This is a genomic window from Enterobacter cloacae complex sp. Mu1197 (assembly GCF_040059225.1).
Classification (GTDB): Bacteria; Pseudomonadota; Gammaproteobacteria; order Enterobacterales; family Enterobacteriaceae; genus Enterobacter; species Enterobacter quasiroggenkampii.
On sequence record NZ_CP157375.1, the window covers coordinates 2,111,841 to 2,168,985 of the forward strand.

Sequence of the window (57,145 nt, forward strand, 5' to 3'; positions counted from 1 at the left end):
CCGCTTTCGCCCGTATACGACGGGTCGAACGCCAGGGTCACAAACCCATTTTCTGCCAGGGTTTGCGCATACAGGCCGCTGGACTGCTCTTTGACCGCGCCAAATGGCCCGCTGACCGCAATCGCCGCCAGCTTGCGGTCGCCGCGGTTTTTGGGAAGATACAGATCGCCTACCAAAGTGATCCCGTATCGGTTCTGGAAGGACACTTTACGGTGATCGACTTTGTCACTTTCGGCGAAGGTTTTATCCCATGTGCTCACCATCGAAACAGGCGCGTTTGGGTTGGTGGTTTCTGCATAACTCATTGTTGTCACTCCACTTAATGATGCACATAGCAGCATCGCAACGGACAGTTTTTGGGTAAATGTTTTCATAGAAATGAACCCTGGGTTGTTGTGTTGCGGTCATTATAGTTAGCAGAAATAGTGCTGATTAGAGGGCGAAAGCTGCTAGGATTCATATCATATTGTTATAAATGGGTGGGGATGATGGCGAAACGGGAAAACTATAATGAGCTGTACCTGTTCATGCAGGTGGTACGGGAGGGGAGCTTCACGGCGGCTGCGCAGCGGCTTGGGCTGGCGCAATCCGGGATCAGCCGCTCGGTTCGCGAGCTGGAAGAGCGATTGGGCGTTCAACTTCTGGTCCGCACCACGCGCAAGCTCTCGCTCACCCATGCCGGGGAACAGCTTTATCAGACCGCCGAGTCTGCATTCGATACGCTCGATACGGGTCTGGCGACCCTGGCACACTATCGTCAGACGCCGTCCGGCACGGTGCGTATTAATGCCAGCCAGCACGCTATCGATAAATGTCTGCTGCCAAAGCTCGCCATTTTTAAACAGCGTTACCCGGACATCAGGCTGGAACTGATGAATGAAAGTCGCTTCGTCGACATTATCGCCGAGCGGTTCGATGCGGGTGTCAGACTGGGGCCGGAAGTGGGGCAGGGAATGATTGCAGTGCGTATCACGCCTGATATGGAAATGGCCGCGGTGGCTGCCCCGGAACATTTCAGACGCTACGGTTTTCCGCAGACGCCAGCCGATTTAGTGGCTCATCCCTGCATTGCCTACCAGTTTGCCGACGGTAGTGACTATCAGTGGGAACTGGTGCAGGACGGGAAAAAAATCACCCATCGGCCAGAGGGGCAATGGGCGCTGTCTGACAGCTACATGGAAGCCGAGGCCGCCCGGCTGGGGCTTGGGCTGGCCTATGTCCCGGTGGAGCTGGTGGCTGACGATCTGGAGCGCGGAACGCTTATCCGGGTGTTGCAGCGCTATAGTCTGCGCATGGACGGGTTGTATCTCTATTATCCGCACCGCAACGTGTCGCCTGCCCTGAGGGCTGTGATCGATACGCTGAAAATTTAGGGCGGCATAACATCACGAGAGCGGACATTCAAACTGCCCGCCGGTGAGCTATGCCTAAAAATAAATCAGGACCGCTGTGGTGAGGCAAATTTTGCAGCAATCATTTCAGATGTGGGCTGTATTCCCCCAAGACTCCACTGTTCCGGTTCATGCTCGTCAATACGGATCTATACTGAACGCCGGAATTCAGGATCGCCGTTTCCCTCAATTTCAACAATAAGGTCAGTCATACGACGTAGTAGTTCTTTTTTTTGCTCCGAATTCATAATTCCTTTAATGGTTTGCACATTGACGAAGGGCATTGTATTCTCCTTAAATAACTGAGTCTTTAAATCATACTCAGATTACGAGGCAAACGAAGAGATGTCAAAAAATAAATCATTACCGTACTTATTACCTGAGCTTTGTGGGTTAGCGGCGGCCGCTGAGCTTCTTGGCGATCAATGGGTTTTGTTGATTCTGAGAGAGGCGTTTTATGGGGTTACACGCTTTGAAACGATACGGGATCATACAAAAATCACCAGGCAGACGCTGGCGAACCGGTTAAAAAAAATGACTGAACTCGGCCTGCTTTGCAAAATCCCTTATCAGGAAGAAGGGGCGCGTGAACGGTATGAGTATGTTCTTACCGCCAAAAGCCGCAGCCTTGCGCCGATTCTTTTCTCTTTGATGGAGTGGGGTCATAAAAACATACTGCACGACGCACCGCATATTGCCTTAACAGACAAAGAAAGTGGAGAAGTGGTGAATAGCGCCTATGTTACCGCCGACGGTAAGTTCGTTGACCCTAGAAACGTTCGGTTAATGTTTCACGACAGCCAATACTTAGCCGCCATGCCCCAGGCGCCTGACCATACTGACGTTTAAAACTGCGGTTGAAGGACTGCCGGGAGTCAAAGCCCGGCGAGAGCGGTGATTGATACCCTTAAAATTTAGGGCAGCGTTGTCATTCTGGAAGGCGCCTCGCAATCCGCAAAGTAACCTTATGAAATTCAGCGTTATGTCTTTTCCTCGACGGGGCGCGGTCGTAAAGTGCCTGCGTTGCGGCACATCCGCAATCGGGCGTAGGAACCCGTCAACCATATAGTGACATTACGTATGTCGCAGCAGTGCCGATCTCGTTACAATAACGGTGGCGCTGACGGAGCAGCCGTAAGGCTGGCCGTTTTCTATATGGGCGGTATTCCTACCTCTGTCAGCGCTACCCCCCGAGCGTAGGAACTCAAAGGGTGGTTAAATAAACTCCATATAGAAGGAAGCCTAGTATGGCGACTATCCCAACCTTGACTTATCTCCCGTCTGACGAAAACGTCATTCTGCAACTTATCTCCCGGCCGCTTCCGGCCGATGCCGATCTCTTTGTCGTCGCCGACAACTGCGCCGCGCTGGTGAGCGTGCTGGTCGAAACCGATGATATCGCGAGCCGTACAGCGCTGTGCGAGCGTCTCCTTCAGGCCATGCGCAGGCTGCGTGAACTCTGTGATGTCGATCTTCCGCCATACCTGATTGAACAGTTGATCATGGGTGAGAAAACCAACTCCTGCGTGCCCGACTGCTGGCAGGACACCTTAACGCAGGTGGACTATGTTCTGGCGCTGACGCAAGCAGTTATGGGTGGAACGCTACCCGCTCACGTAGCGAAAGAGCTGACGGGCCTGCTGCACGATATGGTGTGGCTGCTGGCTGAGTTTGTAAAGGAGCCGCGCATTACTGCGCATTAAGGGGCTGGCGTGGAGGGGCGGCAGCGCCCCTTTGAAGCCGTGATTAACGCGATCGGTTCCCGGTATCCAGAAGCGACGTACCGTAGGAGTTGTCGATAGTACAAAGCCAGCGACCGTCGCTTTCCAGCCGAAAAACATAGGTCGCGCGGCGCGACATTTCCGTTATCCCACCCTGACCATCAGGAAAACGCAGAACGGTTTCCATGATAACGAGGGCATTGTCACCGCCTTCGATCACCTGCATCTCTCCTTGTTCCACAATCAATTGGTCCTGGAAATAATCCGAGATGGCAATAAACGCGCTGCGGATGTTTTCTTTGCCTTTCACCGTCATGCCGGGCTTAACGACAAGAGCCGCGTCTTCGGCGTAGTATTCCATCAGCGCGTCATAGTTTTTGGTGGTGATGGCGTGGTCACAAGATTCGATGATGTGGTGTAGCGGATGTGGGGTCATGCGTATTTCCTCAGAGAGGGGGAAGTGTATTAACTTAACAGTCTTGCGTGTTTGTATAGCTACCAGGTTTTGTGGTTGGTAGCGTTGGGGAAGAGGTATGGAGGTAACGTTTGGTTTGCTAAGAGCGAAAAGCGGAAGTTTGCAATAGCTCTCATTGCGGATGATGGCCGCACCCGTAGCAGGAAAGAGGTGTTGTTTTAACCTTAACGTCGTTTTCGTAATTGAAGTATTTACCTGTTGCAGAATTCCGTTCTCATCAACAACCAGACCCGGATAAAAACTGTTTTCGCCAATTCAGACTAATTCCCTTCGCTGATGCTCATGTTGCGGGACCAACCAGAATACAGGATCGGTGGCATCAAGACGGCCATATACTTCGCTGAATATTTCATTCAACGGTTTGCCAATCTTTTTGATCGGAAAATAAAGCAATGGTGTGTAGTCTCGGCCACGCTTCTGTCCGCCATGCATAGTCTCGCGCTTGGCCAGTAGTCCATCCCCGGCTCTTTTACGATTACATTTCCAGCGATATTCAGCACCTGGATTATTAGAATGGTGCCGCGTAGTTTTGTAGACGCTGCGATACAGTTTGCGGGGCTTATTCAGTGGAGGAGTCCGCAAAGCCCGACCCCGTGTATCCTTTATTTTGTGAGTCAGTAACTTCTGCAGGAGCTAGATTCAATAGTTGGTGACTGTATAAAAATGTCATACTTAAAGGCAACCTCATTTTGCTGAAATATCATCACATTGACAATAATTAAAGGTCCGCTGCTGGATGCAAGTCAGACGGAACGGAGAAATTATCAGCTTTGACGCTCAGGTTGGTAAGTTCAGTTTTCTGGTAATGAACAATTCATCTTGTGAATGTATTTCATGGATTCATACTTAAAATGCATAAATTGTTTTCATGTACTGTTTGTTATATAATTTGTGTTACAATATAAATATCCAACATAATTTAGGTCGCTAAGATATGTATAAGTGCCTCAGGTTGCCTTTTGATAAGGTAAAAATCGACAGGATGTGTGATGAGAAAGGTAACAATGCCTCATATGTAAGAATCACCTACAATGAGTTCTACTTTTATTTAAGTTACTATGATCTGAGACCAGTTACACCACATTTTAATTCAATTGAATGCATTCCCAAAACCGGATATCTTTTTATTATAGCATATAAAATATCACCTAATAGCTATAGGATATGCTGGCTAGGAGATTGCGATTGCATCGAGTTCAGAAAAATGGATACTGAAGGAAGTCGTGGAAGTTCTGCATGTTTAGCTGTATTACTTGGTCTGATTTTATTTTCACTTTCTATAGGTGCATATTATTCATCCAGCACAGACATATTTATATGTTATGTACCATTTTTATTACTGAGCCTGTTTGGTTTTATCCTGACACTCCTTGTTTTTTTTCATACATACTCAGTTGAATTCATCCAATTTCGAGATTTGATGCGAAAAAACCTTATGCAAGAAAAAGGTTTATTTTTTCCCTTTACAAACTTACCATCAAGTTGCCAGCATAAACAAGATTATGAGCTAAACCTAAGGTTACCTAAGGAACTTAACCGCAGAACAGTTACCATAGACTCTGTATATCGTGAGAGAAAAAGTGTAACTGTATACGAACCCAATACTGGATCAGACTTATCTTATAGCACAAGCTATACAAAATGCATGATTAATATGGTTTGTGGTGGAGAAAAATTTACATTTGAGTATGAAGAGTCTTTTGGTGAGCCCGCTCCATTTATTGCAAAGGGCGATAAAGCCAAACTATATTGGTATGGAACGGAACATGAAGTAATTCCTCGTGATCGCGAAGATATTACTTATGGAATACGTCTTATCTGTTTATATAATATAACAACGGATAACTTTTATGAAAGTCGCATGTGTAATGAACCGGGTAATGTTTTCAAAGTAGTGCAAAGGGGAGGGCAGGATTTGTATAAACACTACTCGCAATGTTGATTAAAAGTTAATCTATCATGCGAACCCACCAAAGATATTTCCAATAAGAGCTGGCTGCAGCCATCGAGCCGCACCAGTTGTTTTTTTTCACTCTTTAAATTTCCCTTAATCACTTGGACATAAAATATTTTCTATCCACTGATACTGATAACATATCAGTTCGAAAAACTCTATATTAAACAATCACAATCACAATCACAATCACAATCACAATCACAATCACAATCACAATCACAATCACAATCACAATCACAATCACAACCACAACCACAACCAGAGAAGTAAATGCTACTAGTGATATTTTTCCAAGGCTGGAGCCGTATTTCAAAACCATAAAAATCAAAAGGAGAAAAGCCAAGGTAGGCAGTCCCCATACTACAAAACACAATTAATTCAAATGCCGCAACCAAAATTCGGGGTATAACCAAAAAAATTACTAATAAATTCCCTTTTAGCTTTTTCGCATAACATTAATTATTTCATGATTAATTATACATCACTGATCCTTTCATGTTCATATCTATTTGTTCTGTAAGCCCAGCCATTCTGTCTATACCCGTCGGGGTATTGGAGGAGTTTAACGACAAAACTCCCTTAGCTCCAACGAGAATAAAAAAAAGCACTACAGCTTCAGCCATAATAATCCCCTATACGTCAAAGCCGGGTTTTTTATCGTGGCGCTTCGTGGTATGCAAAATGGCACCCGTTACACTTTCAGAAAATCACTGTGGTTAACCGGCAGCTAAGAGCGAGGAACGGGCATACAGGAAGAGGGAAGCTGGTTTATTCCAATAATTAGTTTTTGAGTAACGAAGCATGCTTATTGGAAAATACGCCATAAAGTGACTTTTGCTGGTATTGTTAAATTCTTATCACCAAAAGAGGATATGCTAATGATTATAAGGGCTTGTGTTCGGGCTAAAAAAAGCCGTAAGCAGTTATCTGCTTACGGCTTCCAGAACGGTGATGATTTTCTGACAATCAGGCCGCTTTCACAGCCCTGATTTTTTTCGTGTCAGCCGCATCGGAGTCAGTTGTATCCGCTACAGCAGGAGCAGTGAGATCGGGAAGCTTGCTGGTACGCAGAATATGCTGCACGGTCTCTTTCTGCTCGGCGAGGTACAGGCCAAGATTTTCAGCCTGCGTTTCATCCATCTGCATTCCGCTTTGCAACAGCCAGTCGGTGAACGCGTCGGCCATATCGAGCAGCTTGTCGTGAGCGTCAGCCTCTTTCTTACTGGCAAATGTCATTTTCTCTTCACCTTTTCTTACGACAACAAATTTTGTTTCAACAGCCATCGTGCACCTCGCTATACTGTATTTATATACAGTATAGCAGCAACAGATCGATGTTGCAGCAAAATATGCATTACTGGCGAAGCTGCTGTGTTTCCGGGCTACCCATACTGCGCCGCCACGCTCCGGGCGCCTGACCATACTGACGCTTAAAGCTGCGGTTAAAGGATTGCTGGGAGTCAAAGCCCAGCGCGATCGCCACGTTCAGAATCGGTTCGTCACTGTGGGATAACCGCTCAACCGATTTTTGCAGCTTTTGCGCGCGAATATACCCGGCGAGAGGGTAGCCCGTATGCTCTTTGAACAGGCGCTGAAGGTGCCATTTCGAGTAGCCGGAACGCCTGGCGACGGTCTCAATGTCCAGGCGGCTGTCCAGGTTGTTGTCGATCCAGTCGAGTAAATCATGCATAAATGCGCCAGTGTTCATCTGGTTACCCCCACGCAGCGGATGAAAAAGTATCTTTGTCTGTTGCATTTAAAGGTGGCGCGTTTTTGCAGTAATTGCAAGTTTTATTGTTGCATTTAAATCCCTGACCGAAACGGGTCTTTTCACATCCACTCAAATAGCACATAAAGTGCAACAATTATTCTTGCACTTAGTTAAGCGCCTTCCTACAATCGCCGCGAATAGTGTATTCGCAACTGTTACAGTTTTGTGGCGATGAACGACACAAATGGCCTTAAGACAGCCCCCGGACAAAGGAAGTGGCGCGGTGCCTCCTGCTGCGTCTTGCCCGGTGGCGACAATTATCGGAATAAAAATAATGAGCCTGCAAAAAACCTGGGGTAATTCTCATCTGAGCGCGCTGGGGGCCATGTTGCTCTCCGTGCTGCTCGTCGGATGCGATAACAGCGTCGCGCAAAATGCCGCGCCACCTGCGCCTGCCGTGAGTGCCGCTGACGTGGTGGTGAAATCGATTAGCCAGTGGGATAGCTTTAACGGCCGGATTGAAGCGGTGGAGAGCGTTCAGCTGCGCCCGCGCGTGTCCGGCTACATTGATAAGGTGAATTACACCGATGGCCAGGAAGTGAAGAAGGGCGAGGTGCTGTTCACCATTGATGATCGTACCTATCGCGCCGCGCTGGAACAGGCGCAGGCGAACCTGGCGAGAGCCAAAACGCAGGCCAGCCTGGCGCAAAGTGAGGCTAACCGTACCGATAAGCTGATCAATACCCATCTGGTCTCACGGGAAGAGTGGGAGCAGCGCCGCTCGGCTGCCGTTCAGGCGCAGGCCGACATTCGCGCCGCGCAGGCGGCGGTTGACGCAGCCCAGCTCAACCTGGACTTCACCAAAGTGACCGCGCCTATCGATGGTCGCGCCAGCCGGGCGCTGATCACCAGCGGGAACCTGGTGACCGCGGGCGACACCGCCAGCGTCCTCACCACGCTGGTCTCGCAGAAAACGGTTTACGTCTACTTTGACGTGGACGAGTCAACCTATCTTCACTATCAAAACCTGGCCCGCAGCGGGCAGGGGGCGTCCAGCAATCACACGGCGCTGCCGGTTGAGATTGGCCTGACGGGCGAGGAGGGCTATCCCCATCAGGGCAAAGTGGATTTCCTGGATAACCAGCTCACGCCGAGTACCGGGACCATCCGCATGCGCGCGCTGCTGGATAACTCACAGCGTCAGTTTACGCCGGGACTGTTTGCCCGCGTACGTCTGCCGGGCAGCGCGGAGTTCAAAGCCACGCTTATCGACGACAAGGCGGTGCTGACCGATCAGGATCGTAAATACGTCTATATCGTGGATAAAGAGGGGAAAGCGCAGCGTCGTGACATTACGCCGGGACGTCTGGCAGACGGTTTACGCATTGTGCGGCAGGGGCTGAACCCTGGCGACAAAGTCATCGTCGAGGGTTTACAGAAAGTGTTTATGCCGGGTATGCCGGTTAACGCCAAAACCGTTGCCATGACCGCCACCAGCGCCCTCAACTGATCCCTTGACCTGAGAATCCAACCCATGGACTTTTCCCGCTTTTTCATCGACCGGCCGATCTTTGCTGCCGTCCTGTCGATTCTGATTTTTATCACAGGGTTAATCGCCATCCCGCTGCTGCCGGTGAGCGAATATCCTGACGTCGTGCCGCCAAGCGTGCAGGTGCGCGCGGAGTACCCGGGCGCCAACCCGAAAGTGATTGCCGAGACCGTGGCGACGCCGCTGGAAGAGGCGATCAACGGCGTTGAGAACATGATGTACATGAAATCCGTCGCGGGCTCGGACGGCGTGCTGGTGACCACCGTCACCTTCCGTCCGGGAACTGACCCCGATCAGGCGCAGGTTCAGGTGCAAAACCGCGTTGCGCAGGCCGAGGCGCGTCTGCCGGAAGACGTGCGGCGTTTGGGCATTACCACCCAGAAACAGTCCCCGACGCTGACGCTGGTGGTGCATCTGTTTTCGCCAAACGGTAAGTACGATTCGCTGTATATGCGCAACTACGCCACGCTGAAGGTGAAGGATGAGCTGGCGCGCCTGCCCGGCGTCGGCCAGATCCAGATTTTCGGCTCCGGCGAATACGCGATGCGCGTCTGGCTGGACCCAAATAAAGTGGCGGCGCGCGGGCTGACCGCCTCGGACGTGGTCACGGCGATGCAGGAGCAAAACGTACAGGTCTCCGCCGGTCAGCTTGGCGCCGAGCCTCTGCCGAAAGAGAGCGATTTCCTGATCTCCATTAACGCCCAGGGCCGCCTGCATACCGAAGAAGAGTTTGGCAATATTGTCCTGAAAACAACGCAGGATGGTACGGTCGTCCGCCTGCGCGACGTGGCGCGGATTGAAATGGGCTCCGGGAGCTATGCCCTGCGTTCCCAGCTGAACAATAAAGACGCGGTCGGGATTGGTATCTTCCAGTCTCCTGGGGCGAACGCCATCGATCTGTCTAACGCGGTGCGCGCGAAAATGGACGAACTGTCCACGCGCTTCCCGGCAGACATGAAGTGGGCGGCACCTTACGATCCGACGGTCTTCGTGCGTGATTCGATCCGTGCGGTGGTGCAGACGCTGCTGGAAGCCGTGGTGCTGGTCGTGCTGGTGGTCATTCTGTTCCTGCAAACCTGGCGCGCGTCGATCATTCCGCTGATCGCGGTGCCGGTGTCGGTGGTGGGTACTTTCAGCATTCTCTACCTGCTGGGCTTCTCGCTGAATACCCTTAGCCTGTTCGGGCTGGTGCTGGCCATCGGTATCGTGGTGGACGACGCCATCGTGGTGGTGGAAAACGTCGAGCGAAACATCGAAGAGGGGCTTGCGCCGCTTGCGGCCGCGCACCAGGCGATGCGTGAAGTGTCCGGGCCGATTATCGCGATTGCGCTGGTACTGTGCGCGGTGTTTGTGCCGATGGCGTTTCTGTCGGGCGTTACCGGCCAGTTCTACAAGCAGTTTGCGGTGACGATCGCGATATCTACGGTGATTTCAGCGATTAACTCGCTGACGCTCTCTCCGGCGCTGGCGGCACTGCTGTTAAAGCCGCACGGCGCGCCGAAAGATTTCCCGACCCGGCTTATCGATCGTCTGTTCGGCTGGATTTTCCGTCCGTTTAACCGCTTCTTCCTCCGCAGCTCAAACGGCTATCAGGGGCTGGTAGGCAAAACGCTGGGACGACGCGGCGCGGTATTCGTGGTTTATCTGCTGCTGCTTTGTGCCGCAGGCGTCATGTTTAAAGCGGTGCCCGGCGGGTTTATTCCGACGCAGGACAAGCTTTACCTGATCGGCGGCGTGAAAATGCCGGAAGGTTCTTCGCTGGCCCGCACCGATGCGGTGATCCGCAAAATGAGCGAAATCGGGATGAATACCGAAGGCGTGGACTATGCGGTCGCGTTTCCGGGGCTGAATGCGCTGCAGTTCACCAATACGCCGAATACCGGGACGGTCTTCTTCGGCCTGAAGCCGTTCGACCAGCGTAAACATTCCGCGGCGGAAATTAATGCGGAGATTAACGCGAAAATCGCGCAAATCCAGCAGGGCTTTGGCTTCTCCATCCTGCCGCCGCCGATTTTAGGGCTGGGTCAGGGGTCCGGTTATTCCCTGTACATCCAGGACCGCGGTGGTCTGGGCTATGGCGCGCTGCAAAATGCGGTGAACACCATGTCCGGTGCGATTATGCAGACGCCGGGGATGCATTTCCCGATCTCAACCTACCAGGCTAACGTGCCGCAGCTGGACGTGCAGGTTGACCGCGATAAGGCGAAAGCGCAGGGCGTGTCGCTGACCGATCTCTTCGGGACGCTGCAAACCTATCTGGGCTCGTCGTACGTCAATGACTTCAACCAGTTCGGACGTACCTGGCGCGTGATGGCACAGGCGGACGGGCAGTTCCGCGACAGCGTAGAAGATATTGCGAATCTGCGCACCCGTAACAGCCAGGGCGAAATGGTGCCGATTGGCAGTATGGTGAACATCACGACCACCTACGGGCCGGATCCGGTGATCCGCTACAACGGCTACCCGGCGGCGGACCTGATTGGCGATGCCGACCCGCGCGTGCTCTCATCAGCGCAGGCGATGACGCAGCTGGACGCGATGTCTAAGCAGATCCTGCCGAACGGGATGAACATTGAATGGACGGATCTGAGCTTCCAGCAGGCCACCCAGGGCAACACGGCGCTGATCGTCTTCCCGGTCGCGGTGCTGCTGGCATTCCTGGTCCTGGCGGCGCTGTATGAAAGCTGGACGCTGCCGCTGGCGGTGATCCTCATCGTGCCGATGACCATGCTCTCCGCGCTGTTTGGCGTCTGGCTGACCGGGGGCGATAACAACGTCTTCGTGCAGGTGGGGCTGGTGGTGCTGATGGGGCTGGCCTGTAAAAACGCCATTCTTATCGTGGAGTTTGCCCGCGAGCTGGAAATTCAGGGTAAAGGCATCATGGAGGCCGCGCTGGAGGCGTGCCGCCTGCGTTTACGCCCGATTGTGATGACCTCCATCGCCTTTATTGCCGGGACCATTCCGCTGATCCTCGGCCACGGCGCGGGCGCAGAAGTACGTGGCGTCACCGGGATCACGGTGTTCTCCGGTATGCTGGGGGTGACGCTGTTTGGTCTGTTCCTGACGCCGGTGTTCTATGTGACGCTGCGTAAGTTTGTCACGCGTGGGAAGAAAGAGGAAAGGGACGTGCTGCCTGCGTAGGGACGTTGCTGATAATAAAAAACCGCCTTCACAGTGAAGGCGGTTTTTTTTCGCATCAGGTAAAACGTTACGACGTTTTTTGATACTGGGCGATGAGGTCGGGGAGCGGATCCCAGCCGCTGCTGTCGGCGTTTTTCACCGCTTCCAGGGCACTTGCTACGGTATGGCGGGCCAGTACCGCTAACGACGCCTGCTCGGCCTCTTCGGAAATTGATTTAAAGTACCAGCACGCGTTAGCGCTGACCACGCAGCGGGCCGGTACGTCAGGGCGCGACGCCCACAGCTTTTTATCTTCGATGACCGACAGGTAGATGTCGCGCAGGGTGATCTCTTCCGGCGGGCGACCAAGATGAATGGAGCCGTTACGGCCAAGCGTTGAGACGATAATGCCGTCTCGCGTCAGCGGAACCATCAATTTGCGGATGAAGCTCGGGTTCGCTTCCAGGCCGTAGGCCAGAATCGCACTCGTTGAACGTTCACCCGCTCCGCCATCGCTACGCTGAGAACCATCTGCAAAGCTGTCGGGAAGCGGTAATCTAACATTTCTCTGTCCTGGGTTGCGGTGAATCTTGTTCTTTTTGGCACCGCAGAGGTGAATAAGCAATAAACAACAATATAACAAATACGGTAATTATTTTGAAGCAATCTGCGGCATTTGCGATCAAACCCCCTGTTCTGCTTTAGCTAAACGTGCGGTTCGGGAAGTCAACCGTCACCAGAAGGCCACCTTCTGCAGATGAACCCAGATTTACGCTGCTGTTGTGTTGCTGCGCCACCGCTTTGACGATGGCAAGCCCCAGCCCGCTGCCGCTTTGCACCTGATTGGGATCGCGGAAAAAGCGGTCGAACACGCGCTCCTGCAGCTCGACCGGAATACCGGGGCCCGCATCGGAGACGCGCAGCTGAACGACGCGATCGCCTGCACGCACGTCGACCTGAATCCGCCCGCCCTCGGGGCTGTACTTCACGGCGTTCTCAATGAGATTATCAATCAGCGACACCAGGCGTTCCCTGACGCCTGAGATCCACACTTCATTCTCGGCAAAGAATTCCAGCTCGATCCTCCGCGCAGACGCTAAGGGCTCCAGCTCGGCCATACGCGCCTGGATGAGCGTCGTCAGCGGCACGGGCTCCATGGCCGTATCAATACGCGCTTCGCTGTGCATCATCAGCAGCAGCTGATTGACGAGACGCGCGGCGCGGCTGTTGCTGCGGATCACGCCGGCAAGCAGCTCCTGCTGGCTTTCGCTGATGACCCAGGACTGCAGCGCCTCCACGTTGATGCGCATCGCCGCGAGGGGCGTACGCAGCTCGTGCGCGGCATCCGCGATGAAAACCCGCTCCCTTTCCGCGCTTTCGCGCACCCTGGCAAGGAAGTCATTGATCGCGTCCACCATCTGGCGAAGCTCTCTGTGCTTCGGTACGGCTTTTAACGGGGAGAGATCGTCCGGCGTGCGTAACGTAATCTCATTGACCACCTTATTCCAGGGACGCATCGCAATGCGTATTGACAGCCACGCGGGAAACAGCAGAAAAGGGAAGCAGACCAGCAGCGGCAGGATGTAGTACCCGCGTGAGTTCAGGTAAATAAAGAAGTTCCAGCCGCTGGCCGGGGTGAAAAGGGTAACCTCCACGTCGGAGTGCGGGGATTTGAGGGTGCGGCTGGTCCAGGTACGATCTCCACTCTGAACATGCTCCAGTTCGCCGAACCGGGTGTTTGTTATCCCCGCGGGCGCACCGTCGGAGGCAAAAATAACGGTATTATTTTTGCGAACGATGAGGTTAATCGACAGCACGGGATCTTCCCCTCCGCCGTAACCTTCACGCAGCGCCTTGCTGAAGTCCTCCAGCACGGCGGTACGATCCTGCGGGCGTCCATCCATACGCTCAGCCAGGTTAAAAACGGTTTCGTACGTTTTACTGCCCGTGAGGATAGGGGGGCTACGCAGGTCCTCCCACAGAATAAAGGTTAAAAAAAGACACCACAGCAGGGTAAGCAGCAGCATCTGGGCGATGATAATTCGCCGTACCAGCGTCGGACGCCTCAGGTGATACCAGACGTTTTGCATTAACCGGTCACCTTTTGTATTGAGACGGTATCAATAACGTACCCGACGCCCCGGACCGTTCGCACATAGCCGTCGCCGATTTTTCGCCGTAAATTTCCCATATGCACGTCGAGCGCGTTGCTGAGGTTCTCTTTGTTGCCGAATATCCTTTCTTCCAGAAACCGCCGGGTCAGCACGCGGTCCGCGCGCAGCATCAACGTTTCCAGCAGCGCGTATTCACTGGCCGTTAAATCGATATGCCGCGAACTCACCGTCACGCGGCGCGTCGGGACATGAAGGGATAGCCCACGAATTTCTATCGCCTCATTTTCAAAACCGTAGCTGCGTCGTGCAAGGGCTCGCACTCTCGCCAGCAGCTCGGCGAGAATAAAGGGTTTGACGAGATAGTCGTCCGCGCCGGCATCCAGCCCGCACAGGCGATCCTGCAATGTCCCTCGCGCCGTCAGGATGATGACGGGGATCCCCTTGAGTTGGTGACGCAAACGCGTCATCAGGCTCATGCCATCGCCGTCGGGCAGCCCCAGGTCGAGCAAAATAAGTTCCGGCACGCAGACGTCAAGCTGATGCAGCGCATCCTCTTTACGGCGAACCCATATGACGTCAAATCCTTGATCTGAGAGGGCGATACGTACGCCATTGCCGAGATCCAGATCGTCTTCGATAAGTAGAATTTTCACATTGGTAACGGTATCAACCGTGAATGAAGAATAACTTAAGAAAAAAACGGTAGCAGGAAATCTGTCCGGATGACAGCACCTGCCCGCGCTTCAGTGTTTCTTCATTTTCGGCTCATAAGAACCTTAGGGTCACTCTTCAAAATGGGCGTTCCGGCGTTTAACCGCCTGCATCGTCATCATTTGAATCCATAAGGGCTTCCTTAATGAGAAATATCGAACTGCTTCATACGTTCCCTCATTTACTTTCGGACCGCTGCCTGAAAACCCTCGTGCCGGGCGTCGTTCTGGCGTTACTGGCTACGCCTGTACTGGCGGAAGAACAGCGTCAGGGTAACGTCTTAACCCTGGGGGGCGGCGTGGATGTGGGGCCGCGCTACTCGGGGTCAGATAAAACCCGCGTCTCAGCGGCTCAGGTAGTGGATTATTCCATGGCAAATGGCTTCTTTATCGGCACCACGCGAGGGATCGGTTACGGTAACAACGTTGGCAACCTGGATTACAGCGCAGCGCTGAGCTATCGAGTTGGCCGTAAAGATAAAGACGTGAGCAGCGATTCGATCAGCTCCGGCAGCGACGAGCTGCGAGGGATGGGAGAGATTAAAGGCTCGGCAATCATCGTGCCCGGGCTGGGGTACAAGGTGACCGACTGGCTGAATCTGCAGCTGCAGGCTGAGGTTCCTGTGTCAGAGAGAGACAACGGAGAGGCGGTGCATTTCGGCTTGAGCAGCCCGCTCTATACCTCACCAACAAATGCGGTGACGCTGGCACTGACCGGCAGTTGGGGATCCGACAAGTATATGCAGACGTATTACGGGGTAAACGCCACCCAGTCGGCCGCATCGGGCTTTGCCCGACATGACGCCGGGGCCGGGATTTATGCCTGGTCGATGAACCTTGACTGGACCCACAAGCTCACCTCTCGCTGGAGCGTACTTGCCTCTGCAGGCGTGACGCAACTGACGGGGGATGCAGGCGACAGCCCTATTGTGCAACGCAAAACGTCGCCTACGGGGAGTTTGAAGGTGACGTACAGTTTTTAATAGTGGGTTGCGGCGGCTGGTGGTCTTGAGCCGTATATAAGCCGCTCCGAGTTAGATGGCGGGGCGGAACCTCTTGCTGATAATTACAGCACATGTGGTTGACGGTTTTATCTAAAGCTCCATTGTGCTGTGATGACAAACACGGAGGGGATGATAATACCCACATCCATGCCAAAATAAGACGTAAAATTATACTGGAATCCGTGATATATGTAGGGAGAAAATCCTATCCCGGTTACTTTTTTAAAATCATGGTATGAACCATGGTCGCCACAATCATCGAATGTATCAAAGAAAAATTCGCCTACATATCCATAGATTCCCTTAAAAACCCAACCGTTATTCCACCCAGCCCAGTCTCTTCTTACGCCGGCAGCCAGACATCTGTCATCAAAACTGTTTTTCATTGTGCCTAGCACAACACTATATTTCGATGTATCCGAAAATTTCCTCTCCACGGATATAAACTTGTTTTCAAAGTTCTCCGTGTATTGTCCGTGATTATTTGTCAGATGATAAACGTATGAGCCCGTGTTTATAGAATACAGATTTATTTCATCTGCAGAGCAATTCCATGTAACCAGACAAAAACTTCCGCTCCACAGCCATGCGGGGTATCTTTTACGTGCTGTCTGCTTATGTGGAATATTATCCATAATCGCTCACTTCGGCTAACGTACTAAATTTATAAGAACTAATTTTTGGCCTGCAGCTGTACAAATTTTAGCATACATACGGAAAGTTGAGATCTTGCGTCACGGGAACGGGACAATGTTCGCTTTAAGTGCAGACAACGCGGACCTTGTCAGACAGTTCTATGCGGGTCATCTCAATTCAGTACACGGCTGGCACAGTCCGCCTTTGGTTCGATGCGGACGATCTGACTGAGCTTAAGGTTCGCAGTGAGCGAAGAGCGGAAATTGTATTTATGGATGACTTTTACATTGCCAAATAAATTATTATTTGCCGCTTTTTCCTGGTTAATCACGAACACCATCTTAATCATTAAGTATTTGCATTAACATTATTCTTGGTATGTCTTTTGTAGATATTCTGAAACTGGTACTCAGGCGCGAGGCAATCATAGCGGAAGTAATTTTATTATCATCGTAGACAATGGTCATATGCTTTCCGATATTCTGTCGGGTCATGTCCGACAACCTTTTGCCACATTCATCGGAGAATCTAAAGATTAAATTCTCTGCACCTGTCTCATCCTTCTCTACATAATCAATTGACTTTACACATCCAGAGTCAAACGAAGTTTTCTCATTACCGACCGAAAAAACAAAACTCCCTTTTGCTGCAGTCGATGTCAATGGCACAAGCACCACGAGTAACAACACCCCGAACTTGATTTGCATCTTCTTCTCCTTTTATGTGTTGTCCTGATCCCCATAAATTAACATATCTCAACGTTATCAACGTCTGCTTTTGGCACGCAACGGACCGCCTGAAGCGCCGCGAAATATGCTATGAGGGACGCCTAAAAGTAACAAATGCGATGGCCGAAAAATAAGCATATCAGCATGTATGGTGGATTTAACCAAAAACATGCATAGTTTCCAATTGCTCTTTTTTTATTTCATTACAAGAGGATAAAAAATTATCTTTAAAATCTGATGGGGGAGTTTTTAGTTGCTGCACTGCCGCTTTATTTACTTCTAACTCCCGTAACTGTGCGATTGTACTTCTACGAATCGAGGAGAGAAAAAAGTCCCCTGCATTTTCTTTATGACTCTCCAAATAATTAGTTAGTATTTGAGAAGATACTTGAATTGCTTTTTCCTCAGAAAAACCCAAAGTAAAGCGAGAGTAGATAACATTGTATTGGTATAGACATGTTGCTTCAGCCATTTGTTTAGCTTGCTCCCCAGGGGAGGATTGATTTGCCCACGATTGGGAAGTGACGAGTAATATAAGCAGTAACAATTGTTTTTTCATGTGTAGAATCCCTACCATTATGAATGCAATATTTAAAACTTTGAAGCCTGACATTGATAACAACCGCTGACCAGCTCCCCGTTGACCAACTAAGACTCTTGTTCTCACTGTCCGCCCCTGGCACAAAACTGACATTGCAGAAATAGTAGGTCAGTTTGGATCGAGGAGCGGAAGTTTGCAATCGCTCTCATAGCTGGTGTCAGCGGCACTCATGTCAGCCCAGAAAATGTTGTCAGTAACTCTATCCAGGGGACAGGTTCACCAATATAGCCACCACAGCGATTTTCTTTACAGCTTGAGACATTCCCATCTCTTACCCCGCAATCCATTTTAGCTTCAGTAATGTTTAAATATTCTTCCGTACCTCCTGGCCTCTTTTCAACTACCAATAACGGGTTACAACGTCGGTGACCTTGCTGCCGGTTCCACCTCCGACTAACCGTTCGTTTTTGAACTATGTTTAACACCAGTCAGAATAATAAAATGGTTAAGTATTTACAGGACCTGAGCGGCGGGGCCTCCCTCCGGAGCATTTGAAAGCCAGAACCTCACTTAAAAGTGTGGCAACATTTCGTGGGTAATATTCATGTCCGGAGAATAACGTGTTCGGAAAGCTATTGTTGAACTACATGCCAGGGCTACAAAATTTGTTGGCCTACGATAAAAGCTGGCTAAAACATGATGTTAAAGCGGGGTTATCCGTTGCTGCTGTCGCGCTCCCTGTTGCGATTGCTTACGCTGAGCTGGCGGGTGTGGGGGCAATTGTAGGGCTCTATTCCTGCGTTTTACCAATGATAGCTTACGCACTATTTGGCTCTTCACGCCAGCTTATTGTGGGCCCTGATGCCACAACCTGCGCGGTGATTGCGGCCGTCGTATTTCCGCTTTCTGCAGGTAATCCCGAACTGCACTGGCAGCTGACGATCATCATGACATTGATGATGGGCGGGTGGTGCCTCCTTGCCAGTAAATTTCGCCTGGGCGCGCTTGCCGATCTGCTTTCTCACCCCATTCTTACCGGTTTACTTAATGGCGTAGCCGTGACGATTATCGTCGGGCAATTAGGCAAGGTGTTGGGGATCAAGCTTGATGAGGCGCAGGTTATTGAAAAAATAATCGCCTTGCCAGGTCGACTTTCAGATAGCCATTTATTAACCGTAGGAATATCCCTTTTTACGTTAATTATTTTAATGGTGATCAAAACGTATCGCAGCCAGTGGCCAGCACCTTTAATCGCCATTGTAATAACAACGGCACTGGTATGGGTGACCTCTGCGCAACAGTACGGTATTGCCACGATAGGGGGAGATGGCTTCCAGCCTGGTTTACCGGTCGTTCACTGGAGGGCGTTCCAGCCGGGCCCGATGCGTGATTTGGTGATCCCGGCGCTGAACCTGGCGTTGGTCAGTTTTGTCAGTCTGATGCTGACCGCCCGCAGTTTTGCCGCGAAAAATGGCTACGAAATTAATGCGGATGCAGAGTTCCGTGCGCTGGGTATTGCGAACATTATGTCGGGGTTATCTCAGGGGTTTGCTATCAGTGGCGCCGATTCCCGGACCGCGGTGAATGATTCGGTTGGGGGGAAAAGCCAGCTGGTTTCCGTGGTCGCCGCCGTGATCATCGGTATTGTCGTGGTGTTTTTCACTCAGCCATTACAATACATTCCGGTATCTGCGTTAGGTATTGTTCTAATGTATGCATCGTGGTCATTAATCGATTTACGTGGACTATGGAACCTGAGACGCAGAAATAAACAGGCATTTCGCCTGGCCTTCTTCACGTTTGGCTGTGTTTTAATTATCGGCGTTATCCAGGGGATTGGCCTTGCGGTGTTGCTTGGGTTGTTACAATTCCTTCGTACAGTATTTCGTCCCTCTGAGCACCTGCTGGGCACTGATGAAGAGGGAATGATTCATTCGTTAGGGAATACCACCGATATTAAAATGGTCCCGGGCGTGCTGATGTATCGATTTAACTCACCGTTGACCTATTTTAATGTGGCTTATTTTAAACGTCGGGTATTGAACCTGGTTGATGGGGCAGCCATACAACCTAAATGGGTGGTCATTGATGCCGTTGCCTGCTTCACCTATTCAGACATCAGTGTCCTGGCAACCATTAATGAGTTAAAGCGCGATCTGAAAGGCCGACAGATTAAATTAATCCTGGCGGGCAGGAAAACGGAGTTAACACGCTGGTTTAAAGACAGTCGGCCAACAATGAATGATGATGACATGATTCTGGCGCCAGACCTCTACCTGGCACTTCGGTTCATTCAAAGTAAAGAGAGTGCGAGTGAGGGGGAATCAGTCGGTGATACATAACCAAATACTGGTTAAAGGCTTGTAACGCATGCTACTGGCAGGCAGGGAACACTCACACTTTCTACCACCGAGGCGCAACTACTGTTGGCCTGGACAGTGAGATGTTCCTTGCCTGTCTTACCTTCTTCTGCCATCTATCTCAGTAAAAACTGAATCAGCTGAACAAAGATATACACTGCCGCCGCCACTCGTATTGCCTGCCAACCCCATCTGAGATAGCGCCATTCATAGCGTTCTCTGGCATTAGCCTCTGCTATAGCGGAGTCATAACGCTTTTTTTTCTTTCTCCTGACTACGTCTATTACCCACAGGATGAGAATAAAGATAATGATAGTTTTCAGAAATATGGGATTATCCACTAGAAATGACTCCGGCTTGCTCGCTGAAAAAGCAGAATAGATGAACAGTCGTCACGTATCCACCACTAAATGTGGGGGTATGAATGAAATTTACCCTGATTCGATTTTGAGATGACCCTGCCCATAGCCGGTTTCTCCGCTGTGAATGCGCAATCTTTGGTGCGACGTATCAGGCTGACGGCTATAAGCAAGGAGCGGACCTTGAGTACCATTCATTTTTGCCGGAACAAAAATAGATAGGCAGTGCCTACAAATAAATAAACTCATAATTCACAATGTAACTTCCAATATTATTCACACGGGCTGTCACCCACACCCCAGTCATTCCCTGCTTACGGTGGCTGTGCAGATATTCTTTGTTTGTACAAAGCTGAATCCATCTGTTGGTGTTCTGATCTTTTAACCAGAGACCCGCTTCACAATGGCCATATTTACCTCTCGAAGGCCCCGGAAAGACAACCTCATATTCAGATTCATAGCCAATTATTTTGTCCGGGAAGAGATAGACATAAATATCATAACCATTTAAGCTCAATACAAACCCAAGGCAAAAACCGCATAAGAAAGTATTGGCAAAGTATTTTAAAGTTTGGTTAAAGGCGTGCACAAAAAAAGCACGTATAACCAAAAACGCGCCAATCACGACTCCAACAGAAATATACGTGGTCCATTCAGGAACCGATTTTTTCAAAATGGTATAATTGGAGATGCTTGTTATCCATGACATATACCAGATCCATGCACCTAAAATGGTAAATGTTATGGCTGTTATAAGTAGCCTTTTAAACTTATTTTCGGAAGGGTGTTTTCCAGTCATTTTTTATTTTGTATGTATCAACAGATAGCATCATTTTTTTAGGAAAGGCCATTATATATCATCAATCTTAACATAACTCATGTTTCGATATGAATTTTTAAACGCTATCTTCTGACTGCAGCTTGCCCGCTATCCGCGAGCAAGCCACACCCCTTAGCGATACAGCGTCTTTTCCGCAACCGGAATAAGGAGCCCGGATCGCCAGTCCGCGAGCGTCAGCTGCGCAAGCTTACCCAGCGCGGTATAAAACGGATGTCCGGCGTTGTCGATAAACACGGACAGGAAGCGGGTGCTCCACGGCAGCAGGTGCCACGCCAGAAGCTGAGCGCACTCCGCATCGCGGCCGTTCTCGGCCAGCCAGGCCGCCAGCAGCAGCAACGTCCCGAAGTGATCTTCCGGTTCATTCTGCTGCATTTCAAATGCGATAGCGTTCTCCCGCATCCACTGGCGCAGCGCGAGGGTCGAGTCGCCAAACAGCACGGATTCACGGTCCAGCCAGACGGAGCCCCACGGTGGCGCGGGCAGGGCGTAAGGGCCAATAAACAGCCGTTGCCAGGCGTCCCTCAGCGGCTCATCGGCAGACGCGGCAAAGGTGTCAGCTACAGGCTGCAGCGTTTCCGATGGCAGGGGCCAGTCCTGTATCCAATCCCCTGCGCTGAGGGCCTGCACCAGCGGCGCGGCCTGCTCGCTGTCTGGCAAGAAATAAAACAGCGCGCCCAGCACCCGGGCGCTGAACGCGAACGATTCACGATGTGAGACATCTTTCATTACATCTTCCTTGTTCGCGCGGAGAGTGTCCGCGCGACTGTGTTAACCGATAATACAAATCATAGAATAAACCACGGCCACGCCATTCACTCGCTACACCTTCTCGATCTGCACCAGATTGGTGTGCTGCGGGTTGCCTTTTGCCAGTGGTGAAGGGCGGTGCGTGGTCAGGGTGTTGATGCATGAGCCGTGATCGATGCGATCGCCACTCATATTGGCGTCGTGCCAGGCACCCTGGCCCATCGCGCTCACGCCGGGCATGATGCGCGGCGTCACTTTTGCTTCAATTCGCACCTCGCCGCGGTCATTAAAGACGCGTACCGTATCGCCGTTCTTAATGCCGCGTTTTTCAGCATCGACAGGATTAAGCCAGACCTCCTGGCGACAGGCGGCTTTCAGCACGTCAACGTTACCGTAGCTCGAGTGGGTACGGGCCTTAAAGTGGAAACCAAACAGCTGCAGCGGGAACTGCGCACGCTCGGGCGCATCCCAGCCGTCGAAGGTTGATGCGTAGACGGGCAGCGGACTGATGGTCTCATCTTTTTCCAGCTCCCAGGTGGCCGCAATCTCCGCCAGCTTGCTGGAGTAAATTTCAATCTTACCCGATGGCGTTTTCAGCGGATTGGCTTCCGGATTTTCGCGGAATTTTTTATAGGCCACAAAATGGCCGTTCGGATCTTTGCGCTTGTAAATGCCCATTTTTTTCAGCTCGTCATAGGACGGCAGTTGAGGGTCTTTTTCGAGCATTTTGGCATACAGATACTGCAGCCACTGTTCCTGCGTCCGTCCTTCGGTAAATTTCTGATGGATATCCGGCCCGAGGCGTTTCGCCACTTCGCTCATGATCCAGTAGATGGGCTTGCGTTCAAACTTCGGCGCGGTCACGGGCTGAAGGAATATCAGGTAGCCCATGTTGCCCGCATAATCGTTAGGAATAATGTCTTCCTGTTCGACGGTCATCAGGTCCGGCAACACGATATCGGCATACTTCGCTGACGACGTCATGAAGTTATCGATGACCACAATCATCTCGCACTTGCTTTCATCCTGCAGGATATCGTGGGTTTTATTGATATCGGAGTGCTGGTTGATGAGGGTATTGCCCGCGTAGTTCCAGATGAACTTAATCGGCACGTCCAGCTTATCCTTGCCGCGCACGCCGTCGCGCAGGGCGGTCATCTCCGGACCGCGGGTGATAGCGTCCGTCCAGCTGAAGCAGGAAATTTGCGTTTTGACCGGGTTATCCGGCAGCGGCATACGTTCGATGGTGATGGTGTAGGTGGACTCACGCGCGCCGCTGTTCCCGCCGTTGATCCCCACGTTTCCGGTGAGGATCGGCAGCATGGCAATGGCGCGGGAGGTCAGCTCGCCGTTTGCCTGGCGCTGTGGTCCCCAGCCCTGACAGATGTAGGCCGGCTTCGCGGAGCCGATTTCGCGGGCAAGCTTAACGATGCGATCCGCCGGAATGCCGGTGATGCGTGAGGCCCACTCCGGCGTTTTCGCCGTGTGGTCATCACCCTGGCCGAGAATATACGCTTTGTAGTGACCGTTAGCGGGCGCGCCTTCCGGCAGCGTTTTTTCGTCAAAGCCGACGCAGTATTTGTCGAGGAACGGCTGGTCGACCAGGTTTTCGTCGATTAATACCCAGGCAATACCCGCTACCAGCGCGGCATCGGTACCCGGACGGATCGGGATCCATTCATCTTCACGTCCGGCTGCCGTGTCGGTGTAGCGCGGGTCGATAACAATCATGCGCGCGTTGGACCGCTAGCGGGCCTGTTCCAGATAGTACGTAATCCCGCCGCCGCTCATGCGCGTTTCTGCCGGGTTATTGCCGAACATGACCACCAGTTTGGAGTTTTCGATGTCCGAGGTGCTGTTGCCGTCGTTACTGCCGTAGGTGTAGGGCATCGCGCAGGCAATTTGCGCCGTGCTGTAGGTACCGTAGTGGCTCAGGAAACCGCCGTAGCAGTTCATCAGACGAGCCACCAGCGAAGCGTAAGGGGAGGAGCGGGTGATATTGCCGCCGACAATCCCGGACGAGTAGTTGATGTACACCGCTTCGTTGCCGTAGTTGGCCACCACGTCTTTCAGGCTGGCGGCGATCGTGTCGAGCGCTTCATCCCAGGTGATGCGTTCAAACTTACCTTCGCCGCGTTTGCCTACGCGCTTCATCGGGTAGTTCAGACGGTCAGGGTGATTGATGCGGCGGCGAATAGAACGTCCGCGCAGGCAGGCGCGCACCTGGTGATCGCCATACACATCTTCACCGGTGTTATCCGTTTCGACCCAGTACACTTCGTTGTCACGCACGTGCAGACGCAGCGCACAGCGGCTGCCGCAGTTGACCGAGCAGGCGCCCCACACCACGGTATCTTCAGGCGGCTGGACGGCGTGCTTCACCGCCGCGGCGGCGCTTTTTAAACCAAAAGGCAGCGAGATCCCACCAGCGGCAAGCGCCAGAGAACCTATCGCCGTAGATTTCACGAGAGTTCGACGGCTAATTCCGCCGTGATGTTCAGTATCGGACATGGCTCACCCCATCATTATACCCGTCATACTTCAAGTTGCAGGTGCGTTGGCTGCACTCACTCACCCCAGTCACGTACTTATGTACGCTCCCGGGGATTCGTTCCCTTGCCGCCTTCCTGCAACTCGAATTATTTAGGGTATATAATTGCGTATTATTTTCCCCGAAATGATATCCGGGCTAATGATGGAGTGAGTGTTACTTATTTGGGGGTATTAAATCTTAATCCTCATCAAATCAAAGGGGATTGAGGGTCAATTACTGAGGTTCAGCTGCCGCACCACTACCTGTACGGGTGTACAAAATTTTAAAGGTGTCGTTGGCGCAGTGGCCCACCACCTGCGTGCCCGCCTGGTCGGCCTGGTCGTTCGGCACAATGCTCAGCGTAAACCCTGATTCAGGCACGCCGTTGTTGATAATCTTCTGCTGAATGTCGCTTTTCACGCGCTCGCAGGAATCCGGTGCCGCCAGCGCGGCCGTTGAGGCACTCATTAACAGCAGGGCGGTAATCCAGGGTAACCGTTTCATCTGTAGCTCCTTTTCTCTGTGTAGAGATTAATTTTAGCAGGCTTCGTGTAAACAACTGTATTTGCTAATATGATTGGGAATAATCTCCCTGTACGGTAATAAATGTGAAGAAATACGCAGCGATAACGCTACTGGCAGCAACACTGATGGGGTGCGACAACAGCTCCGCGCCGCTGTCGTTTACGCCCGAGATGGCGAGTTTTTCAAACGAATTTGATTTTGATCCGCTGCGCGGACCGGTCAAAGACTTTACCCAGACGCTGTTCAACGAGAAGGGCGAAGTGTCCAAACGGGTCACCGGCACCGTCTCGACGGAAGGGTGTTTCGATACGCTGGAGCTGCACGACCTGGAGGCCAACACTGGCGTGGCGCTGGTGCTGGATGCCAATTACTATCTCGACGCAGAAACCCAGCAGCGCAAAGTGAAGCTGCAGGGGAAATGCCAGCTGGCCGAACTGCCGTCAGCCGGGGTGACGTGGGATACCGACGACAACGGTTTTGTGGTGGCGGCGCATGGCAAAGAGATGGAAGTGAAGTATCGCTACGACGCGGATGGCTACCCGCTGGGCAAAACCACCGTCTCCGGGGATCAGCATCTGTCCGTCCAGTCGACGCCGTCTAAAGATCTTCGCAAAAGAATGGATTACTCGGCAGTGAGCATGTTGAATGATAAGCCGCTGGGCAACGTGAAGCAGAGCTGCGATTACGACCGGCACAATAACCCGGTGAGCTGCGATCTGACGATTACGGACGACAGCGTCAAACCTGCCGTTGAGCGCAAGTACACCATCAAGAACACGATTGAATATTACTGAGAGTAACGTGCATTTTGTACGTTTCGCCCGGCGGCGCTACGCTTGCACGGGCCTACAATGAAGCACCTTGTAGGCCGGGTAAGCACAGCGCCACCCGGCAAGAAAGACAGCGCAATGGTTCATGACAAGGTTTGTCATCAATCTCACTGCGCGGTAGGTTTCAGCAGGCTGGCGCCTGACGTTTTGTGTCCGGCCAGGTGCTGATGCTGGAAAATGCACATGCGGATGGTGTTGCGGTATTCACCGTTAATAAAGAACTCGTGAATCAGCTCGCCTTCCACCATGAAGCCCAGCTTGCGGTAGATATGGATCGCTTTCTCGTTCTCTTTGTCCACAATCAGGTAAAGCTTGTAGAGATTCAGAACGTTGAATCCGTAATCCATTGCCAGCTTAGCCGCCCGTGACGCAAGGCCTTTTCCCTGATGCTCAGGGGAGATGATGATCTGAAACTCCGCCCGGCGGTGAACGTGGTTGATCTCAACCAGCTCCACAAGACCCGCTTTTTCACCTTTACACTCCACCACAAAACGACGTTCACTCTGATCGTGAATGTGCTTATCGTAGAGATCGGACAGCTCGACAAACGCCTCGTAAGGCTCTTCGAACCAGTAGCGCATCACACTGGCATTGTTGTCGAGCTGGTGGACAAAGCGCAGGTCCTCACGCTCCAGCGGACGGAGTTTAACGTCGCAGGAAACCGACATTATGGGGCTACCGTACGGCCAGTGCGGCGATCCAGGCAGCGCAGGGTGTTTGGCTCCCAGTAGGCATTGACGTTTGCACTTTGCTGACACTTATCGCGCGCGTCAAAAGCGACATCTTCTTTGTCCCACTCTTTTTCAGCACGTTTGTTGACCTTCTGACGAAGGTTACGGGTGTCATTCCATTGTTCTTTGTCCATGGCGGCGTTCTGACGGCTTTGCGCGCTGTCACCAGACTCAATAATGAGCTTGCTGGTTTCCGCTGTCGCAGAGGCGGCAAAGGCGAACGATGACAGGGCCAGCAGGGCTGTCAGACAAAGGCGTTTGCTTAATGTGGTCATAGCGTTTCCTTTTAAATGGGTGCAGATAATCAAGTTACCCCGTACAGATTCTACACTAAAGCGAAATGACGGCATACCCGCGGAGCAAGTATGGAAAAGTAAAGGGCATCATCAGGTATGATGGTTAAATAAATCCTCACCTGACGTGAAATATGCTTAAAACGACGCTGCTTTTTTTTGCCACCGCGCTATGCGAAATCATCGGTTGCTTCCTGCCCTGGCTCTGGCTGAAGAAGGGAGGATCCGTACTGTTGCTCATCCCGGCAAGCGTCGCACTGGCCCTGTTTGTCTGGCTGTTAACGCTGCATCCGGCGGCCAGTGGGCGCATTTACGCGGCCTACGGTGGCGTCTATGTCTGCACGGCGCTGCTGTGGTTACGCGTGGTGGACGGCGTCAAACTCAGCGCATACGACTGGGCCGGGGCGCTGATTGCCCTGTGCGGTATGCTGATTATTGTGGCGGGATGGGGGCGCGCGTGAGCCCCGTGGTTTTGTGATCGTTAGCTGATTTTATGATCATTATACTTGTATGGTAGTAGGGTTGATGGGTAAATTTCCAGCATCACAACGAACGATGTAAGGAAAGGAATTATGAAGATTGTCGCGGCTGACGTGTTTGTTACCTGCCCGGGGCGGAACTTTGTCACCCTTAAAATCACCACCGATGAGGGGATTGTCGGTCTCGGTGACGCTACGCTAAACGGACGCGAGCTCTCCGTGGCCTCTTACCTGAAGGATCACCTTTGCCCCCAGCTGATTGGCCGCGATGCGCACCGCATCGAAGACATCTGGCAGTTCTTTTATAAAGGCGCCTACTGGCGTCGCGGTCCGGTTACCATGTCTGCCATCTCCGCCGTGGACATGGCGCTGTGGGATATCAAAGCCAAAGCGGCCAACATGCCGCTCTACCAGCTGCTGGGCGGCGCCTCCCGGGAAGGGGTGATGGTCTACTGCCATACCACCGGCCACACCATTGACGACGTGCTGGAAGATTACGCCCGTCATAAAGAGATGGGCTTTAAGGCGATCCGCGTGCAGTGCGGCGTGCCGGGCATGAAAACCACCTACGGCATGGCCAAAGGAAAGGGGCTGGCCTACGAGCCTGCGACCAAAGGCGACTGGCCGGAAGAGCAGCTCTGGTCTACCGAAAAATACCTCGATTTCACGCCGAAGCTGTTCGACGCGGTGCGCAGTAAATTTGGCTTCAATGAGCATCTTCTGCACGACATGCACCACCGCCTGACGCCAATTGAAGCGGCGCGCTTCGGCAAGAGCATCGAAGCATTCCGCATGTTCTGGATGGAGGATCCAACGCCTGCGGAAAACCAGGCCTGCTTCCGCCTGATCCGCCAGCACACCGTCACCCCCATTGCGGTAGGCGAAGTGTTTAACAGCATCTGGGACTGCAAGCAGCTTATCGAAGAGCAGCTTATCGACTATATCCGCACCACCATTACCCACGCGGGCGGCATTACCGGGATGCGTCGCATCGCCGATTTTGCCTCGCTCTATCAGGTGCGTACCGGTTCACACGGTCCGTCGGATCTGTCGCCCGTTTGCCATGCCGCCGCGCTGCATTTCGACCTGTGGGTACCGAACTTTGGCGTGCAGGAATACATGGGCTACTCCGAACAGATGCTGGAGGTCTTTCCGCACAGCTGGCGCTTTGATAACGGCTATATGCATCCGGGCGACAAGCCGGGGCTGGGCATTGAGTTTGATGAAAAACTGGCGGCGAAATACCCGTACGATCCGGCCTATCTGCCGGTGGCCCGTCTTGAAGACGGCACGCTGTGGAACTGGTAAACGAGGAGCGAACGATGAAAAGCGTAGTGATTCAGCAGCCAAACCAACTGATGATTGAAGAGCGGCCACGCCCGGAACCAGGCGCAGGCGAAGTCCGCGTGAAAATCACGCTGGCGGGTATCTGCGGGTCGGACAGCCACATCTATCGCGGGCATAACCCGTTTGCGAAATACCCACGCACGATCGGCCACGAGTTCTTTGGCGTGATTGACGCCACAGGCGAGGGCGTTGACAGCGCGCGCCTGGGCCAGCGCGTCTCGGTTGACCCGGTGATCAGTTGCGGACACTGCTACCCGTGCTCCGTGGGAAAACCGAACGTCTGCACCTCGCTGGTGGTGCTGGGGGTTCACCGCGACGGCGGCTTCAGCGAATATGCGGCAGTGCCCGCTAAAAATGCCTGGCCTATCCCGGATGACATTCCCGACCGGCATGCCGTCATGGTTGAACCCTTCACCATTGCCGCCAACGTAACGGGGCAGGCGAAACCGATGGAACAGGACGTCGCGCTTATTTACGGCGCTGGCCCGATGGGGCTGGTCACCGTGCAGGCGCTGAAAGGCGTATATAAGGTGAAGCAGGTTATCGTGGTAGACCGCATAGACGAGCGCCTTGAGATGGCCCGGCGCAGCGGCGCGGATTGGGTCTTTAATAATGGCGAGCAGTCGCTGCAGGCCGCGCTGGAGGAAAAAGGCATCAAACCGACGTTAATCATTGATGCCGCCTGCCATCCATCTATTTTGCAGGAAGCGGTAACCCTGGCCTCTCCGGCGGCGCGCATCGTGCTGATGGGCTTCTCTAGCGAGCCGAGCCAGATTGTTCAGCAGGGCATTACCGGCAAAGAGCTGGCGATCTTCTCCTCGCGCCTCAATGCCAACAAATTCCCGGTCGTCATCGACTGGCTGAAGAGGGGGCTGATCGACCCGGAAAAACTGATCACCCATACTTTTGACTATCACCACGTAACAGACGCCATCGAACTGTTTGAGAAAGATCAGCGGCAGTGCTGCAAAGTCTTACTCACGTTCGGCCAATAATCATTTACGCGATTAAGAGCCTGCGCAGACAGGCTCTATGTGGTTCGCATCTTACCTTTCAGAGATAGCCATCATGACACAAGTACAACCGCAACGATCCACCGCCGATCTGGTGAAAGCCGCCGTTTCCGGCTGGCTTGGCACCGCTCTGGAGTTCATGGACTTTCAGCTTTACTCGCTGGGGGCCGCCCTGGTCTTCCATGAGATCTTCTTCCCCGAACAGTCTGCCGCGATGGCGCTGATCCTGGCGATGGGGACCTACGGCGCAGGCTATATTGCGCGCATCGTCGGGGCCTTTATCTTTGGCAGAATGGGCGACAGCATTGGCCGTAAGAAGGTGCTGTTCATCACCATCACCATGATGGGGATCTGCACCACGCTGATTGGCGTCCTGCCGACCTACGCGCAGATCGGGATTTTTGCCCCGGTTCTGCTGGTGACGCTGCGCATCATTCAGGGCCTGGGCGCCGGGGCTGAAATCTCCGGGGCCGGGACCATGCTGGCGGAGTACGCGCCGAAAGGAAAGCGCGGCATCATCTCCTCGCTGGTGGCGATGGGCACTAACTGCGGGACGCTGAGCGCAACGGCGATCTGGGCCATCATGTTCTTTGCCCTTGACCGTGAAGAGCTGCTCGCCTGGGGCTGGCGCGTGCCGTTCCTCGCCAGCGTCGTGGTGATGATCTTTGCCATCTGGTTGCGTATGAACCTCAAGGAGAGCCCGGTCTTTGAGAAAGTGAACGATGCACAAACCGTGCAGCCGGATACATCGCTCGGTTCAATGGTGAAAAGTAAATCCTTCTGGCTGGCGACCGGCCTGCGTTTCGGCCAGGCGGGCAACTCGGGTCTGATCCAGACGTTCCTCGCGGGCTATCTGGTCCAGACGTTGCTGTTCGATAAGGCCATCCCTACCGATGCGCTGATGATCAGCTCCATTCTCGGGTTTATCTCTATCCCGCTGCTGGGCTGGCTTTCCGATAAAGTGGGGCGCCGTCTGCCGTACATTATTCTCAATATCTCCGCCATTCTGCTCGCGTACCCGATGCTGTCGATCATCGTCGATAAGAGCTATGCGCCAGGGACGATCATGCTCTCTATCATCGTTATCCATAACTTCGCCGTTCTGGGGCTGTTCGCGCTGGAAAATATCACCATGGCGGAGATGTTTGGCTCGCGAAATCGCTTTACGCGTATGGCCATTTCCAAAGAGGCGGGCGGTCTGGTGGCAGTGGGCTTTGGTCCGGTACTGGCGGGGATCTTCTGCAACATGACCGGCTCCTGGTGGCCGATTGTTGCCATGCTGGTGGCCTATTCCGTGATTGGGCTGTTCTCGGCGATCCTGATGCCGGAAGTGCGCGACCGTGATTTGAGCGCGGCGCAAGACGCAGCGGAGTTCTCACCAGAAGAGCGTGTGGGTTACGGCGCGATCTCCTCGCGTCGCTAATGGTTTATAGCTTTCGTGACCTGTCACACAACTTTGTTTTTATGTCACACCACATGAGCAAAAGTTAATATAAATCAAAATCTCAAACGTCAGTATCAGTATGGTTGATGGCAGTTATTTTTTTACCCCAACTGCCATTCTAGTTGGTGTAGTCAGCAGGCGCTGCCGCTTCAACATGAGCGGCAGCGAACCACAGCTTTCTAATTAACGAGTCTTAATCATGGAAAACACGTTATTACAGGCCAACGCGACGCTGCCTCAGTACGATCGCGACAGCCTTAAAGCACGCATCGTTCATTTAGGCTTTGGCGCATTTCACCGGGCGCATCAGGCAGTGTATGCCGATATCCTCGCCGCTGAGCACGGCAGCGACTGGGGTTACTGTGAGGTTAACCTGATTGGCGGCGAGCAGCAGATTGCCGATCTGAACGCGCAGGATAACCTCTATACCGTGGCGGAAATGTCTGCCGATGCGTGGACCTCCCGCGTGGTGGGCGTGGTCAAAAAGGCCCTTCATGCGCAGGTTGACGGGCTGGAGACGGTGCTGGCGGCGATGTGTGACCCGCAGGTCGCGATTGTCTCTCTGACCATCACCGAGAAAGGGTACTGCCACTCGCCGGCGACCGGGCAACTGATGCTCGATCATCCGTTTATCGTCGCCGACCTGCAAAACCCGCACCAGCCAAAATCTGCGCCGGGTGTCGTCGTGGAAGCGCTCGCGCGACGTAAGGCGGCAGGTCTGCCGGCGTTTAGCGTGATGTCCTGCGACAACATGCCGGAGAACGGTCACGTGATGCGCAATGTCACCTGCGCGTACGCCCGTGCGGTAGACGGTGAGCTGGCGGACTGGATCGAATCCCACGTCACCTTCCCGTCAACCATGGTGGATCGCATCGTGCCTGCGGTCACCCCCGACACGCTGGATAAAATTGAACGGCTGACCGGCGTGCGCGATCCGGCGGCGGTGGCCTGTGAACCGTTCCGCCAGTGGGTAATCGAAGATAACTTTGTGGCAGGGCGTCCTGCGTGGGAAAAAGCTGGTGCCGAACTGGTGTCGGATGTGATCCCGTTTGAAGAGATGAAGCTGCGCATGCTTAACGGCAGCCACTCATTTCTGGCCTACCTGGGCTATCTGGCGGGCTACCAGCATATCAACGACTGTATGGAAGATGAACATTACCGCATCGCCGCGCACGCGCTGATGCTCAACGAGCAGGCGCCTACGCTGAAGGTCAAAGGCGTCGATTTGGGACGCTATGCCGATCTCCTGATTGCCCGCTACAGTAACCCGGCCCTGCGCCATCGGACCTGGCAAATTGCGATGGACGGCAGCCAGAAGCTTCCGCAGCGCATGCTGGATTCCGTGCGCTGGCACCTGGTGCATCAGAAGCCTTTCCCGCTGCTGGCGCTGGGCGTGGCAGGGTGGATGCGCTATGTCGGCGGCGTGGACGAGCAGGGTAATGCGATTGACGTGAGCGATCCGCAGCTGGCGGTGATTCAGGCGGCGGTTAAAGGCAGTGCGGAAGGGGAAAGCCGGGTCAAGGCGCTGCTCGGCATCGAGGCCATCTTCGGCAAGGAATTACCGCGTGAAGCCGTCTTTGTTGATGCGGTGATGAAGGCGTACCAGACGCTGCTGCAAAAGGGTGCGAAAGCGACCGTGGCACAGTACGTGTCTCAACGGTAATTCAGCACATGCCGCCGCTCGCGGCGGCATGTCTGCGCACCGTTTAGTGCATACCCAGGCGAATCAGCTCAATCGGTTCGAACTTACCTTCGCATCCTTCCACTTCAACCGTTTTGCTGCGGCGCACCTGCGCGGCATCCAGCCCGTCGCTGTGGATCGCTTTAATCACGCCAGTTTTGCCCGTGCCGCTAATCATGACGCGGCTGCCGGTGGTGATTGCATTGCGGTTACGGTCGTATGTCATCATGGTATTTTCTCCTCTCTAACCTTTTCGTTACGGCGTTATTTCAGGGTTGCCGTTCACGGAGCATATAAATACGCCTGTCTGCATCACATGTTTTTGTTTTTGATCAAACTCACACTTTTTTCTTTATTGTGTCGGGCGCTGACGGTTCACGACAGCAATTGACAAAGCAGACCGTTATTTTCATTTATTGATAGTTTCAGCAGGGAAGCGTTGAGGGTTGGTTTATATTCCCGGTGCCATTCTGGGTACAGGAAATAACCCTTTCATCGGAATAAGGAGTCAGGCTTATGTATAAGAAGATTTTGATGCCTGTTGATGTGTTTGAAATGGATTTGAGCGACAAAGCGGTTCGCCACGCGGCAAACCTTGCGAAGGCAGAGGGCGCCTCGATTACCCTGGTCAATATTCTGCCGGCCAGCAGCCGATCCCTGCTGCGCGGATTTAATGCGGATATTAAAAAGTTCGAAGAGTATATGACCGAGGAATCCGGTAAGAAAATGAACGCGTTAAAAAGACTGTTCGATATCTCGCCGGAGAAAATTGACAGCCTGGTGCGCTTTGGCAACGTCCGCGATGAAATCATCAGGCTGAGCAAGGAGGGGGAATATGACGTGATTGTCATCGGGTCGAAAAATCCGGGCATCACCACCCATCTGCTGGGATCAAATGCGGAGTCAATCCTGCGCTACGCCACAATTCCGGTGTTAGTCGTTCGCTAAACCCATCGCCGCGTCCGAAAGGGGGCGGCGTAATATTACTCTTCGCTAAACCACTCGCTATTTTCCTGACGAATCAGCTGCACGGATTCGCTAATTTCCTGCAGATGCAGCGTCATCGCTTTTTCCACGCCGTCCGGGTCGCGTTTTTCCAGCGCGCTGAAAATATCGTGATGCTGTCGGAGTAGCATTTCCGGCGGGGAGACGTGATCGAGACTCATATAACGTACGCGATCGATGGTGGCCTTGATGTTTTCGATGGTGTCCCAGGCCAGCTGGCAATCCGCAATCTGCGCCAGTTTCTGGTGGAATTCATCATCAAGCTGGAAGAAATCATTCAGCTGCTTACGGTCAATCGCAATCCGCTGCTGATGCAGGTTTTGCTCCAGCAGGTAACACTGCTTGTCGTTGATGAGCGTTGCGGCACGGCGCGCCACCGCGCATTCAATGGCCTGACGAACAAAACAGCCGTTGCGCACCTGAGAGAGGGAGATTTTGTTCACGTAGCTGCCGCGCTGCGGGCGGATCTGAATCAGACCGTTTTCAGCAAGCTTAATAAACGCTTCACGCACCGGCTGACGGGAAACGTCAAAACGCACTGATACCTCTTTTTCAGAAAGCGGCGTTCCCGGTGGGATCAGGCAATGGACAATATCACGTCGCAAAATGCGATAGATTTGCTGGTTTACGGGCTGGGTGGGATTGAGTTGCGATTCAGCGGCCATGAGTTGTCATTTCTCAGAGAGTTAGCCTGAACATACTACCATTCTTTTATAACCCGAAACAGACCCGGCCCGCAGGCCGGGAAGGGCAGCGTTAGCCACGATGGACGCTAAGTCCGGCAAAACTCTGGCTGACCGGCATCATTTCTACGGTATTGATGTTGACGTGTTTTGGCAGCGTCGCCACCCACCAGACCGTTTCGGTGACATCTTCCGGCGTCAGGGCGTTGGCGTTTTCATAGGTTTTGTCTGCTTTCGCGTCATCGCCTTTGAAACGCACGTTGGAAAACTCGGTGCCGCCCACCAGGCCCGGCTCGATGTCGGTGACGCGAATGGCGGTGCCGTGCAGATCGGTCCGCAGGTTAAGGCTGAACTGGCGCACAAACGCTTTTGTCGCCCCGTAGACGTTACCGCCTGCATAGGGCCAGCTTCCGGCGGTGGAGCCGATATTGATAATGTGGCCACGATTGCGCTCGACCATGCCCGGCAGCACCGCGCGGGTCATATAGACCAGCCCTTTGTTGTTGGTGTCGATCATGTTTTCCCAGTCTTCCACGCTGGCTTTGTGGGCAGGCTCCATGCCCAGTGCTAGACCGGCATTGTTGACCAGCACGTCGATGGCGCGCCATTCTGCTGGCAGATTCGCAATCATCTCTTCGATCGCCGCGCGGTTACGCACGTCCAGCTGCGCGGTCAGAATGCTGTCGCCTAGTTCGTCCTTCAGCTCCTGCAGACGTTCCTGACGGCGGCCGGTCGCGATAACCTTGTGCCCGTTGGCGACGAAGCGACGCGTGATGCTTTCACCAAAACCTGCCGTTGCCCCGGTAACTAAAATAATCATCTCACTGTTCCTCAACGCTTTTTGTGTTGTACTAACATAGCACGGCCGCAGAGGGTGCGTTAAGGCAACATTTGTATGACAGCGTTGCAGGGGATGGCGGCCTGGCCTACTCTGGGAGGATACCCGTACTCAGGAGCGAAAGATGACGGCCACGAATCCCTTTTTTAACATCAGCCTGTTGCCTTACCAGGCCCCCCATTTTGATGAGATCAACGACAGCCACTATCGTCCGGCCTTCGATGAAGCCCTTCGCCAGAAGCGGGCGGACATTGACGCAATTGTCGCTCAGGCCGCTGCGCCTGACTTTGCTAACACCGTGCTGGCGCTGGAGAAAAGCGGCGCTTTGCTCGCGCGCGTCAGCAGCGTGTTCTTCGCCATGACTTCCGCGCACACCAATCCGTATTTACAGGAGCTGGAGGAACAGTTCTCCACCGAGCTTGCCGCGCTGGCAAACGATATCTGGCTGAATGACGTGCTGTTTGCCCGCGTGGAGAGCGTCTGGCAGGACCGTGCCGCGCTGGACGCCGAATCCCGTCGTCTGGTCGAAGAGACGTATCAGCGGTTTATTCTGGCCGGCGCGCGTCTTAATGAGACAGAAAAGGCCGAGCTAAAGGCGTTGAATACCGAGGCGGCCTCCCTGACCAGCCAGTTTAACCAGCGTCTGCTGGCTGCCGATAAAACGGGTGGGCTGGTGGTGGATTACGCGCACCAGCTTGACGGGCTCAGCGCCGGTGAGATCGCTGACGCGGCGCAGGCTGCCGCGGAGCGAGGGCTAAACGATCGCTGGCTGATCCCGCTTTTGAACACCACCCAGCAGCCCGCGCTTTCCGCGCTGCGCAATCGTCAGACGCGCGAAAACCTCTTCAACGCAGGCTGGACGCGTACCCAGAAAGGGGATGAAAACGATACTCGCGCGCTGATCCTGCGTCTGACGGCGCTGCGTGCGCGGCAGGCCCGTCTGCTGGGCTTTGAGGATTACGCCAGCTGGAGCATCGCCGATCAGATGGCGAAAACACCGGCCGCCGCGCTGGAATTTATGCGCGGCATTGTGCCTGCCGCCCGCGCCCGCGCGGAACGTGAGCAGGCCGACATTCAGAACGTTATCAATGATGAGCAGGGCGGTTTCACCGTGGAGGCCTGGGACTGGACCTTTTATGCGGAGCGCGTGCGCCAGGCAAAATATGCCCTTGATGAGTCGCAGATCAGGCCCTACTTTGCGCTCAATACCGTGCTGCAGGATGGCGTATTCTGGGCAGCCAGCCAGCTGTTTGGCATTCGCTTCGTCGAACGCTTCGATATCCCGGTGTATCACCCGGACGTCCGCGTATGGGAAATTTTCGACCACACCGGTGAGGGCATGGCACTGTTTTACGGTGACTTCTTTGCCCGTGATTCCAAACAGGGCGGGGCATGGATGGGGAATTTCGTCGAGCAATCCTTCGAGTTTGCTGCCCGTCCGGTGATCTACAACGTCTGTAACTATCAAAAACCGGCGAATGGCGGTGTCGCGCTTCTCTCCTGGGATGACGTGATAACCCTGTTCCACGAGTTTGGCCATACGCTGCACGGTCTCTTTGCCAGCCAGCGGTTCGCCACGCTTTCCGGCACCAATACGCCGCGTGATTTTGTTGAGTTCCCGTCGCAAATCAACGAGCACTGGGCCAGCCATCCACAGGTGTTTACCCATTATGCGCGCCATTACGAAACCGGTGAGCCGATGCCGGACGCGCTGCGGGAAAGCATGCTCAACGCGACCCATTTCAACAAGGGTTATGACATGACCGAACTGCTGGCTGCCGCGCTGCTGGACATGAACTGGCACGGCATCGGCGAGGCCGTTTCGAGCGTGGAGGATTTTGAAGCGGCTGCGTTGAAAAAAGAGGGGCTGGATCTGCCTGCCGTGCCGCCGCGCTACCGCAGCAGCTATTTTGCCCATATCTTCGGCGGCGGCTACGCGGCGGGGTATTACGCCTACCTGTGGACGCAGATGCTCGCTGACGACGGCTACCAGTGGTTTGTCGAACAGGGCGGGTTGACGCGTGAAAACGGGCAGACATTCCGCGAGGCGATCTTGTCCCGTGGTAACAGCACGGATTTAGCCGAACTGTATCGCAACTGGCGCGGGCACGATCCGAAGATTGAGCCGATGCTGGAAAATCGCGGGCTGAGCGCGTAAAACCGCCGTTAGCAAATAACAGAACCGGGCTTCGCGCCCGGTTTTTATTGTTTTTCCCGCAACGACTATTCGAATTCAGAATGAATAAATTGCCTGACCTGAAGTATCGAATTCAGGTTAAGTTTTTGCCCAATATTATTGGTGTAGGTATAGACAGTTTTGGGGGACAGGTAAATTTTTCTTGCAGCAGCAACCGTGTCATCAGTATCCAGAAGGGCGAAAAGTGTCTTTTTCTCCTGTTCTGAAAGCATGCTCAGACTCCTGCAGCGCGCGATGTGGTTCAAGGCATATTCTGATGAATACGTCCGACCGCCCGTAAGCTGCTTTCGAAACTCCATAAAGCACGATTTCCTGTAGATTGTCACAAGCGGTTCGAGAACTCTTGAACTGACATCCTTGCCACCGATGAAGATCATTTCATGCTTTTCAGTGAGTTTCTTTCTTTTCAGAAGGTTGAAAATGGCGCCCAGGCTTCGGAATGATTCAATATCTACGATGCAAACCTTTCTGCTGGGGGACGCTTGCTGAAGGATGACAGACAGCGCTTTATTCAAAAAAACATCTTTCGTCAAAATTATGTGAGGCATAAACATAACCAGAACATTTCAGAACACAGTGAAAAGGGGCCCTAAGGCCCCTGTGGTAACATCAGAATCCGATACGGACACCTGCCACACCCTGGATCGGCGTTTCGATTTGGCTGCCCTGACGATAATTAGCCTCACCGTACAAGGTTACGTCTTTACCAACGGTGATCGATGTACCCAGACCGTACTTGCCTGACGTGCCTTTGACGTTGTTGTCAAAGCGATTGCGCTCATTGATCGTGACTTCGTTTGAGTTAGCAAACTCTTGCACCACCGCAGCTGACAGATAAGGTTTGAACTCAGTCGAACTCAGACTGAACTTACCGGAAAGCTTCGCACCGGCTTCACCTGTGACAGAACGTGGAGTGCCCGTGTTGCCTTTCATGCCGTTACTGAGTTTCACATCCTCACTGGTCATCTGAACAAACGCCAGGCGTCCATAAGGCGTGATGCTTACATCGTTTTTGAGATCGAACTGATAACCTCCTTCAACGGCTGTGCTGAGTGCATACTGCTTCCAGTCACCGCCGGTTCTACCGCCATTGGTCATGACCGCTCTCAGTTTGTTGTTAAGACGGTTACCTTTAACGACACTGTCAGCGTAGAACCCACTAGCGTCGTACCAGGTGGCATAAAGGCCGAGGCCGTAGCTGTCGATTTTGCTTGTGCCGCCGCGGGCATGTTTCACTTTGTTATCGCTAAAGGACATGAACGCGCCAGTGACGAGGCTGCCGCCCGCAAAGTCTGTCCTGGTGTCAGCGCCGATCTCCATACCGTTCTGGCTAAGCTGATAGGCCGCGCCATTGCTTGTATCAATGTCACTTTTACTGCCGAGGTAGTGTCCCCATACGTTGCTTTCTGGTCCGGTTTTATCCAGACTCGCGCGATACGTGCGCAGGCCATCCAGCTCAGAATGGATAACGTTCAGACCGGCATTAGACATGGCCAGAATGGCATCAGTTGCAGGTGTGGTCATTGGCTTCTTACCGCCATTTCCGTTACCTCCTGCGTTGCCGTTGTCACCACCGTCAGGGTTCTCGCCGCCAGGGTTCTCACCGCCCGGGTTCTCGCCGCCCGGGTTCTCACCGCCAGGGTTCTCGCCGCCAGGGTTCTCGCCGCCAGGGTTCTCGCCGCCAGGGTTCTCGCCGCCCGGGTTCTCACCGCCCGGATTCTCGCCGTCAGGGTTCTCGCCGCCAGGGTTCTCACCGCCCGGGTTCTCGCCGCCCGGGTTCTCACCGCCAGGGTTCTCGCCGCCAGGGTTCTCGCCGCCAGGGTTCTCGCCGCCCGGGTTCTCACCGCCCGGATTCTCGCCGCCAGGGTTCTCACCGCCCGGATTCTCACCGCCAGGGTTCTCGCCGCCGCCGTCCAATGCGCCGAGATACCAGACGTTACCTCCATTGAGACCGTCCTTATCCTGCTGGCTGTACAGGGTGTACATATAAGTCCCGCCGTCTACGAAGCGGGTGCTTCGCCCGGATGCCGTGACCATTTCAAAGTCAATGTCACCGCCTTTCTCGTGGATGAGGTTCAGCGTCAGGTCAGTGTGGTCTGATATCTCCTTACCGGAGTCAGCCACAGCAATACCAAACTGGCCTGTGCCCTGTTCGATAGTGACGAAGTTGCCTTTACGGTCTGCGAGAGAGGTGTTCAGGAGGAAGTTCCCGGTGCCGCTCAGCTCCGTAATCGTCAGCTTCGCGAATTCACCGTCGCTGTTGCGCAGGAAGTTGACGTTGCCGCCGACCATGGTGAGCTTACCAACCTGAGCCGTGTCCGGGCCGGATATGGCATCGGAAAGGTCGTTAACAGAAAGGGTACCTCCCTGGATGTTTACGTCCGTTGCGAGAGAGCCGGCATTCATCAGCAGTTCGCCACCGACGTTTACTCTGGTTTCGCCGTCGGCCACTGCTCCGGCCCACAGCCACGACTGGCCGCCATCAATGGTGGTATCAGTGATTGTGCCGAAGACCTTCTGTTGGCCATCACTTTCGATGGTAGTAGAGGTGGCTTTGCCACCAGCGGAGACATACTGAGCACCGCCGCTGCTGATTATGGTCTGATTAGCCTCACCTGTGACCTCCTGCTCACCACCACTTTTTATCGTAGTATAGGTGGCCAGGCCACCAGCATGGACGTACTGACTGCCACCATTGTTGATGGTTGTAGAGGTGGTAGTGCCGAAGACGCGCTGCAGACCATTACTGTTGATGGTAGTAAAAATGGTTGCACCGCCACTTCCTAAGGTCTGCAAGCCCCCACTATTGATGCCGACACTGGTGACCGTTCCGCCCTCCCAGATAATCTGTGAGCCACCATTCATTGTGACATCTGTAGCACTACCGCCACTGCTGACGTACTGAACACCACCGCTGTTGATTATTGTAGAGGTAGCCGTACCGCCATTGGAGACATACTGATAACCATCACCGTTAATTATCGTAGAGGTGACTAAACCGCCATCAATGAATTGAACACCACCGCTGTTGATAGTAGTGGCGGTGGCAGTGCCACCCGTGGAGATATACTGCTGACCCTCCGTCATGATGGTGGTGAAGGTTGCTGAACCGCCACTGGAAACATACTGTCGACCACTACTGTTGATGGTGCTGGAGGTGGCCAGGCCACCACTAGAAATTAGCTGAAAACCACCGCTGTTAAGGGTGGTGTCAGTGGCCAGACCACTACTGTATACGTGCTGCTCTCCGGCACTGTTGATGGTGGTGGAGATGGCAGAGCCACCACTGGAAATATACTGTTGACCACCGCTGTTGATGGTTGTGGTGGTTGCTGCGCCGCCAGCAGTGAGTCGCTGTTCGCCACCTCTGTTGATGGTCGTAGAGGTGGCTGTTCCTCCATCGGAGATACGCTGCGTGCCGCCGTTAATAATAGTGGTGGTTGCCGTGCCGGAGACGAACTGTACACCTCCGTTGATAGTGGTGGAGATGGCCTTACCGAAGACATCCTGTTCACCGTCGTTGATAGTGGTTAAAGTGGCCTCACCATAGACGTTCTGAAAACCACCATCTATGGTCGTGGCGGTCGCCGATCCGCCTGCGCTGATGAACTGTATTCCCATTGAATTGATGGTAGTAGAGGTTGCCGAGCCAAGTCCGTCTACGTTTTGTCGACCGCTATTTATTATTGTTTCGAAGGCCGTGCCGCCAATGAGGACGTTCTGAACGCCAGCACTATTGATGGTAGTAGAGGTTGCCGAACCACCACTGGAGACATACTGATAACCACCACTATTTATAGTCGTAGAGGTTGCTGAGCCGCCACTGGAGACGTGCTGATTACCCCCGCTGAGAGTAGTAATGGTGGCAGTACCGCCATTAAAGATGGTCTGCGTGCCACGGTTGTTGATGATAGTCGAATAGGACCAGCCTCCATCATAGACGTTCTGGTTGCCGCTGTTGTTGATGGTGGTGACATTGGCCATGCCGCCGCTAGAGACGCGCTGAGAGCCGCCGCTGTTGATGATGGTGGCAGTCGAAAAACCGCCACTGGAGACGAGCTGAGAGCCACCAGTGTTGATGGTAGTGGCAGAGGTATAACCGCCACTGGTGATGAACTGACTACCACCGCTGTTAATGGTGGTAGAGTTGGCCGTATCGCCTGCATGAATACCCTGTATACCCGTTACCGTCTCACCTACATAATTCGCAGCCATGACCGATCCGGAAGGCAGTAATATGGCCCCCAGCAGTAGCGCCAGTGCGCTTTTCTTCGGCGTCAACTTCGGACGACCGGACCCGGTCGCAAGTTCAGAAGTTACCACCCATTGCTGGCGCGACTCGCACCAGACCGTGGTATATATCTTGTTCATATTTACGTCCTTTACTTATCAACTAATCCTGAATGCAGACGGTCCACCATGCCGATAACCTGACGACCGGTTATCAGACTTGTGCACTCGTACTGTCGGGGGGTGTTCTTGTGATGCGGACACCACAAAAAATCCACGTGGTCAAAATCAACGGACGTGTCATCCCAGCAGCCGTTACAGCCATGGCTGCTGAACACCCTCCAGGGGGTGTAAAATTCACTGTTGGGAAGACTGAATCCGCTGATTAACACCACCGGGATACCGGATGCCCAGGCAAGCCATGACAGCCCGCTGCCCAGACCAATAAAGAAGCTCGCATGCTTTAACAGGTCCACCCGCTCCTGGAGCGGGATATCGCCTGTAAAGTCTTCGGCGCCATGCGGAATGTGGTTCCAGATAAAGCCCTGTCCGTAATGCGCCTGGCGATCAATGCAAAGCACCCGGTATCCCAGAGATTTAAGGTGGGCGACGACCTCAGCCCAGCCATGGCCGTTGTTCCAGTACTTCGCCTGGTTGGTGGACTGCGCGGCGATACAGACGTACGGCTCCGCAATTTTCCGCTCCGCATCCAGCTTCAGGCGGGGAGGGCACTCACGCGGATCCACCCCGAGGATGTAGCCGGCATTGCGGTGGAAACCGACCTTCCTGAAATCGATGGGCTGATGAGTGGTGTCGCCCTTAAAGAAAAGGCCGATATACCAGGACGCGTAGGGATTTTCCGTCTGGAGAGCGTCCTTTGTGGAGAATGTGATCTCTGGGTACTGCGCGCTAAGCAGTTCGATGATTTCCTGCCCCATGACGCACTCAAGCTGACAGCGGTGCAGTTGGCGAAAACGCTCTGCGTAATGGAACCAGCCAAGCATGTCGCCAAGCGTCCCCGTCGGGAAAAAGATGACGACGGGCTTGTCCTTCATATCCAGCGTTTCATCCAGGACCGGGCTCATCGATCCCTGGTGGAATACCTGAATGCGGAAGCGGACGTAATATTTTTTATTACTGGTTACCCAGCCGCCTTCTGAATCACAGCTGAAAAGAATATTACCGCTGTCGTCGTCCATTAAAATAACGTGCCATTTTCCTTCCGGAAGCAAAACGCGCGCGCCATAGTTAAAGTCATAAAGAATTCCGTCCGGTCCTGTCCAGGACGGAAGCTCTGGAGGGTTTGGGAAGTTAGCTGACATATATAATTTGTCCTTGGTGGCAATTTTAAATTTGTAATGATCAGGTGGAATGCACTACTGTTATTTAAGTAATGCTTTTTCATAATTGATTGCGAATTGCTGTGTTTACGCTTTTGAAAAGTGTTATATGTGCGAGCAAAACTCGCGCATGCTTACAGGTTTTGAAAATAGATAACCCTGAAAAATATTCACTCCTTTATCTTTCAAAAGAGATAGTTGTTCTTTATCTTCTATACCTTCAGCAATAACATGAATTTGCAATCGCTCTGCGAGAGCTACAATGGCATCAATTACCGCGGAATAGATTAATGATCCATTGCTCGCAATTGTGAGGCCTTTATCAATCTTGAGTGTTGAGAAACCTGCATGTTCAATGTATTTGAGACATGAACTTCCGCTGCCGAAATCATCAATCGCAAATCGCACACCTGACTCAGTAAGTTGCTGCATAGCCTCGAGTGCAAAGTCGTCCAGGTTCATTGTTCCACGTTCGACAATTTCCAGTGTGACAGCAATGCGTCCGTCGAACACTTTCTTAAAGTCCGTAACTGCTTCAATAACTCTTGAAGAGTTCAACTGTCTCGCACAGATGTTGAAGGAGAGATAAAAATCATCAGGTAGCGTTCCTTCGTAGTCTTCAAAAAATGTTTTAACATCAGACATCAGGCTGCATGTGACATCATTAATCACCTCGCATGATTCCATTGCAGAGAGGTATTTTTCGGGAGAGTGGTAAATCCCATCTTTAAGAACTCTAAGTAATACTTCTCCGCCTACAATTTCATCGCCCTTACATACCGGCTGGATGAAGGGAACAAATTCAGCGCCGGTCAGTTCCGCTGATAAGATTTTTTCTCTAATCAATGTACGGGCTTTGATGAAGAAACGTTCTGCCTTAATGAGCATTTTGGTGCTTATCATAATGTCGCTCCTTATCTACTGGATTCGCTACCCGGGGTACCACTTCTTTCTTCTTTCCCCGAACTGTGAATGGCGGTAGGTAGGATGGCTGCACCTGAAAAATAAGAACCTGCTCATTCACTTCTGCGAGAAATCCTATCAACTAAAAATGGTGTTTAGGTACATGTATTGCTAATTTATCAAAATACAAATTTATGTTCTGTTTGATGTTGCATTTACAAGTAATAAGTCTGCTGAAGACGTTGTCACGTCTGGCTGTGCTAAGATGCGAGAAAGAAGTTAATGGGTTTTCGCAGGTTGGATAAACGTGAGGATCCATTCAATTACCATCATGGATAAGGAGTCAGAGATGGTTTTTGTGATTGATAATAGGGTTTTTTATCGCTCTGAAGATGGTGCCATATGGCCATCCGGAGACGAGGGCTCTACTGTCATTCTGACCCTGACAATGAAGAGGCTGTTAACATGCCTTCTCGAAAAGCATGGTCAAGTCCTGACACGGAATGAACTCCTGGATAATGTCTGGGATGCTCATGGCTTGCGCTCATCGAATCACACATTAAATAAATACATTTCAGAACTGAGAAAACATTTCGTCCAGTTAGGTATTACCAATGAATGTATTACCACAGTGCCTAGGGTCGGCTTTATGTTTAACAGCGATATTGACGTCAGGGATATCACTGAATCTTCGATTGCTGATGGACGACTCAAAGAAATTGAGCAGTCGGAGGTAATAACTCTAGTCCACCGTACGGCATTAGTGGGTAAGTACAGGGCTCTTCATTATACGCTGGCACTGATTGTGCTTTTAATCAGCGCTACGTTAGTTGTGCCAGGTCTAGTAACTCCGTCGAAAGACTTAATGGAAATAAAACAGATTAACCCCCATTTCTTGTTTAACTACGACACCTGTCCTGTCTATACAATCCAGAGTAACTCTGCATCCCTGTCAGAGCAAAAAAAAGAACTTTTTTTAGAACTGGCTAACTCAAGTCATATTCAGTGTCTGGAAGGCACATCTTTTCTCTATCAGGTTTCAGAGTCCTATCTGTACGGCAATAAGGGGAGGGCGTTTATCAGTCGATGCACGCAAAAAAATAATAATTACATCTCCTGTCTGAATAACTACTGGAGTGGTTATGAACGCAATCAATAAGAAAACAGGGATCCCTGCCGTAATTTTACTCCTCATCCTGGCGTTTTCGGTCTGGTTCTATGTTCACATGCGTCATAAACAGAGTGCGTTAAGTGTTAACTGTTCCACAATTTTACGTTATAATCACTATGAACCTGATTTCATCGCTACGCTGGAGTTTGTTTTCCGTTTAGATAAAAACCACGAGGGTCAGGCTGTCCTGTCGGGGAATATCCAGTCAGACAAAGGCGTTCATGTCATCTCACGTACAATTCTCTTTAGCTATGAGGTGAACAGACCCGGTGAGATTGCCCTTACAGATACGCGCTACGTTAAAAATCTACGTGATACAGCTGATGATGACAGTTTTAAAAGCAGCTTCTTTTATGTTCCCGAGGGAACCGTTCGCCAGCTGAAGATTGAACCTGCAGGTAATGGCTGGCTGATTGGCAATCTGCAGTCGCCATTTGCGCTTTGCGTGAACAGGTAAGGCAGGTCAGGCATTGTGAACCTGCTCACATTCCTGAGTAGCTATCTGTCAGGAGCGGCTCATGGTGTTGGCTTAAAAAACCGGGCGTTACGCCCGGTTTTTTTATCTTACCACCAGCACAGGGCATTTCGCATGCCGAACCACTGCCGCAGCGTTTGAGCCCAACAGATAGGTCGAGATGTCCGGCTTATGGGAGGCGATAATGATCAGGTCGGCGCCGATCGTATCTGCGAGCTTAAGGATCTGATCCTTCGGAGACCCCGTCACGGCATGCGTCTGTATCTTGTCTGCAGGGATTTTGAATTGCTTAACTATTTCATCCAGTTTTGCTAACGCCGCGTGCTGGAATTCTTTCATCTTCGGCATTTCTGCGGGGTAGGCCAAACCTAATGATGAATAATAGGGAAGCGAAGGAATAACGGTAAGAAAGTGGACTTTGGCCGTGTTAAGTGCGGTATGTGCCTGAACGAAAGGGATAACCATGTGCGTCAGGCTATCCTCGGAGATATCAATGGGAACCAAAATTGAATTGTACATGTGTCCCTCCTGAGTGTTTTTTGCACAACTCAGGGTAAACCGTTATTTCCAGCAAAACAGAGAGCAGGTTGTCATAACGGGGACAAATTTCGGTTCTGTGATTTAGGTACAGTTGAACCTGCCTGTCATTCCGTCGTGACAATGAACATTCTTGCTTCCTGGACGAGCTGGCGTTCAGCCTTAATCGGCGCATATTTTTCCGAATGATAGAAGGCAAGGGCCTGATCTAACGTCGGGAATTCAAAAATGCCCGCATAGGGTAACGGCTCTTCATCACCTTCCAGTACCTGTGCGACAGCACCAAAATGAACAATTTTACCGCCTGCTTCCTCTAATGCTGACGTGAAGCGGGGGGCAAGTCTGGCCTGTCTGGCTGGGTCAATAACGCGTAAGTTGATATGAACAAAGGCTGGCATAACCGTTCCTCAAACATGCTTAATAGTGTATATACACTATTAACTTTAGCATTGAATGTCGAGATGAAATGATGAGCAACATTGATGTAACGTTGTTGAAGGCCATTCCGGAAGTCTGCCCGGCGTTTCAGGCGCGCGCTACTGCTCGGGCTATTACGCGCTATTACAACGCCTGCTTCAGACCGTTTGATCTGACCGCTGAGCAGTTCAGTCTGATAGTTGGCATCGGGGGTTCTCCTAATGAAACCGTTGCGGAACTCGCCGCCAGAGCAGGGGTGGATGCGACAACACTGAGTCGTAATATCCGTAGTCTGGAGTCCCGAGGCATTATTGGCTCTACTGGAGGGCGTGGACGTTCAGGAAAACGACTCATGTTGACGGGGGAAGGCTGGCGTCTGCTTGAACAGGTCATTCCGGTATGGCAATCCGCTAAGCAGGAATTGTCCCAACTTGTGGGCAGCGAGCAGCTTAGCCTCACGACGAAAATGATGAAAAGTCTTGCCAGAATCAGCGCTTCTCTATGACTCTCTCCGTGTCACTGCTCTTTTCTGCAAAACAGCAAAGCCTCAACCGGGCGCAATGCCCGGTATCGTATTCATATTGCGTGACAGCTTACGGAAGCCATAATTTTATTCCCGCCAATATTACCCATAATTAGCTCGAGTAATTTCCGGTATTCCTCACGGGTCATCACCTCGGCCCGTATTTCGGTTTTACCTTCTGCTTGCGCCGTATCGCAATAAATGGCTTTCAGGCTTAACGTCAACTCTTTCGCCATGTTGACAATATTCTGCCGCACCGCATCTTCATGCTCGTCATTACAGGTGATTTTCAGGACATAGCATTTTTCGCCTTCATGGAGCGCGGGCAGTTGATTAATCCGTTGCGCAGCTTCGCGAAGCAATATGTTGGCACAAAGGATAATCACGCTGGCCATACCGGCATTCCAGAATTGACCTAATCCGCATAGTACGCCAATTCCGGCCGAACACCACAGCGTCGCGGCGGTATTGAGACCCCGGATATTCATTCCCTCACGCATAATAACGCCTGCGCCAAGAAAACCTATGCCGGAGACAATCTGCGCTGCGATTCGCCCCGGGCTATCGGGTGAGGTCGAGAGGGAACTTAAAATAAACACGGCCGCGCCCGTCGCAACCAGTGCATTGGTACGAAGCCCCGCCATACGCTGGCGCCATTGTCTTTCCGCGCCGATAATTGCGCCCAGCAGCATCGCTGCGAGCAGATGAGAGATATAAGGGAACATCAGCCTGTCGCCTGTTAACAAGATTAAACGATAAGCGTCAGCGATTCACAAAGCACAGTATGACGCCATTAAAACGCAAAGCATGTCAGCGCGAGGGCGGTGGAAAGAGTGAATGATGAAACATGAACATCGCGATGCCCCAAAAATTTGGTCGTTCTTAATGTATTGGGATGCAATCACGTCAAGAGGATTGCTGCCCACCCTTAAGGTAAGCAGCGAGAAAATCGCGTCAGCTTACCTTCGTATCGACGATAAAATAACTTTCCAACGAAGGACTCCTGTGAAAATTTATTGCCAGTATAGTCAGGGCCGATTATGAGTAAAGTGAAAAAACAACGTCCGTTATGAATTGTTTAAGTTCGGAAGGCATCTTTTTTAAGACGTCATCTGATTTTCAAAAATACCCGGTATACTACATTTTCTTTTTTTCAGGCGATAACAGGCAAGGCAGGAAGTATGTCTCTTCGTTCGCTGCGGGCGCTATGCCTGACAAGTTTTTTCATTGCAGATGTCCGCGATGGCCTGGGGCCTTTTCTCGGTATTTTTCTGACCGAACGCCACTGGACCCCTGATGATATCGGCATCCTGATGACGGCCGGCGGGCTGGCGGGGTTACTGGCCACGCTGCCGGCGGGGTTCATCACCGACACCTCGCGCAACAAGCGTGCTGTACTCGCGCTGCTGTGCATTCTGATCACACTAAGTACGCTTCTGCTCTGGTTTAGCCAGCAGAGCGGCGTTGTCGCCGTGTCGCAAATCGTCACCGGTATCTGTGCGGCATTTGTCGGGCCGTTGATCGCCGGGATTACGCTGGGGTTGACCGGGCAGAGGGGCTTCAGCTCGCAGATGGGCAGAAACGAGGCGTTCAATCACGGCGGAAATTTTGTCACCGCGCTGATTGCGGGTGGCATTGCGTGGTACTGGGGCGTGGGCGGGATTTTCCTGCTGATGACCAGCACCACGCTGCTAACGCTGTGTGCGCTGCTTGCCATTCGCAACAGTGATATCGATAACGACGCGGCGCGCGGGCTGTCCTCTTCAGCGAGCCTGCCGGTCCCCGGTTTTGCCGTGCTGATGAAAAACCGGGCGCTGTTTGTGACCGGACTGACGCTGCTGCTGTTCCACCTGGCGAACGCCGCGCTGCTGCCGATGCTGAGCATGAGGGTTGCCGCGGCACCTGCCGCGATCAACCCCGGTTTGTATGCGGCCGGTACCGTCATCATCTCTCAGGCCGTGATGATCCCCGTCGCCATCTGGGCCTCGCGCCGGATCGAACACTATGGCTACTGGCGCTTGATTATGCTGGCGCTGCTGGTTATGCCGGTGCGCGCGGCGCTGGCGGCATCCACGGACGCGCCGTTAATGATGATCCCGGTACAAATTCTCGATGGCCTGGCCGCCGGGATCCTGGGAGTCGTCGTACCGTCGTTTATTGTGGTGCTGCTGCGTGGAAGCGGGCACGTCAATGCCGGGCAGAGTGTGGTGATGTTGATGCAGGGAGTAGGGGCATCCATGAGCCCGGCGTTAACAGGGACGATCGCCGGACATTACTCGTTTGCGACGGCATTCAGTGTCCTGAGCGCCATTGCCCTGGCCGCCGTTCTGCTCTGGTGGCGCGTTGCGCACCGGAGCTGGGAAACAAACGCGCCGGGTGAGGCTTAACCCCACCCGGCGTAGCACTTAAGCCAGCTCGTTAGGGCACGGTTCACCCTTTTCTAACTGCTGAAGGTTGCCCAGCGTGGTTTCCGAAATGCTGATCAGCGCTTCGGCAGTCAGAAACGCCTGATGTCCGGTAAACAGCACGTTATGGCAGGCAGAGAGGCGACGGAACACGTCGTCCTGGATGACATCATTAGACTTGTCTTCAAAGAACAGGTCGCGTTCGTTCTCATAGACGTCCATCCCCAGTGCGCCAATTTTCTGGGTCTTCAGCGCTTCGATAGCAGCCTGAGAATCAACCAGCCCGCCGCGGCTGGTGTTGATGATCATCACGCCATCTTTCATCTGGTCAAATGCCGCCTGGTTAAGCAGGTGGTAGTTTTCCGGCGTCAGCGGGCAGTGCAGGGAGATCACGTCGGACTGCGAGAACAGCGTCGGCAGGTCGACGTACTCCACGCCCAGATCCAGCGCTGCGGCGCTTGGGTACGGATCGAATGCCAGCAGACGCATGCCGAAGCCTTTCAGGATGCGCAGGGCAGCCACGCCAATTTTACCGGTGCCGATCACGCCCGCGGTTTTGCCGTACATGGTAAAGCCGGTCAGCCCTTCCAGCGAGAAGTTGGCGTCACGGGTGCGCTGATAAGCGCGGTGAATACGACGGTTGAGCGACATCATCATGCCAATCGCATGTTCCGCCACCGCTTCCGGGGAGTACGCCGGGACGCGCACCACCTTCAGACCCAGCTCTTTTGCCGCGTCGAGATCCACGTTGTTAAAGCCCGCGCAGCGCAGGGCGATGTACTTCACCCCCTGTTTTTTCAACTCTTCCAGCACCGGACGACTGCCATCATCGTTTACGAAAATGCAGACGCCTTCACAGCCGTGCGCCGTTTTAGCGGTTTTTTCGGACAGCAGAAAGTCGAAAAATTCAAGCTCAAACCCGTAAGCCTCGTTAACATGTTGCAGATACTTTTTGTCGTACTGCTTTGTGCTGTATACCGCGAGTTTCATAAGACTTTCTCCAGTGATTTTGCATTCACGTTAGCATGATTAAAATTATCTTACAATTTCTAAAATATTATTGAATTCAATAAGTTCTATCAATTATTCTAGAGCATATGTCCACCCTAACTCCATGATATTCTTGCTACGAGGAATCTTTGGCGTGAATCTGGTCAGGGCGTGTAGAGAAAAATGCAGTGGGTTGAGGATGCGAAAAAAGCCTGTCTGAATTACGTTAAAGAATGGCAAGAGGGTGTGAAAACTGCAATCCTTCTGGATGTGATGGGACGATATCAGGAACCGGGTGAGTTTCTGATAAAGAGGGAGAATGATGCATGTCGCAACAACTGGGGTTGTCCTTATCTCCGCCAATGCTGCCCGCTTTGTACTATTTCATTGTATCTATAGTAGTTTTTTTCTTGTTATATATCGGGAAACAGAAGATTAACCGGCTACGAAAATACCCACTGTTCATTGCCTATACGCTGTTTGTGATAGCCATTGCAGCCATCCAGATTAACGTTTTTGCCAACGGCTATGATTTTGTTCGCGGTTTTTTACATATCGATTTTGATCCCTGGCGGTACGACTCGGTGTACTGGGGGTTATTGATATTCGCAATGCTTTACCTGCTGGCAATGCCCAGGAACAGGTATTAATTACGCAGTTATTCCGGCTTCTTCGCCTGAAATTATGCGTAACCCACTGAATCTAAATTGTGTTCTTTAGGTTACGCATAGCAAAAAAGTTACCTCATACTATTTACAGCATCTATCCTTAATCTTGGCGTTAACTTCAACTCAACCGCTAAACATGCGACAATGATCGGCACTGCCGGCTTAATTCTTTCGCTAAATCAGGATATTAACTGCCCATGAAGGGTAAATACAAAGCCGCTCTTGCGCTTTTACTGCTGTTCATACTGTTGCCGCTGACGCTGCTGATGACGCTCGCCCAGTGGGTGCCGACGCTCGCTGGGATCTGGCTTCCCGTCGGGACGCGCATCGCTTTCGAAGAGAGCCCGAAACTGACTCGCCACGCGCTGGTGATCCCCGACCTTCGCTATCTGGTGGAAGACTGCGAAATTGCCCGTATCGATAACGTGACGCTGTCACATCCCAGCCGCTGGAAGCTGGATATCGGCGCGCTGGATCTTAACTCCGTTTGCCTGAGCAAAATTCCCCAGTCAGCGCCTTCAACGGTCGCCCCGAAAACGCTGGCGGAATGGCAGGCAGTATTACCCAATACCTGGCTCACGATTCACCGTCTGACGCTCTCTCCCTGGCAGCAGTGGCAGGGCGAGCTGCGTGCGTCGCTGACCCCGTCCAGTCAGGAGATCGCCTATAAAGGCGAGCAGGTCAGCATTAAAGGCACGCTTCGCGGTCAGACGCTCTCGGTCAGCCAGTTCGATGTTCAGCTCCCGGATCAGCCGCAGCCGATTAAGCTGGTGGGCGAGTTTACCTTGCCGCTGGTGCCGGACGGCGTGCCGGTGAAAGGCCACGCGGTGGCGACCTTTAACGTGCCACAGTTAACGTCTCTGGTCGATGCCGATCTCGACTGGGAAGACAATCAGGGACAGCTGGTGGTGATGGCGAGAGACAACCCCGAACCGCTTCTCGACCTGCCGTGGCAGATCACGGCGGAGCAGCTCAACATCAGCGACGGACGCTGGAACTGGGATCTCTCGGGTATGCCGCTGAGCGGGCGGGTGTCCCTTCGTGCCGACAACTGGCAGCAGGGGCTGGAGAAAGCCACGCTGACCGGACGACTGAACGTGTTGACGCAAGGCGATGCGGGGAAAGGCAACGCGGTACTGAATATCGGGCCCGGCAGGCTCAGTATGGAAAACAGCGACATGCCGCTGCATCTGAGCGGCGAGGCGAAGCAAAACGATCTCATTCTTTACGCCAAATTACCCGCAACACTGACCGGCAGCCTGTATGAACCGCAGCTGGCCTTTGAGCCGGGCGCGCTGCTCCGCTCGCGCGGACGCATCATTAACTCACTCGATATCGATGAAATCCGCTGGCCACTGGCGGGCGTGAAGCTCACCCAGAAGGGCGTGGACGGTCGTTTACAGGCGATTTTACGCGCCCATGAAAACGAGATGGGCGATTTTGAACTCCACCTGGACGGTCAGGCCAACGACTTTTTACCTGATAACGGCCTGTGGCAGTGGCGATACTGGGGGAAAGGCGGCTTTACGCCGATGCATGCCCGCTGGGATGTCGCCGGGAAAGGCGAGTGGCGCGACAACCTTATTGAGCTGACGGCGCTCTCCACCGGTTTTGACAAGCTCCAGTACGGCACGATGGAGGTCAGCAAGCCGCGTCTGGTGCTGGATCAGCCTGTACGCTGGTTGCGCGATGCCGAAAAACCGGCCTTCAGCGGTGCGCTGTCGCTGAAGGCCGGGCAAACCCGGTTCTCCGGCGGCAGCGTGTTGCCGCCATCGGTCCTGACCTTCAGCGTCGACGGCACCGACCCGACAATTTTTCAGTTTAAGGGTGACCTCCATGCGGACAACATCGGCCCGGTACAGGTCAACGGAAGGTGGGATGGCGTGCGCCTTCGCGGGCAGGCCTGGTGGCCGAAACAGTCCCTCACCGTATTCCAGCCGCTTATCCCGCCGGACTGGAAAATGACGCTGCGCGACGGTGAGCTTTATGCGCAGGTTGCCTTCTCGGCGGCGGCCGATCAGGGCTTTGAAGCGGGTGGGCACGGGGTACTGAAATCCGGCAGCGCCTGGATGCCGGACAACCAGATAAACGGCGTCGATTTTGTGCTGCCGTTCCGCTTCAGCGAGGGAACCTGGTCTCTGGGCACGCGCGGACCGGTCACGTTGCGCATAGGCGAAGTGGTAAACCTGGTGACCGCGCGCAACATTACCGCGGATTTACAGGGCGATTATCCCTGGACGGAGGACAATCCGCTGCTGCTCACCAACGTGAAGGTGGAAACCCTCGGCGGGAAAATCACCATGCAGCAGCTGCGGATGCCGCAGCACGATCCGGCCCTGCTGCGGGTAGACAATATCTCTTCGAGCGAGCTGATTAGCGCCGTCAATCCAAAACAGTTTGCCATGTCGGGGCCGGTCAGCGGGGCGCTGCCGTTCTGGCTGGACAACGAAAAATGGATCATTAAGGATGGCTGGCTGACTAACCCGGGCCCAATGACGCTGCGCATCGACAAAGATACGGCCGACGCCATCGTCAAAGACAATATGGTCGCGGGCGCCGCGATTAACTGGCTCCGCTATATGGAAATTTCGCGTTCGTGGACGAGAATCAATTTAGATAACCTGGGTGAATTAACCATGCAGGCGACCATCAAGGGGACCAGCCGGGTCGATGGCAAGAGCAGCTCCGTCAACCTGAACTATACCCATGACGAGAATGTCTTTACCCTCTGGCGCAGCCTGCGTTTTGGAGACAATCTGCAAACCTGGTTTGAGCAACACGCGGCGATACCCGGTCTCCGCAGTTCGACTGGCAAGGAAAGTGAGGAACAACAATGAAAAAGATGGCTGGTGCGCTCACCGTTGCCGTTGCCGCGCTACTGTCCGGCTGTACGCCGCGAATTGAAGTCGCTGCACCAAAGGAGCCGATTACCATCAATATGAATGTCAAAATCGAACATGAGATCCACATTAAGGTCGATAAAGACGTTGAAACTTTGCTGAAATCGCGCAGCGATCTGTTCTGAGGACGCCATGAAACGAGTTGCTTTGATTTTACTGGCGCTGGGGATGAACGTGCAGGCGGCTACGCTGACCCTAAATGACGCCCGGGCACAGGGGCGCGTGGGGGAAACCCTCAGCGGTTATCTTGCCCCGCTTCAACAGGACGCCGAAACGCTGGCGCTGGTTAATCGCATTAACGCGGCGCGCACGGAAAGCTACCAGAAGCTGGCTGACAGCAATAATTTGCCGGTCGATGAAGTGGCCAAAATGGCAGGGCAGAAACTGGTTGCCCGCGCGCAGCCGGGCGAGTACGTGAAGGGCATTAACGGAAAGTGGCTCAAAAAATAGCTAGCGGTAGCGCTTGCGGTATTCACCCGGCGAAACGCCAAAGCGCTGCTTAAACGCTGTTGAAAAATGGCTATGGTCGGTGAACCCCCAGCTGTAGCCAATGCCCGCCAGCTTTTCGTCATCACCGGCAGCACGCAGCACCTCCGCGCAGCGGTCCAGGCGGCGGTTTTTAATGTACTGTGCAACCACCAGCCCCTTCTCGGCAAACATGCGGTAAAGGCTGCGCACGGACATACCGCTTTCGGCGGCAATCCATTCCGGGCGCAGCGATTCAGACTGAATGTGGTCGTCAATCAGCGCCACCACATGCTGGAACTGGCGTTCCTTACGCGGCTGAATGATTTCGCGCTGCTGGAAAGCGGGGCGCAGCAGGCAGATCATCGCTTCGAGCGCCGCTTCGCTCTCCCGGTCACTCAGGCTGGTATTGCTCATACTCTCCATCAACAGGCGATGGCTCAGCTGGACCGTGGGCAGCGTGCGGGAAAGGGCGGTGGCGCAGCTTATCTCCTGAAAGCGGCACTGCTGCTCAATAATCTGACGGGGAACCAGGAGCGAAATCTGGCGGGATTTTTCCTGCCAGTTGATCGAGCAGGGGCGTGAGGCATCAATCAGCGTAATATCACCGGTTCTGAGTACCGCGCGACGGTCATCCTGCTCAATTTCCGCACTCCCTTCGAGCTGGAACACGGTATAGAACCAGGCGTCGTTACTCTGTTTGATCTCCTGACGGGAGCGGAACAGGTTGACGCCGCCAGCGGTGACGGTACTGAGCTTCAGGCTGCGCGCATAGCTGGTCTCCAGCTCGCCGTAGAATTTTCCCTCGGTGGGCTGCGCGTTAAAACGCCCGCAAACCTGGTTAATTTGCGCCAGCCACTGCTGATACTGTTCCTGCTCGCTTGCACACGCCATCGTTTCTCTCACTGCACCGTCAACGTTTTCGCATTGTTGCATTTGTGTTGCATTTTGTCAGAGCTATGAGGCTGACTATAGGAAAGAACACTCACCGGTAACAGCGATATAAGCGGCAATTATCGTGATTTGCGGAGCCTGTCACAGGTGGCAAAGCGAATGTCACAGAGACAAAAGCGAGAATGCTAAACCCCACTTAGACTGGATGAACACCCTGCGAAGAATAACGAAGGAGTATCCTATGTCTGAATCACTGGTAGCTATTCAGCCTGCCGTGCAGCAATTTTTAGACCGACAGCATGGCCTGTGGATTGAAGGGCGTCAGGCCGCATCGGACAGTGAAAAGCGGCTTAATGTCTACAACCCGGCCACGGGCGAGGTGATTTCCTCAACTGCCGATGCCAGCGTCGACGACGTTGATCGTGCCGTCATGTCCGGCTGGCGCGCCTTTGTGGCCCGTACCTGGGCCGGAAAACTCCCGGCGGAGCGCGAGCGGATCCTGCTCCATTTCGCCGATCTGGTGGAACAGCACAGTGAGGAGCTGGCCCAGCTTGAAACGCTGGAGCAGGGCAAATCCATCAACATCTCCCGTATGTTTGAAGTCAGCTGCACCCTGAACTGGATGCGCTATACCGCCGGGCTGACCACCAAAATTACGGGTAAGACCCTCGACCTCTCCATCCCGTTACCGCAGGGCGCCCGCTATCAGGCGTGGACGCGTAAAGAGCCGGTTGGCGTGGTGGCCGGGATTGTGCCCTGGAACTTCCCGCTGATGATCGGGATGTGGAAAGTGATGCCAGCGCTGGCCGCGGGCTGCTCTATTGTCATCAAGCCGTCAGAAACCACGCCGCTGACCATGCTGCGCGTGGCGGAACTGGCCAGTGAAGCGGGCATCCCGGACGGGGTGTTCAACGTGGTGACTGGCAGCGGTGCGGTGTGCGGCGCAGCGCTGACCTCGCATCCGCATATTGCAAAGGTGAGCTTCACCGGCTCAACGGCGACGGGTAAGCAAATCGCCCGCGCGGCGGCGGACACGCTCACCGGCGTGACCCTGGAGCTTGGCGGGAAAAACCCGGCAATTGTACTCAAGGATGCGGACCCGGCGTGGGTAATCGAAGGCCTGATGACCGGCAGCTTCCTGAACCAGGGGCAGGTGTGCGCGGCGAGCTCGCGTATCTATATTGAAGCACCGCTGTTTGACACGCTGGTCAGCGGGTTTGAACAGGCGGTGAAATCCCTCAGCGTCGGGCCGGGCATGTCGCCAGAGGCGTTTATCAACCCGCTGGTGTCGCGTGCGCACTGTGACAAGGTGCAGACCTTCCTCGATGAGGCGAAGTCGCGCAACGCGGAGCTGATTGTCGGTAACCGTGGGCCGGAAGGCAAAGGCTATTACGTTTCGCCTACGCTGGTGGTGAACCCGGATGCCTCGCTGCGCCTGACCCGCGAAGAGGTGTTTGGCCCGGTGGTCAACGTGGTGCGCGTCGCCGACGGGGAAGAGGCGCTCCAGCTGGCAAACGACAGCGACTATGGCCTGACGGCCAGCGTCTGGACGCAGAATATCAGCAAGGCGCTGGAATATACCGACCGGCTGCAGGCGGGCACCGTCTGGGTCAACAGCCATACGCTGATCGACGCCAACCTGCCGTTCGGCGGCATGAAGCAGT

The 57,145-nt window shown here is 53.2% G+C and carries 52 protein-coding genes and 3 pseudogenes (2 of these 55 only partly in view); 25 read left to right on the forward strand and 30 right to left on the reverse strand.

Features of this window, described 5'->3' with window-relative positions:
- Positions 1-374 carry the start of an alpha/beta hydrolase gene (locus ABFV38_RS10050; protein ID WP_348959303.1) on the reverse strand. 754 nt of this gene lie to the left of the window's left edge, so 374 of the gene's 1,128 nt are visible here — the first part of the coding sequence; its start codon is at positions 372-374; the stop codon falls past the left edge of the window.
- A 114-nt stretch (positions 375-488) separates the two neighbouring features.
- On the opposite strand from ABFV38_RS10050, the gene ABFV38_RS10055 reads away from it, so the two are divergent.
- Positions 489-1,373: a LysR family transcriptional regulator gene (locus tag ABFV38_RS10055; RefSeq protein ID WP_045910615.1), complete on the forward strand. Its 885-nt coding sequence runs from the start codon at positions 489-491 to the stop codon at positions 1,371-1,373.
- Between the two features lie 65 nt (positions 1,374-1,438).
- Here the strand turns inward: ABFV38_RS10055 and ABFV38_RS10060 are convergent.
- A pseudogene (locus ABFV38_RS10060) lies at positions 1,439-1,675 on the reverse strand (tautomerase family protein).
- Positions 1,676-1,736: 61 nt separating this feature from the next.
- On the opposite strand from ABFV38_RS10060, the gene ABFV38_RS10065 reads away from it, so the two are divergent.
- Positions 1,737-2,240 (forward strand): helix-turn-helix domain-containing protein, encoded by a 504-nt coding sequence (locus tag ABFV38_RS10065; protein ID WP_348959304.1) that lies wholly within the window; start codon positions 1,737-1,739, stop codon positions 2,238-2,240.
- A 398-nt stretch (positions 2,241-2,638) separates the two neighbouring features.
- Complete coding sequence (locus ABFV38_RS10070; protein ID WP_262820618.1) at positions 2,639-3,094, forward strand: hypothetical protein; 456 nt, start codon at positions 2,639-2,641, stop codon at positions 3,092-3,094.
- A 43-nt stretch (positions 3,095-3,137) separates the two neighbouring features.
- Here the strand turns inward: ABFV38_RS10070 and ABFV38_RS10075 are convergent, their stop codons facing one another.
- A complete protein-coding gene (locus tag ABFV38_RS10075) occupies positions 3,138-3,548 on the reverse strand; it encodes an SgcJ/EcaC family oxidoreductase (RefSeq protein WP_348959305.1) in 411 nt (136 codons plus the stop codon).
- Positions 3,549-4,791: 1,243 nt separating this feature from the next.
- On the opposite strand from ABFV38_RS10075, the gene ABFV38_RS10080 reads away from it, so the two are divergent.
- Positions 4,792-5,529 (forward strand): hypothetical protein, encoded by a 738-nt coding sequence (locus ABFV38_RS10080; protein ID WP_196346235.1) that lies wholly within the window; start codon positions 4,792-4,794, stop codon positions 5,527-5,529.
- 981 nt (positions 5,530-6,510) lie between these two features.
- On the opposite strand, the gene ABFV38_RS10085 is transcribed toward ABFV38_RS10080, so the two are convergent.
- Positions 6,511-6,828, reverse strand: coding sequence for a YebG family protein (locus ABFV38_RS10085; RefSeq protein WP_045335983.1), 318 nt, complete (start codon positions 6,826-6,828; stop codon positions 6,511-6,513).
- 70 nt (positions 6,829-6,898) lie between these two features.
- A complete protein-coding gene (locus ABFV38_RS10090; protein ID WP_133294301.1) occupies positions 6,899-7,252 on the reverse strand; it encodes a helix-turn-helix domain-containing protein in 354 nt (117 codons plus the stop codon).
- Positions 7,253-7,589: 337 nt separating this feature from the next.
- Here ABFV38_RS10090 and ABFV38_RS10095 point away from each other — a divergent pair, with 337 nt between their 5' ends.
- Together ABFV38_RS10095 and oqxB are read left to right on the forward strand one after the other, a co-directional pair.
- Positions 7,590-8,765: an efflux RND transporter periplasmic adaptor subunit gene (locus tag ABFV38_RS10095; RefSeq protein ID WP_023292563.1), complete on the forward strand. Its 1,176-nt coding sequence runs from the start codon at positions 7,590-7,592 to the stop codon at positions 8,763-8,765.
- Between the two features lie 24 nt (positions 8,766-8,789).
- Complete coding sequence (gene oqxB, locus ABFV38_RS10100) at positions 8,790-11,945, forward strand: multidrug efflux RND transporter permease subunit OqxB (RefSeq protein ID WP_021241210.1); 3,156 nt, start codon at positions 8,790-8,792, stop codon at positions 11,943-11,945.
- 67 nt (positions 11,946-12,012) lie between these two features.
- Here oqxB and ABFV38_RS10105 read toward each other — a convergent pair.
- The 3 genes and pseudogenes from ABFV38_RS10105 to ABFV38_RS10115 form a co-directional block, all read right to left on the reverse strand.
- Positions 12,013-12,488 (reverse strand): annotated as a pseudogene (locus ABFV38_RS10105) (Rrf2 family transcriptional regulator).
- Between the two features lie 137 nt (positions 12,489-12,625).
- The gene (locus ABFV38_RS10110) at positions 12,626-14,014 is read right to left on the reverse strand and encodes an ATP-binding protein (protein WP_348959306.1); all 1,389 of its coding nucleotides are present in this window, start codon (positions 14,012-14,014) and stop codon (positions 12,626-12,628) included.
- Positions 14,014-14,691 (reverse strand): response regulator transcription factor, encoded by a 678-nt coding sequence (locus tag ABFV38_RS10115; protein ID WP_348959307.1) that lies wholly within the window; start codon positions 14,689-14,691, stop codon positions 14,014-14,016. The genes ABFV38_RS10110 and ABFV38_RS10115 overlap by 1 nt, the downstream gene beginning before the upstream one ends.
- A gap of 203 nt (positions 14,692-14,894) precedes the next feature.
- Here ABFV38_RS10115 and ABFV38_RS10120 point away from each other — a divergent pair, with 203 nt between their 5' ends.
- Positions 14,895-15,731 (forward strand): MipA/OmpV family protein, encoded by an 837-nt coding sequence (locus tag ABFV38_RS10120; RefSeq protein ID WP_348959308.1) that lies wholly within the window; start codon positions 14,895-14,897, stop codon positions 15,729-15,731.
- Positions 15,732-15,838: 107 nt separating this feature from the next.
- Here the strand turns inward: ABFV38_RS10120 and ABFV38_RS10125 are convergent, their stop codons facing one another.
- From ABFV38_RS10125 to ABFV38_RS10135, 3 genes are all read right to left on the reverse strand, one after another.
- A complete protein-coding gene (locus ABFV38_RS10125; protein ID WP_348959309.1) occupies positions 15,839-16,387 on the reverse strand; it encodes a hypothetical protein in 549 nt (182 codons plus the stop codon).
- Positions 16,388-16,729: 342 nt separating this feature from the next.
- Positions 16,730-17,095, reverse strand: coding sequence for an Insecticidal toxin complex protein tccz (locus ABFV38_RS10130; RefSeq protein WP_348959310.1), 366 nt, complete (start codon positions 17,093-17,095; stop codon positions 16,730-16,732).
- 178 nt (positions 17,096-17,273) lie between these two features.
- Positions 17,274-17,675 carry a hypothetical protein gene (locus ABFV38_RS10135; protein ID WP_348959311.1) on the reverse strand — a complete coding sequence of 134 codons (402 nt, stop codon included), beginning with the start codon at positions 17,673-17,675 and terminating at the stop codon, positions 17,274-17,276.
- 602 nt (positions 17,676-18,277) lie between these two features.
- Here ABFV38_RS10135 and ABFV38_RS10140 point away from each other — a divergent pair.
- A complete protein-coding gene (locus tag ABFV38_RS10140) occupies positions 18,278-19,999 on the forward strand; it encodes a SulP family inorganic anion transporter (RefSeq protein WP_348959312.1) in 1,722 nt (573 codons plus the stop codon).
- A 134-nt stretch (positions 20,000-20,133) separates the two neighbouring features.
- Here the strand turns inward: ABFV38_RS10140 and ABFV38_RS10145 are convergent, their stop codons facing one another.
- From ABFV38_RS10145 to ABFV38_RS10165, 5 genes and pseudogenes are all read right to left on the reverse strand, one after another.
- Complete coding sequence (locus ABFV38_RS10145) at positions 20,134-20,358, reverse strand: hypothetical protein (protein WP_045910408.1); 225 nt, start codon at positions 20,356-20,358, stop codon at positions 20,134-20,136.
- A gap of 247 nt (positions 20,359-20,605) precedes the next feature.
- Positions 20,606-21,175: a hypothetical protein gene (locus ABFV38_RS10150; protein WP_328284381.1), complete on the reverse strand. Its 570-nt coding sequence runs from the start codon at positions 21,173-21,175 to the stop codon at positions 20,606-20,608.
- A 153-nt stretch (positions 21,176-21,328) separates the two neighbouring features.
- A complete protein-coding gene (gene dmsD, locus ABFV38_RS10155) occupies positions 21,329-21,943 on the reverse strand; it encodes a Tat proofreading chaperone DmsD (RefSeq protein WP_348959313.1) in 615 nt (204 codons plus the stop codon).
- A 93-nt stretch (positions 21,944-22,036) separates the two neighbouring features.
- Positions 22,037-24,475 (reverse strand): annotated as a pseudogene (ynfE, locus tag ABFV38_RS10160) (selenate/tellurate reductase subunit YnfE).
- Positions 24,476-24,731: 256 nt separating this feature from the next.
- A complete protein-coding gene (locus ABFV38_RS10165; protein ID WP_024909100.1) occupies positions 24,732-25,001 on the reverse strand; it encodes a DUF1161 domain-containing protein in 270 nt (89 codons plus the stop codon).
- A gap of 104 nt (positions 25,002-25,105) precedes the next feature.
- Here ABFV38_RS10165 and ABFV38_RS10170 point away from each other — a divergent pair, with 104 nt between their 5' ends.
- Complete coding sequence (locus tag ABFV38_RS10170; RefSeq protein WP_072052294.1) at positions 25,106-25,816, forward strand: YnfC family lipoprotein; 711 nt, start codon at positions 25,106-25,108, stop codon at positions 25,814-25,816.
- Between the two features lie 143 nt (positions 25,817-25,959).
- On the opposite strand, the gene speG is transcribed toward ABFV38_RS10170, so the two are convergent.
- Positions 25,960-26,520: a spermidine N1-acetyltransferase gene (gene speG, locus ABFV38_RS10175; RefSeq protein WP_348959314.1), complete on the reverse strand. Its 561-nt coding sequence runs from the start codon at positions 26,518-26,520 to the stop codon at positions 25,960-25,962.
- Complete coding sequence (locus ABFV38_RS10180; RefSeq protein ID WP_023335541.1) at positions 26,520-26,858, reverse strand: DUF1283 family protein; 339 nt, start codon at positions 26,856-26,858, stop codon at positions 26,520-26,522. The genes speG and ABFV38_RS10180 overlap by 1 nt, the downstream gene beginning before the upstream one ends.
- 152 nt (positions 26,859-27,010) lie before the next feature.
- On the opposite strand from ABFV38_RS10180, the gene ABFV38_RS10185 reads away from it, so the two are divergent.
- From ABFV38_RS10185 to ABFV38_RS10205, 5 genes are all read left to right on the forward strand, one after another.
- On the forward strand, positions 27,011-27,337 hold the full coding sequence (locus ABFV38_RS10185) for a YnfA family protein (RefSeq protein ID WP_333045402.1): 327 nt from the start codon (positions 27,011-27,013) through the stop codon (positions 27,335-27,337).
- A 111-nt stretch (positions 27,338-27,448) separates the two neighbouring features.
- Positions 27,449-28,663, forward strand: a complete 1,215-nt coding sequence (gene manD, locus ABFV38_RS10190) for a D-mannonate dehydratase ManD (RefSeq protein WP_023292552.1) — start codon at positions 27,449-27,451, stop codon at positions 28,661-28,663.
- A 14-nt stretch (positions 28,664-28,677) separates the two neighbouring features.
- Positions 28,678-29,697: a Zn-dependent oxidoreductase gene (locus ABFV38_RS10195; protein ID WP_348959315.1), complete on the forward strand. Its 1,020-nt coding sequence runs from the start codon at positions 28,678-28,680 to the stop codon at positions 29,695-29,697.
- Between the two features lie 73 nt (positions 29,698-29,770).
- Positions 29,771-31,138, forward strand: coding sequence for an MFS transporter (locus tag ABFV38_RS10200; protein WP_348959316.1), 1,368 nt, complete (start codon positions 29,771-29,773; stop codon positions 31,136-31,138).
- A gap of 220 nt (positions 31,139-31,358) precedes the next feature.
- Positions 31,359-32,822 (forward strand): mannitol dehydrogenase family protein, encoded by a 1,464-nt coding sequence (locus tag ABFV38_RS10205; protein ID WP_069719320.1) that lies wholly within the window; start codon positions 31,359-31,361, stop codon positions 32,820-32,822.
- 43 nt (positions 32,823-32,865) lie between these two features.
- Here ABFV38_RS10205 and ydfZ read toward each other — a convergent pair whose 3' ends face one another.
- Complete coding sequence (gene ydfZ / locus ABFV38_RS10210; protein WP_014883679.1) at positions 32,866-33,069, reverse strand: putative selenium delivery protein YdfZ; 204 nt, start codon at positions 33,067-33,069, stop codon at positions 32,866-32,868.
- 287 nt (positions 33,070-33,356) lie between these two features.
- On the opposite strand from ydfZ, the gene ABFV38_RS10215 reads away from it, so the two are divergent.
- Positions 33,357-33,788: a universal stress protein gene (locus tag ABFV38_RS10215; RefSeq protein WP_024909093.1), complete on the forward strand. Its 432-nt coding sequence runs from the start codon at positions 33,357-33,359 to the stop codon at positions 33,786-33,788.
- A gap of 35 nt (positions 33,789-33,823) precedes the next feature.
- On the opposite strand, the gene ABFV38_RS10220 is transcribed toward ABFV38_RS10215, so the two are convergent.
- Together ABFV38_RS10220 and ydfG are read right to left on the reverse strand one after the other, a co-directional pair.
- Positions 33,824-34,510 (reverse strand): GntR family transcriptional regulator, encoded by a 687-nt coding sequence (locus tag ABFV38_RS10220; RefSeq protein ID WP_008502405.1) that lies wholly within the window; start codon positions 34,508-34,510, stop codon positions 33,824-33,826.
- 91 nt (positions 34,511-34,601) lie between these two features.
- Positions 34,602-35,348, reverse strand: a complete 747-nt coding sequence (ydfG, locus tag ABFV38_RS10225) for a bifunctional NADP-dependent 3-hydroxy acid dehydrogenase/3-hydroxypropionate dehydrogenase YdfG (protein ID WP_023292548.1) — start codon at positions 35,346-35,348, stop codon at positions 34,602-34,604.
- A gap of 142 nt (positions 35,349-35,490) precedes the next feature.
- Here ydfG and dcp point away from each other — a divergent pair, with 142 nt between their 5' ends.
- Positions 35,491-37,524, forward strand: a complete 2,034-nt coding sequence (gene dcp, locus ABFV38_RS10230; RefSeq protein WP_348959317.1) for a peptidyl-dipeptidase Dcp — start codon at positions 35,491-35,493, stop codon at positions 37,522-37,524.
- A 65-nt stretch (positions 37,525-37,589) separates the two neighbouring features.
- On the opposite strand, the gene ABFV38_RS10235 is transcribed toward dcp, so the two are convergent.
- The 4 genes from ABFV38_RS10235 to ABFV38_RS10250 form a co-directional block, all read right to left on the reverse strand.
- Positions 37,590-38,078 carry a LuxR C-terminal-related transcriptional regulator gene (locus tag ABFV38_RS10235; protein ID WP_348959318.1) on the reverse strand — a complete coding sequence of 163 codons (489 nt, stop codon included), beginning with the start codon at positions 38,076-38,078 and terminating at the stop codon, positions 37,590-37,592.
- Positions 38,079-38,172: 94 nt separating this feature from the next.
- The gene (locus ABFV38_RS10240; protein WP_348959319.1) at positions 38,173-41,934 is read right to left on the reverse strand and encodes an autotransporter outer membrane beta-barrel domain-containing protein; all 3,762 of its coding nucleotides are present in this window, start codon (positions 41,932-41,934) and stop codon (positions 38,173-38,175) included.
- Positions 41,935-41,945: 11 nt separating this feature from the next.
- A complete protein-coding gene (locus ABFV38_RS10245; RefSeq protein WP_196346248.1) occupies positions 41,946-43,115 on the reverse strand; it encodes an autotransporter strand-loop-strand O-heptosyltransferase in 1,170 nt (389 codons plus the stop codon).
- 123 nt (positions 43,116-43,238) lie between these two features.
- Positions 43,239-44,036, reverse strand: a complete 798-nt coding sequence (locus tag ABFV38_RS10250) for an EAL domain-containing protein (protein WP_235402941.1) — start codon at positions 44,034-44,036, stop codon at positions 43,239-43,241.
- Positions 44,037-44,385: 349 nt separating this feature from the next.
- On the opposite strand from ABFV38_RS10250, the gene ABFV38_RS10255 reads away from it, so the two are divergent.
- Together ABFV38_RS10255 and ABFV38_RS10260 are read left to right on the forward strand one after the other, a co-directional pair.
- Entirely contained in the window at positions 44,386-45,195 is an 810-nt protein-coding gene (locus tag ABFV38_RS10255; protein ID WP_235402950.1) for a winged helix-turn-helix domain-containing protein, read from the forward strand.
- Positions 45,179-45,664 (forward strand): hypothetical protein, encoded by a 486-nt coding sequence (locus tag ABFV38_RS10260; RefSeq protein ID WP_063621522.1) that lies wholly within the window; start codon positions 45,179-45,181, stop codon positions 45,662-45,664. Before ABFV38_RS10255 ends, ABFV38_RS10260 begins: the two co-directional genes overlap by 17 nt.
- A 102-nt stretch (positions 45,665-45,766) precedes the next feature.
- Here ABFV38_RS10260 and uspF read toward each other — a convergent pair whose 3' ends face one another.
- Together uspF and ABFV38_RS10270 are read right to left on the reverse strand one after the other, a co-directional pair.
- On the reverse strand, positions 45,767-46,201 hold the full coding sequence (gene uspF, locus ABFV38_RS10265) for a universal stress protein UspF (RefSeq protein ID WP_039025368.1): 435 nt from the start codon (positions 46,199-46,201) through the stop codon (positions 45,767-45,769).
- Positions 46,202-46,326: 125 nt separating this feature from the next.
- A complete protein-coding gene (locus ABFV38_RS10270; protein ID WP_348959320.1) occupies positions 46,327-46,617 on the reverse strand; it encodes a DUF1330 domain-containing protein in 291 nt (96 codons plus the stop codon).
- Between the two features lie 68 nt (positions 46,618-46,685).
- On the opposite strand from ABFV38_RS10270, the gene ABFV38_RS10275 reads away from it, so the two are divergent.
- Positions 46,686-47,141: a MarR family winged helix-turn-helix transcriptional regulator gene (locus tag ABFV38_RS10275; RefSeq protein WP_233099167.1), complete on the forward strand. Its 456-nt coding sequence runs from the start codon at positions 46,686-46,688 to the stop codon at positions 47,139-47,141.
- Positions 47,142-47,212: 71 nt separating this feature from the next.
- Here the strand turns inward: ABFV38_RS10275 and ABFV38_RS10280 are convergent, their stop codons facing one another.
- Positions 47,213-47,884 (reverse strand): MgtC family protein, encoded by a 672-nt coding sequence (locus tag ABFV38_RS10280; protein ID WP_045910420.1) that lies wholly within the window; start codon positions 47,882-47,884, stop codon positions 47,213-47,215.
- Between the two features lie 456 nt (positions 47,885-48,340).
- Between ABFV38_RS10280 and ABFV38_RS10285 the strand changes: the two genes are divergently transcribed.
- Complete coding sequence (locus ABFV38_RS10285; protein WP_348959321.1) at positions 48,341-49,546, forward strand: MFS transporter; 1,206 nt, start codon at positions 48,341-48,343, stop codon at positions 49,544-49,546.
- 18 nt (positions 49,547-49,564) lie between these two features.
- Here ABFV38_RS10285 and ABFV38_RS10290 read toward each other — a convergent pair whose 3' ends face one another.
- A complete protein-coding gene (locus ABFV38_RS10290; protein WP_028013015.1) occupies positions 49,565-50,554 on the reverse strand; it encodes a 2-hydroxyacid dehydrogenase in 990 nt (329 codons plus the stop codon).
- Positions 50,555-50,880: 326 nt separating this feature from the next.
- On the opposite strand from ABFV38_RS10290, the gene ABFV38_RS10295 reads away from it, so the two are divergent.
- The 4 genes from ABFV38_RS10295 (at position 50,881) to ABFV38_RS10310 (ending at position 54,572) form a co-directional block, all read left to right on the forward strand.
- The gene (locus ABFV38_RS10295) at positions 50,881-51,204 is read left to right on the forward strand and encodes a hypothetical protein (RefSeq protein WP_235402956.1); all 324 of its coding nucleotides are present in this window, start codon (positions 50,881-50,883) and stop codon (positions 51,202-51,204) included.
- Between the two features lie 215 nt (positions 51,205-51,419).
- Positions 51,420-54,059, forward strand: coding sequence for a YdbH family protein (locus tag ABFV38_RS10300; protein ID WP_235402958.1), 2,640 nt, complete (start codon positions 51,420-51,422; stop codon positions 54,057-54,059).
- Positions 54,056-54,247 (forward strand): YnbE family lipoprotein, encoded by a 192-nt coding sequence (locus ABFV38_RS10305; protein WP_008502388.1) that lies wholly within the window; start codon positions 54,056-54,058, stop codon positions 54,245-54,247. Before ABFV38_RS10300 ends, ABFV38_RS10305 begins: the two co-directional genes overlap by 4 nt.
- 7 nt (positions 54,248-54,254) lie before the next feature.
- Entirely contained in the window at positions 54,255-54,572 is a 318-nt protein-coding gene (locus ABFV38_RS10310) for a YdbL family protein (protein ID WP_048030652.1), read from the forward strand.
- On the opposite strand, the gene feaR is transcribed toward ABFV38_RS10310, so the two are convergent.
- Positions 54,573-55,481, reverse strand: a complete 909-nt coding sequence (gene feaR / locus ABFV38_RS10315; RefSeq protein ID WP_045910621.1) for a transcriptional regulator FeaR — start codon at positions 55,479-55,481, stop codon at positions 54,573-54,575.
- Between the two features lie 241 nt (positions 55,482-55,722).
- Here feaR and ABFV38_RS10320 point away from each other — a divergent pair, with 241 nt between their 5' ends.
- Positions 55,723-57,145, forward strand: the 5' portion of a protein-coding gene (locus ABFV38_RS10320; protein WP_048030651.1) for an aldehyde dehydrogenase family protein. 77 nt of this gene lie beyond the right edge of the window; the window shows 1,423 of its 1,500 coding nt (coding positions 1-1,423); it begins with the start codon at positions 55,723-55,725; its stop codon lies beyond the right edge, outside the window.

Coding starts and splice junctions, on each gene's coding strand:
- ABFV38_RS10055 (WP_045910615.1), top strand. CDS start 489: ATGGCGAAACGGGAAAACTATAATGAGCTGTACCTGTTCATGCAGGTG.
- ABFV38_RS10065 (WP_348959304.1), top strand. CDS start 1,737: ATGTCAAAAAATAAATCATTACCGTACTTATTACCTGAGCTTTGTGGG.
- ABFV38_RS10070 (WP_262820618.1), top strand. CDS start 2,639: ATGGCGACTATCCCAACCTTGACTTATCTCCCGTCTGACGAAAACGTC.
- ABFV38_RS10075 (WP_348959305.1), bottom strand. CDS start 3,548: ATGACCCCACATCCGCTACACCACATCATCGAATCTTGTGACCACGCC.
- ABFV38_RS10080 (WP_196346235.1), top strand. CDS start 4,792: ATGGATACTGAAGGAAGTCGTGGAAGTTCTGCATGTTTAGCTGTATTA.
- ABFV38_RS10085 (WP_045335983.1), bottom strand. CDS start 6,828: ATGGCTGTTGAAACAAAATTTGTTGTCGTAAGAAAAGGTGAAGAGAAA.
- ABFV38_RS10090 (WP_133294301.1), bottom strand. CDS start 7,252: ATGAACACTGGCGCATTTATGCATGATTTACTCGACTGGATCGACAAC.
- ABFV38_RS10095 (WP_023292563.1), top strand. CDS start 7,590: ATGAGCCTGCAAAAAACCTGGGGTAATTCTCATCTGAGCGCGCTGGGG.
- oqxB (WP_021241210.1), top strand. CDS start 8,790: ATGGACTTTTCCCGCTTTTTCATCGACCGGCCGATCTTTGCTGCCGTC.
- ABFV38_RS10110 (WP_348959306.1), bottom strand. CDS start 14,014: ATGCAAAACGTCTGGTATCACCTGAGGCGTCCGACGCTGGTACGGCGA.
- ABFV38_RS10120 (WP_348959308.1), top strand. CDS start 14,895: ATGAGAAATATCGAACTGCTTCATACGTTCCCTCATTTACTTTCGGAC.
- ABFV38_RS10125 (WP_348959309.1), bottom strand. CDS start 16,387: ATGGATAATATTCCACATAAGCAGACAGCACGTAAAAGATACCCCGCA.
- ABFV38_RS10130 (WP_348959310.1), bottom strand. CDS start 17,095: ATGCAAATCAAGTTCGGGGTGTTGTTACTCGTGGTGCTTGTGCCATTG.
- ABFV38_RS10135 (WP_348959311.1), bottom strand. CDS start 17,675: ATGAAAAAACAATTGTTACTGCTTATATTACTCGTCACTTCCCAATCG.
- ABFV38_RS10150 (WP_328284381.1), bottom strand. CDS start 21,175: ATGACTGGAAAACACCCTTCCGAAAATAAGTTTAAAAGGCTACTTATA.
- dmsD (WP_348959313.1), bottom strand. CDS start 21,943: ATGAAAGATGTCTCACATCGTGAATCGTTCGCGTTCAGCGCCCGGGTG.
- ABFV38_RS10165 (WP_024909100.1), bottom strand. CDS start 25,001: ATGAAACGGTTACCCTGGATTACCGCCCTGCTGTTAATGAGTGCCTCA.
- speG (WP_348959314.1), bottom strand. CDS start 26,520: ATGTCGGTTTCCTGCGACGTTAAACTCCGTCCGCTGGAGCGTGAGGAC.
- ABFV38_RS10180 (WP_023335541.1), bottom strand. CDS start 26,858: ATGACCACATTAAGCAAACGCCTTTGTCTGACAGCCCTGCTGGCCCTG.
- ABFV38_RS10185 (WP_333045402.1), top strand. CDS start 27,011: ATGCTTAAAACGACGCTGCTTTTTTTTGCCACCGCGCTATGCGAAATC.
- manD (WP_023292552.1), top strand. CDS start 27,449: ATGAAGATTGTCGCGGCTGACGTGTTTGTTACCTGCCCGGGGCGGAAC.
- ABFV38_RS10195 (WP_348959315.1), top strand. CDS start 28,678: ATGAAAAGCGTAGTGATTCAGCAGCCAAACCAACTGATGATTGAAGAG.
- ABFV38_RS10200 (WP_348959316.1), top strand. CDS start 29,771: ATGACACAAGTACAACCGCAACGATCCACCGCCGATCTGGTGAAAGCC.
- ABFV38_RS10205 (WP_069719320.1), top strand. CDS start 31,359: ATGGAAAACACGTTATTACAGGCCAACGCGACGCTGCCTCAGTACGAT.
- ydfZ (WP_014883679.1), bottom strand. CDS start 33,069: ATGATGACATACGACCGTAACCGCAATGCAATCACCACCGGCAGCCGC.
- ABFV38_RS10215 (WP_024909093.1), top strand. CDS start 33,357: ATGTATAAGAAGATTTTGATGCCTGTTGATGTGTTTGAAATGGATTTG.
- ABFV38_RS10220 (WP_008502405.1), bottom strand. CDS start 34,510: ATGGCCGCTGAATCGCAACTCAATCCCACCCAGCCCGTAAACCAGCAA.
- ydfG (WP_023292548.1), bottom strand. CDS start 35,348: ATGATTATTTTAGTTACCGGGGCAACGGCAGGTTTTGGTGAAAGCATC.
- dcp (WP_348959317.1), top strand. CDS start 35,491: ATGACGGCCACGAATCCCTTTTTTAACATCAGCCTGTTGCCTTACCAG.
- ABFV38_RS10240 (WP_348959319.1), bottom strand. CDS start 41,934: ATGAACAAGATATATACCACGGTCTGGTGCGAGTCGCGCCAGCAATGG.
- ABFV38_RS10245 (WP_196346248.1), bottom strand. CDS start 43,115: ATGTCAGCTAACTTCCCAAACCCTCCAGAGCTTCCGTCCTGGACAGGA.
- ABFV38_RS10250 (WP_235402941.1), bottom strand. CDS start 44,036: ATGATAAGCACCAAAATGCTCATTAAGGCAGAACGTTTCTTCATCAAA.
- ABFV38_RS10255 (WP_235402950.1), top strand. CDS start 44,386: ATGGTTTTTGTGATTGATAATAGGGTTTTTTATCGCTCTGAAGATGGT.
- ABFV38_RS10260 (WP_063621522.1), top strand. CDS start 45,179: ATGAACGCAATCAATAAGAAAACAGGGATCCCTGCCGTAATTTTACTC.
- uspF (WP_039025368.1), bottom strand. CDS start 46,201: ATGTACAATTCAATTTTGGTTCCCATTGATATCTCCGAGGATAGCCTG.
- ABFV38_RS10270 (WP_348959320.1), bottom strand. CDS start 46,617: ATGCCAGCCTTTGTTCATATCAACTTACGCGTTATTGACCCAGCCAGA.
- ABFV38_RS10275 (WP_233099167.1), top strand. CDS start 46,686: ATGATGAGCAACATTGATGTAACGTTGTTGAAGGCCATTCCGGAAGTC.
- ABFV38_RS10280 (WP_045910420.1), bottom strand. CDS start 47,884: ATGTTCCCTTATATCTCTCATCTGCTCGCAGCGATGCTGCTGGGCGCA.
- ABFV38_RS10285 (WP_348959321.1), top strand. CDS start 48,341: ATGTCTCTTCGTTCGCTGCGGGCGCTATGCCTGACAAGTTTTTTCATT.
- ABFV38_RS10290 (WP_028013015.1), bottom strand. CDS start 50,554: ATGAAACTCGCGGTATACAGCACAAAGCAGTACGACAAAAAGTATCTG.
- ABFV38_RS10295 (WP_235402956.1), top strand. CDS start 50,881: ATGTCGCAACAACTGGGGTTGTCCTTATCTCCGCCAATGCTGCCCGCT.
- ABFV38_RS10300 (WP_235402958.1), top strand. CDS start 51,420: ATGAAGGGTAAATACAAAGCCGCTCTTGCGCTTTTACTGCTGTTCATA.
- ABFV38_RS10305 (WP_008502388.1), top strand. CDS start 54,056: ATGAAAAAGATGGCTGGTGCGCTCACCGTTGCCGTTGCCGCGCTACTG.
- ABFV38_RS10310 (WP_048030652.1), top strand. CDS start 54,255: ATGAAACGAGTTGCTTTGATTTTACTGGCGCTGGGGATGAACGTGCAG.
- feaR (WP_045910621.1), bottom strand. CDS start 55,481: ATGGCGTGTGCAAGCGAGCAGGAACAGTATCAGCAGTGGCTGGCGCAA.